Origin of the sequence: Actinomadura oligospora ATCC 43269, from assembly GCF_000518265.1 — a bacterium.
GTDB classification, from domain to species: Bacteria; Actinomycetota; Actinomycetes; order Streptosporangiales; family Streptosporangiaceae; genus Spirillospora; species Spirillospora oligospora.
The window spans coordinates 171,701-228,864 of the sequence record NZ_JADG01000004.1; the positions used below are offsets into that span (position 1 = coordinate 171,701).

The 57,164-nt window shown below is 72.4% G+C and carries 48 protein-coding genes and 1 pseudogene (2 of these 49 running past the window's edge); 18 read left to right on the plus strand and 31 right to left on the minus strand.

Translation table 11 applies throughout. The annotated features are described in order from the left end of the window. From P696_RS43445 to mraZ, 5 genes are all read right to left on the minus strand, one after another. A protein-coding gene (locus P696_RS43445) for a UDP-N-acetylmuramoyl-L-alanyl-D-glutamate--2,6-diaminopimelate ligase (RefSeq protein ID WP_084336844.1) crosses the window boundary here: on the minus strand, nt 1-1,530 show its 5' portion. It extends 78 nt beyond the left edge of the window; only the first 1,530 of its 1,608 coding nucleotides appear in the window; it begins with the start codon at nt 1,528-1,530; its stop codon lies beyond the left edge, outside the window. A gap of 93 nt (nt 1,531-1,623) precedes the next feature. After that, nucleotides 1,624-3,372 carry a peptidoglycan D,D-transpeptidase FtsI family protein gene (locus P696_RS43450; RefSeq protein WP_064743950.1) on the minus strand — a complete coding sequence of 583 codons (1,749 nt, stop codon included), beginning with the start codon at nt 3,370-3,372 and terminating at the stop codon, nt 1,624-1,626. A 619-nt stretch (nt 3,373-3,991) separates the two neighbouring features. Then, nucleotides 3,992-5,065 carry a cell division protein FtsL gene (gene ftsL / locus P696_RS52070; protein WP_051466888.1) on the minus strand — a complete coding sequence of 358 codons (1,074 nt, stop codon included), beginning with the start codon at nt 5,063-5,065 and terminating at the stop codon, nt 3,992-3,994. Continuing rightward, nucleotides 5,062-6,048, minus strand: coding sequence for a 16S rRNA (cytosine(1402)-N(4))-methyltransferase RsmH (gene rsmH, locus P696_RS0105335; RefSeq protein WP_026411509.1), 987 nt, complete (start codon nt 6,046-6,048; stop codon nt 5,062-5,064). Before rsmH ends, ftsL begins: the two co-directional genes overlap by 4 nt. A gap of 302 nt (nt 6,049-6,350) precedes the next feature. Next, nucleotides 6,351-6,782, minus strand: a complete 432-nt coding sequence (gene mraZ, locus P696_RS0105340; protein WP_026411510.1) for a division/cell wall cluster transcriptional repressor MraZ — start codon at nt 6,780-6,782, stop codon at nt 6,351-6,353. 551 nt (nt 6,783-7,333) lie between these two features. On the opposite strand from mraZ, the gene P696_RS0105345 reads away from it, so the two are divergent. Genes P696_RS0105345 through P696_RS43465 form a run of 3 tightly spaced genes read left to right on the plus strand, consistent with a single transcriptional unit; the run spans nt 7,334 to nt 12,379 of the window. Further along, complete coding sequence (locus P696_RS0105345) at nt 7,334-8,377, plus strand: AAA family ATPase (protein ID WP_084336846.1); 1,044 nt, start codon at nt 7,334-7,336, stop codon at nt 8,375-8,377. Nucleotides 8,378-8,381: 4 nt separating this feature from the next. Then, nucleotides 8,382-9,893: a DUF58 domain-containing protein gene (locus tag P696_RS43460; RefSeq protein ID WP_084336848.1), complete on the plus strand. Its 1,512-nt coding sequence runs from the start codon at nt 8,382-8,384 to the stop codon at nt 9,891-9,893. Next, a complete protein-coding gene (locus tag P696_RS43465; protein WP_084336850.1) occupies nt 9,890-12,379 on the plus strand; it encodes a transglutaminase TgpA family protein in 2,490 nt (829 codons plus the stop codon). Before P696_RS43460 ends, P696_RS43465 begins: the two co-directional genes overlap by 4 nt. Before the next feature lie 116 nt (nt 12,380-12,495). On the opposite strand, the gene P696_RS0105360 is transcribed toward P696_RS43465, so the two are convergent. The 6 genes from P696_RS0105360 to P696_RS0105385 form a co-directional block, all read right to left on the minus strand. Further along, nucleotides 12,496-12,912 carry a DUF3040 domain-containing protein gene (locus tag P696_RS0105360; protein ID WP_026411512.1) on the minus strand — a complete coding sequence of 139 codons (417 nt, stop codon included), beginning with the start codon at nt 12,910-12,912 and terminating at the stop codon, nt 12,496-12,498. A gap of 146 nt (nt 12,913-13,058) precedes the next feature. Next, complete coding sequence (locus P696_RS0105365; RefSeq protein WP_026411513.1) at nt 13,059-14,336, minus strand: DNA polymerase IV; 1,278 nt, start codon at nt 14,334-14,336, stop codon at nt 13,059-13,061. Between the two features lie 85 nt (nt 14,337-14,421). Then, nucleotides 14,422-15,195: a methyltransferase domain-containing protein gene (locus P696_RS0105370; RefSeq protein WP_026411514.1), complete on the minus strand. Its 774-nt coding sequence runs from the start codon at nt 15,193-15,195 to the stop codon at nt 14,422-14,424. 127 nt (nt 15,196-15,322) lie between these two features. Further along, on the minus strand, nt 15,323-15,739 hold the full coding sequence (nusB, locus tag P696_RS0105375; RefSeq protein WP_026411515.1) for a transcription antitermination factor NusB: 417 nt from the start codon (nt 15,737-15,739) through the stop codon (nt 15,323-15,325). Further along, a complete protein-coding gene (gene efp, locus P696_RS0105380) occupies nt 15,739-16,296 on the minus strand; it encodes an elongation factor P (protein WP_026411516.1) in 558 nt (185 codons plus the stop codon). Before efp ends, nusB begins: the two co-directional genes overlap by 1 nt. Before the next feature lie 45 nt (nt 16,297-16,341). Then, nucleotides 16,342-17,421, minus strand: coding sequence for a M24 family metallopeptidase (locus P696_RS0105385; RefSeq protein WP_026411517.1), 1,080 nt, complete (start codon nt 17,419-17,421; stop codon nt 16,342-16,344). A 94-nt stretch (nt 17,422-17,515) separates the two neighbouring features. On the opposite strand from P696_RS0105385, the gene P696_RS0105390 reads away from it, so the two are divergent. Beyond that, entirely contained in the window at nt 17,516-18,997 is a 1,482-nt protein-coding gene (locus P696_RS0105390) for a flavin monoamine oxidase family protein (RefSeq protein WP_034483628.1), read from the plus strand. 50 nt (nt 18,998-19,047) lie between these two features. On the opposite strand, the gene P696_RS0105395 is transcribed toward P696_RS0105390, so the two are convergent. The 3 genes from P696_RS0105395 to P696_RS0105405 all read right to left on the minus strand — a co-directional run bounded on the left by P696_RS0105395 (nt 19,048) and on the right by P696_RS0105405 (nt 21,351). Continuing rightward, nucleotides 19,048-20,094, minus strand: a complete 1,047-nt coding sequence (locus P696_RS0105395; RefSeq protein ID WP_026411519.1) for an LLM class F420-dependent oxidoreductase — start codon at nt 20,092-20,094, stop codon at nt 19,048-19,050. Nucleotides 20,095-20,160: 66 nt separating this feature from the next. Then, on the minus strand, nt 20,161-20,829 hold the full coding sequence (locus tag P696_RS0105400) for an enoyl-CoA hydratase-related protein (RefSeq protein ID WP_026411520.1): 669 nt from the start codon (nt 20,827-20,829) through the stop codon (nt 20,161-20,163). Nucleotides 20,830-20,865: 36 nt separating this feature from the next. Then, the gene (locus P696_RS0105405) at nt 20,866-21,351 is read right to left on the minus strand and encodes a PaaI family thioesterase (RefSeq protein ID WP_051466890.1); all 486 of its coding nucleotides are present in this window, start codon (nt 21,349-21,351) and stop codon (nt 20,866-20,868) included. Between the two features lie 70 nt (nt 21,352-21,421). Here P696_RS0105405 and P696_RS0105410 point away from each other — a divergent pair, with 70 nt between their 5' ends. Next, on the plus strand, nt 21,422-21,991 hold the full coding sequence (locus P696_RS0105410; protein WP_034483308.1) for a TetR/AcrR family transcriptional regulator: 570 nt from the start codon (nt 21,422-21,424) through the stop codon (nt 21,989-21,991). A gap of 57 nt (nt 21,992-22,048) precedes the next feature. On the opposite strand, the gene P696_RS0105415 is transcribed toward P696_RS0105410, so the two are convergent. The 7 genes from P696_RS0105415 to P696_RS43470 form a co-directional block, all read right to left on the minus strand. After that, nucleotides 22,049-23,227, minus strand: coding sequence for an MFS transporter (locus P696_RS0105415; protein WP_026411523.1), 1,179 nt, complete (start codon nt 23,225-23,227; stop codon nt 22,049-22,051). After that, nucleotides 23,224-23,562: an ArsR/SmtB family transcription factor gene (locus tag P696_RS0105420; RefSeq protein ID WP_034483631.1), complete on the minus strand. Its 339-nt coding sequence runs from the start codon at nt 23,560-23,562 to the stop codon at nt 23,224-23,226. The genes P696_RS0105415 and P696_RS0105420 overlap by 4 nt, the downstream gene beginning before the upstream one ends. Before the next feature lie 191 nt (nt 23,563-23,753). Then, a complete protein-coding gene (gene aroQ, locus P696_RS0105425) occupies nt 23,754-24,206 on the minus strand; it encodes a type II 3-dehydroquinate dehydratase (RefSeq protein ID WP_026411525.1) in 453 nt (150 codons plus the stop codon). Continuing rightward, complete coding sequence (gene aroB, locus P696_RS0105430) at nt 24,203-25,270, minus strand: 3-dehydroquinate synthase (RefSeq protein WP_026411526.1); 1,068 nt, start codon at nt 25,268-25,270, stop codon at nt 24,203-24,205. The genes aroQ and aroB overlap by 4 nt, the downstream gene beginning before the upstream one ends. A gap of 25 nt (nt 25,271-25,295) precedes the next feature. Continuing rightward, complete coding sequence (locus P696_RS0105435; protein WP_026411527.1) at nt 25,296-25,811, minus strand: shikimate kinase; 516 nt, start codon at nt 25,809-25,811, stop codon at nt 25,296-25,298. A gap of 8 nt (nt 25,812-25,819) precedes the next feature. Next, nucleotides 25,820-26,998 (minus strand): chorismate synthase, encoded by a 1,179-nt coding sequence (aroC, locus tag P696_RS0105440; protein ID WP_026411528.1) that lies wholly within the window; start codon nt 26,996-26,998, stop codon nt 25,820-25,822. Nucleotides 26,999-27,183: 185 nt separating this feature from the next. Beyond that, a complete protein-coding gene (locus tag P696_RS43470) occupies nt 27,184-28,764 on the minus strand; it encodes a M28 family peptidase (protein WP_245627514.1) in 1,581 nt (526 codons plus the stop codon). 105 nt (nt 28,765-28,869) lie between these two features. On the opposite strand from P696_RS43470, the gene P696_RS0105450 reads away from it, so the two are divergent. Beyond that, nucleotides 28,870-29,934 carry a DUF2332 domain-containing protein gene (locus P696_RS0105450; protein ID WP_051466894.1) on the plus strand — a complete coding sequence of 355 codons (1,065 nt, stop codon included), beginning with the start codon at nt 28,870-28,872 and terminating at the stop codon, nt 29,932-29,934. Between the two features lie 36 nt (nt 29,935-29,970). On the opposite strand, the gene P696_RS43475 is transcribed toward P696_RS0105450, so the two are convergent. After that, a complete protein-coding gene (locus P696_RS43475; RefSeq protein ID WP_211245638.1) occupies nt 29,971-31,248 on the minus strand; it encodes an MFS transporter in 1,278 nt (425 codons plus the stop codon). Beyond that, nucleotides 31,245-31,805, minus strand: coding sequence for an ArsR/SmtB family transcription factor (locus P696_RS0105460; protein WP_026411530.1), 561 nt, complete (start codon nt 31,803-31,805; stop codon nt 31,245-31,247). Before P696_RS0105460 ends, P696_RS43475 begins: the two co-directional genes overlap by 4 nt. Nucleotides 31,806-32,003: 198 nt before the next feature. Between P696_RS0105460 and P696_RS43480 the strand changes: the two genes are divergently transcribed. Both P696_RS43480 and P696_RS52075 read left to right on the plus strand, forming a co-directional pair. Further along, nucleotides 32,004-33,446 carry an APC family permease gene (locus P696_RS43480; RefSeq protein WP_051466896.1) on the plus strand — a complete coding sequence of 481 codons (1,443 nt, stop codon included), beginning with the start codon at nt 32,004-32,006 and terminating at the stop codon, nt 33,444-33,446. Between the two features lie 64 nt (nt 33,447-33,510). Continuing rightward, nucleotides 33,511-35,223, plus strand: coding sequence for a serine/threonine-protein kinase (locus tag P696_RS52075; RefSeq protein WP_084336852.1), 1,713 nt, complete (start codon nt 33,511-33,513; stop codon nt 35,221-35,223). A 140-nt stretch (nt 35,224-35,363) separates the two neighbouring features. On the opposite strand, the gene P696_RS43490 is transcribed toward P696_RS52075, so the two are convergent. Further along, a complete protein-coding gene (locus P696_RS43490) occupies nt 35,364-35,831 on the minus strand; it encodes a cupin domain-containing protein (RefSeq protein WP_064743954.1) in 468 nt (155 codons plus the stop codon). 201 nt (nt 35,832-36,032) lie between these two features. Between P696_RS43490 and P696_RS52080 the strand changes: the two genes are divergently transcribed. Together P696_RS52080 and P696_RS57310 are read left to right on the plus strand one after the other, a co-directional pair. Continuing rightward, the gene (locus tag P696_RS52080; protein WP_051466904.1) at nt 36,033-38,639 is read left to right on the plus strand and encodes a M4 family metallopeptidase; all 2,607 of its coding nucleotides are present in this window, start codon (nt 36,033-36,035) and stop codon (nt 38,637-38,639) included. Between the two features lie 34 nt (nt 38,640-38,673). After that, complete coding sequence (locus P696_RS57310; protein ID WP_026411531.1) at nt 38,674-41,040, plus strand: RICIN domain-containing protein; 2,367 nt, start codon at nt 38,674-38,676, stop codon at nt 41,038-41,040. A gap of 46 nt (nt 41,041-41,086) precedes the next feature. Here P696_RS57310 and P696_RS43500 read toward each other — a convergent pair whose 3' ends face one another. Beyond that, on the minus strand, nt 41,087-43,207 hold the full coding sequence (locus tag P696_RS43500) for an ABC transporter ATP-binding protein (RefSeq protein ID WP_245627515.1): 2,121 nt from the start codon (nt 43,205-43,207) through the stop codon (nt 41,087-41,089). A 201-nt stretch (nt 43,208-43,408) separates the two neighbouring features. Next, nucleotides 43,409-44,257 (minus strand): NAD(P)H-binding protein, encoded by an 849-nt coding sequence (locus P696_RS0105495; protein ID WP_026411532.1) that lies wholly within the window; start codon nt 44,255-44,257, stop codon nt 43,409-43,411. An 85-nt stretch (nt 44,258-44,342) separates the two neighbouring features. Between P696_RS0105495 and P696_RS0105500 the strand changes: the two genes are divergently transcribed. Then, entirely contained in the window at nt 44,343-45,155 is an 813-nt protein-coding gene (locus tag P696_RS0105500; protein ID WP_051466907.1) for a helix-turn-helix domain-containing protein, read from the plus strand. Nucleotide 45,156: 1 nt separating this feature from the next. Here the strand turns inward: P696_RS0105500 and P696_RS0105505 are convergent, their stop codons facing one another. After that, nucleotides 45,157-46,503 carry a DUF2252 domain-containing protein gene (locus P696_RS0105505; RefSeq protein WP_026411534.1) on the minus strand — a complete coding sequence of 449 codons (1,347 nt, stop codon included), beginning with the start codon at nt 46,501-46,503 and terminating at the stop codon, nt 45,157-45,159. 175 nt (nt 46,504-46,678) lie between these two features. Between P696_RS0105505 and P696_RS0105510 the strand changes: the two genes are divergently transcribed. Beyond that, entirely contained in the window at nt 46,679-47,350 is a 672-nt protein-coding gene (locus P696_RS0105510) for a class I SAM-dependent methyltransferase (RefSeq protein WP_084336854.1), read from the plus strand. A gap of 40 nt (nt 47,351-47,390) precedes the next feature. Here P696_RS0105510 and P696_RS56805 read toward each other — a convergent pair whose 3' ends face one another. Further along, entirely contained in the window at nt 47,391-47,630 is a 240-nt protein-coding gene (locus P696_RS56805; RefSeq protein WP_034483310.1) for an EF-hand domain-containing protein, read from the minus strand. An 836-nt stretch (nt 47,631-48,466) separates the two neighbouring features. Then, on the minus strand, nt 48,467-48,817 hold the full coding sequence (locus tag P696_RS0105520; RefSeq protein ID WP_157429528.1) for a hypothetical protein: 351 nt from the start codon (nt 48,815-48,817) through the stop codon (nt 48,467-48,469). A gap of 214 nt (nt 48,818-49,031) precedes the next feature. Between P696_RS0105520 and P696_RS0105525 the strand changes: the two genes are divergently transcribed. Beyond that, complete coding sequence (locus P696_RS0105525) at nt 49,032-49,343, plus strand: hypothetical protein (protein ID WP_157429529.1); 312 nt, start codon at nt 49,032-49,034, stop codon at nt 49,341-49,343. 105 nt (nt 49,344-49,448) lie between these two features. After that, on the plus strand, nt 49,449-50,318 hold the full coding sequence (locus tag P696_RS0105530) for a YwqG family protein (RefSeq protein WP_026411538.1): 870 nt from the start codon (nt 49,449-49,451) through the stop codon (nt 50,316-50,318). Between the two features lie 82 nt (nt 50,319-50,400). Here P696_RS0105530 and P696_RS43510 read toward each other — a convergent pair. After that, nucleotides 50,401-50,748, minus strand: a pseudogene (locus P696_RS43510) (IS5/IS1182 family transposase); the annotation flags it as partial. A 498-nt stretch (nt 50,749-51,246) separates the two neighbouring features. Here P696_RS43510 and P696_RS0105540 point away from each other — a divergent pair. Continuing rightward, nucleotides 51,247-52,287 (plus strand): hypothetical protein, encoded by a 1,041-nt coding sequence (locus tag P696_RS0105540; RefSeq protein ID WP_157429531.1) that lies wholly within the window; start codon nt 51,247-51,249, stop codon nt 52,285-52,287. Between the two features lie 240 nt (nt 52,288-52,527). On the opposite strand, the gene P696_RS43515 is transcribed toward P696_RS0105540, so the two are convergent. After that, nucleotides 52,528-53,961: an RCC1 domain-containing protein gene (locus P696_RS43515; protein ID WP_170026325.1), complete on the minus strand. Its 1,434-nt coding sequence runs from the start codon at nt 53,959-53,961 to the stop codon at nt 52,528-52,530. A gap of 477 nt (nt 53,962-54,438) precedes the next feature. On the opposite strand from P696_RS43515, the gene P696_RS0105555 reads away from it, so the two are divergent. The 3 genes in view from P696_RS0105555 to P696_RS0105565 are tightly spaced (at most 27 nt apart) and all read left to right on the plus strand, a layout consistent with a single transcriptional unit that may run on beyond the window. After that, nucleotides 54,439-54,681 (plus strand): hypothetical protein, encoded by a 243-nt coding sequence (locus tag P696_RS0105555; protein ID WP_051466914.1) that lies wholly within the window; start codon nt 54,439-54,441, stop codon nt 54,679-54,681. A 27-nt stretch (nt 54,682-54,708) separates the two neighbouring features. Then, nucleotides 54,709-55,404 (plus strand): DUF6879 family protein, encoded by a 696-nt coding sequence (locus P696_RS0105560; RefSeq protein ID WP_342668996.1) that lies wholly within the window; start codon nt 54,709-54,711, stop codon nt 55,402-55,404. A gap of 15 nt (nt 55,405-55,419) precedes the next feature. Then, nucleotides 55,420-57,164 carry the 5' portion of a tetratricopeptide repeat protein gene (locus P696_RS0105565; protein ID WP_084336860.1) on the plus strand. Its footprint extends 514 nt past the window's final position, so only the first 1,745 of its 2,259 coding nucleotides appear in the window; the start codon lies at nt 55,420-55,422; its stop codon lies beyond the right edge, outside the window.

Consider the following 57,164-nt stretch of genomic DNA (forward strand, 5'->3'; position numbering starts at 1 on the left):
GCGGTCGCGGTCCCGCGCGCGGTCCTGCTGGGCGCGGATCGCGGCGCGGACGACCTGGCGGTCGTCGAACGGGTGTACCTCACCGGCCACGTACTGGCCCTGCTCGTGTCCCTTGCCCGCGACGACCACGACGTCGCCGCGACGGGCCCGGCCGATCGCCAGCGCGATGGCGGCCGCGCGGTCGGGCTCGACCACGATGTGCGCGCGCTCTGACTGGGGGACCTTGAGCCCGCCCTCGACCATAGCGGCGAGGATGCCCAGGGGGTCCTCCGACCGCGGGTTGTCGTTGGTGAAATACGCCATGTCGGCCAGCCGCGCGGCGGCCTCGCCCATCAGCGGGCGCTTGCCGCGGTCCCGGTCGCCGCCGCAGCCGAGCACGATCGTCAGCCGCCCCTCGGTGACCTTCCGCAGGCTCGTCAGGACCGCCTCGACCGCGCCGGGCTTGTGCGAGTAGTCCACCAGCGCCACGTACTCCTGGCCCTCGTCCACGCGCTCCAGGCGGCCGGGGACGCCGGTCAGCGAACCGACCCCCCGCACGGCCACCGGCAGCGTGATCCCGGCCTCCACGAGCGCCACGATCGCCGCCAGGGCGTTCGCCACGTTGAACGGCCCGGGCAGCTGCACCGCCGCGTCCGCCTCGATCCCGCCCGGGCCGAGGACGCGGAAGACGCTGCCGTCCGCGCCGATCCGCACGTCCACCGCCCGCCAGTCGGCCTCCGGGTCGCCGGACGCCGAGAACGTCGTGGTCGGAATGGTCGCGATCGACAGCAGCTCGCGGCCGTACTCGTCGTCCAGGTTCACCACGCCGACCCGGCTGTACCCCGGCGTGAACAGCTTCGCCTTCGCCAGGAAGTAGTCCCGCATCGTCGGGTGGTAGTCCAGGTGGTCCTGGGACAGGTTGTTGAAGATCGCGACGTCGTACCGGGCGCCGCCGACCCGGGTCTGCTCCAGCGCGTGGCTGGACACCTCCATCGCCGCCGCGCCGACGCCGTGCTCGCGCATCATGGCGAACAGCGCGTGCAGGTCGGTCGACTCGGGCGTGGTCAGCTCGCCGGGGACGGTCTCGTCCCCGACCCGGATCTCGACGCCGCCGACCAGGCCGGTGGTGGTCCCCGCGGCGCGCAGGCCCGCGTCGAGCAGGAACGTCGTGGTGGTCTTGCCGCTGGTGCCGGTCACCCCGATCAGCGTCAGGTCCCCCACCGGGTCCCCGTACACCCACGAGGCCGCCGTGCCGAGCACGGCGCGCGGGTCGTCCACGACCAGGACGGGCAGCCCGGTCGCCCCGGCCCGCTCCAGGCCCCCCCGGTCCGTCAGGATCGCCGTGGCGCCCTTCTCGGCGGCCTGGGCGGCGAACTGCGCGCCGTGGGCGCGCGCGCCCGGCAGCGCCGCGTACACGTCTCCGGGCAGCACCGCGCGCGAGTCGTGCGTGATCCCCGACACGGTCACCCCGGACCACTCGTCCGCGGCCGGAAGGCCCAACGTCGACGCGAGGCCGGTCAGCGGACGGGCCGGGTTGGAGGTCGGGCGCATGGCGTGTCTTTCGGTGCGGGCCGGAGCCGGAGGTGTGCGGAGATGCGGGGTCAATGGTGCGGAGGTCACGGCGGGTCAGGGTACTCGCTGCGCTCAGTCGCCGGCGTAGATCTTGACGGACGGCGCGCGGCTTCCGCTCGGCGGGATCTTGCGGGTCTGCAACGCGAAGTTCATCACGTCCTTGAACACCGGCGCCGCGACATCGCCGCCGAAGTAGCTGCCGCGGGTCGGGTGCTGGAGCACGACCTGGACGACCAGCTGCGGCGCGTCGGCCGGAGCGAACCCGGCGAACGAGGCCGTGTAGCCGCCGTCCTCGTAGGTGCCGGTCCTCGGATTGATGATCTGCGCGGTGCCGGTCTTGCCCGCCACCCGGTAGCCCGGGATCTGCGCCTTCGGAGCGGTGCCCTCCTTGGTGGTGACGCCCTCCAGCATGTCGCGGATCTCCTGGGCCGTCCGCTGGCTGATCACCCGCTTCTGCGCGGGCGCGGGCGCGGGGGCGAACGCGCCGTCCTCGCCGGTGGTGCCCGCGACCAGGTTCGGCGCGACCCGGACGCCGCCGTTGGCGATCGTCGAGTAGACGCTCGCCATCTGCAGCGCGTTCACCGACAGCGACTGGCCGAACGCGATCGGGTACCGGTCGGTGCCCGACCACTGCTTCGGCGGGCTGAGCTGTCCCGCGGTCTCGGCGGGCAGCCCGATCCCGGTCTTCTGGCCGAACCCGAAGTCGCGCAGGAACTTGTAGAGCGTGTCCTGGTCGATGTGCTCGCTGGCCAGGATCGTCCCGACGTTGCTGGACCTGGCGAGCACCCCGGCGAAGGTCAGGTTCTCGGTGCCGTGCTGCTCGGAGTCGTGGAACGTCCGGTCGTACCTGCGGACGCTGTACGGCACCCGGAACGTCGACTGGGGGGTCACCCCGCCGCGCTCCAGCACCGCCGCCGCCGTGACGACCTTGCCCGTGCTGCCCGGCTCGTACGCCTCCTGGACGAGCGGGCTCCCCCACCGGCGCCAGTTGGACTTGCCGTAGTCGTTCGGGTCGTAGCCGGGCGCGGACGCCATCGCGAGCAGCTGGCCGTTGCGCGGATCCATCACGATCACGCTGCCGCTGCGCGCGCCGGTCGCCCTGACCTGCGCCTCGATCGCCTGCTGCGCCTTGTACTGGACGTCGCGCATCAGGGTCAGCCGGACGCCCTTGCCGGGCACCGGCGGGCGCTTCTGGTCCTCGCCCATCGGGATGTGCTGGCCGTCCGGGCTGATCTCGATGCGCTGCCATCCGGCGCGTCCGGCGAGCTGCTTGTTCAGCGAGTACTCCAGGCCCGCGCCGCCGCGTCCCTCGGCGTTCACGAACCCGATCACCCCGGCCGCGAGCGAGTCGTTCGGGTACTGGCGCCGGTACTCCGGATAGGTGCCGATGCCGAGGAACCTCATCCCCAGCACCAGGCGCGCCTGGTCCGGGCGGACGCCGTGCGCGAGCACCTCGTACCGGCTGTTCGGCCGCGACAGCCGCTTCATGAGGACGGCCTGGTCGAGGCCGAGCATCGGCGCCAGGGCGCCCGCGATCTGCTGCCGCTTCTCCGGCTTGATCACGCTCGGGTCGGCGTAGATCAGCCGCGCCTCGACCGTCATCGCGAGCGGGTTGCCCTGCGCGTCGGTGATGTCGCCGCGGACGGCGGGCAGGTCGATCTTGCGGAGCCGCTGTTCCAGCGCCCGCGCGGTGTAGTGGCCCGACTCGATCGTCTGGAGCTGGACGAGCCGTCCGGCGAACAGCGACAGCACGAACGCGACGACGAGCAGGCCGGCGTTCAGCCGCTTCATCGGGTCGCGGCGGCGGAACGGCACCCGCATCTTGCGGCGCGGCGGCCTGCGCGGCGGCCCGCCGCGCCCTCTGGGCCCGCCGGCGGGCCTCGGCCGGTGCGGTCCGGGCCTGGTGCGTCCGCCCTCGGACGGGCGCGACCGGTTGCTTCCGGACGCGCGCGTACGCCCGCCGTCGCTCGTGCGCCCATCGGACGTGCGCTTGCGACCGTCCGAGGTGCCCTTGCGTCCGCTCGCGCTGCTCTTACGGCCGCTGCCTGTACCGGAACGGCCGTCGGACGTGCGGGCACTCTCGCCGCGACGTCCGGGCGTTTCCTTGCCCTCGCGCGCGCGTGCGGACCCGTCCTTCGCCTTACCCGAGCGGGACGAGGGGTCGGTGTCGCCCCGGCCCTGCGACGGCTTGCCGTCCTTCTTGGGGCCGTCCTTGCGCTGCGGGGGGACCATGCCGTTACGGGCCGGTCGCCGGGCGGCTGAGCCGCCCGGCGACCGGGGTGGGGTGTTACCCGTGTTGCGTCCGGACGCGCGCGCCGCGCCCGGACCGTTCTTCTCGTCCCGCCCTGCCGAGCCGCGTGGTCCCCTCCCCTGGGGTCCCCGCCCGCGCCCGGACGGCGGACCGGCGGGACGCCGGCTCACCGCGCCTCCCGGGCCGCCCTCACGGCGTCACCCGCCCGCCGCCCGCGCTCGGCACGCCCTCGCCCGGGATGATCGCGCCGGGCACGCCGAGCACGCCCACCGCGCCCGCGGTCGAGGCGGCGCCGTTCGGCACCGGACGCACTCCGCGGTTGCCGGTGACCGTGCCGTCCGGCGAGATCCACGCGGGCTGCGTTGGCGGCCGCATGTTGAGCCTGCGGGCCTTCTCGTCCAGCGAGGACGGGGCCTCCTCCCGCGCGATGTCGCCCTGCATCTGCTGGCGCTGCTGGTCGAGCAGCTTGTTGTTCTGCTGGAGCCGCGACAGCGTGAACGCGTCCTCGGCGAGAACGGTGTTGAGCAGCAGCAGGCTCGCCAGCGCGCCGCCCAGCAGCCCCACGATCAGCAGGACGAACGGTGTCCGCGGCGGAGCCGACTGCCGGACCGCCCGCGCCGTCCGCCGGGCCGGGCCCGACTTCGCCGCCCGGGTCTTGGCGCCCGCCTTCGGGGCGGTCTTGGTCGCGGCCTCGGAGCGCGTCCGCGTCTTCGTCCTCGCGGACGCGGTCTTCACCGACGCGCCGCCACGCGCGGACGAGGCGTCCCGCCCCTCCTCCGCCGCCCGGCCACGCCCAGACCCCGCCGAACCGCGCCCCGCCGTCCCCTTCGCGCCACGCACATCCGCGTCACGAGCGGAACCCTTCGCGCCGCGCGCCTCCGCCTCACGGGCGGACGTCCTCGCGCTGCGCGCGTCTGCGTCACGGGTGGAACCCTTCGCGCCGCGTGTGTCCGCGTCACGAGTGGAAGTCTTTGAGCCGCGTGCGTCCGATGTGCGCGTGGAGGTCTTCGCGCCGCGTGCGTCCGCGCTGCGAGTGGACGTCTTGGTGCGGCGTGTGTCCTCGCGGGTGTTGGCGTCCGTGTCGCGGGCGGGCTTCGCGCCGGGCGCGGTGCGCGTGCGGGCGTCCTCGGGCGCGTCGGCGGGGCGGGCGCGCTTGGCGTCCGGGCGGGGCGGCGTCGGGCGCTCGGGCCTCGGGCGGCGCTCACGGCGCTGCTTGGGCACGGGCGGGGTCGCGGTCCCCGGCTTGCGTGTCCGTGTGCTCATCTGGCCTCCCGGACCCGCTCGGCGGCGCGCAGCCGCACCGACCCGGCCCGTGGGTTGGTCTCGGTCTCGGTCTCGGACGCCACCTCGGCCCCGCGGGTCAGCAGCCGGAAACGCGGCTGGTGCTCGGGCAGCGGGACGGGCAGGTCCGGCGGGGTCTTGTCGGCGGTGGCCTCGACGAGGACCTGCTTGGTGATGCGGTCCTCGAGCGAGTGGTAACTGAGCACCGCGACCCGGCCGCCGACCGGGAGGGCGTCGAGCGCGGCGGGCAGGGCCCGCCGCCAGATCTCCAGCTCGCCGTTGACCTCGATCCGGAGCGCCTGGAAGGTGCGCTTGGCCGGGTTCCCGCCGGTGCGGCGGGTCGCGGCCGGGATCGCGTTGCGGACGAGCTCGGTGAGCCGCAGGGTCGAGTCGAGCGGCTTCTTGGCGCGCTCGCGCACGATGGCGGACGCGATGCGCTGGGCGAACCGCTCCTCGCCGTACTCGCGCAGGATGCGGGCGAGATCGCCGGGCGGGTAGGTGTTGACGACCTCGGCGGCGGTGAGGGACTGCGTACGGTCCATCCGCATGTCGAGGGGAGCGTCGTAGGAGTAGGCGAAACCGCGGTCGGCCTCGTCCAGCTGCGGCGAGGAGACGCCGAGGTCGAACAGGAGGGCGTCCACGTTCGGCACGTCCAGCCGGTCGAGCACGGCGGGGATCTCGTCGTAGATCGCGTGTTCGAGCGAGACCCGGTCGCCGAAGCGCTCCAGCCGCTTGGCGGAGCGCTCCAGCGCGTAGGTGTCCCGGTCCAGGCCGATCAGGTGGAGCGTCGGATGGGCGGCGAGCATGGCCTCGGCGTGGCCGCCCATGCCGAGCGTCCCGTCCAGGTAGACGGGCGTCCGGCCGGCGTCCACGGCCGACTGGACGGCGGGCGCCAGGATCTCAAGAACGCGGTCGAGCAGTACCGGAATGTGACCGGCCTGCGCCGCGTGGTCGCCCACGTCCATGCTCCACCCCCATGTTGGTGCCACCTTGCTCGCGGTATACGTGGCATCGGCGGCCGGCGGCGTGCGCCGTCCGGCCGTCTCCCGTCGGTGCCGGCGCCCTCGTGGAACCCCCTGGTCCAGGCGCCGCCGGCGGCCTCGTCCGGCCAGGTCCCCATCCGCTGCCCTTGAGGAAGATCACCGCGTCACCGCGGGGGGTCGCCTTCTGGCGCCGGGGAAGCTGCGCCAGAGGGCCTGGAGAGCGGCTGGAGACCTGGCCGAACGCTGGCCGGTGCCGGTCTTCGGAACCGACGTTCGGCAGATCGTCAGAGGATCCCGGGCAACACCTCCTCGGAGATGTCGGCGAACGCCTGTTCCTCCTGCTCGAGGTAGGACTCCCAGGCGCCGCTGTCCCAGATCTCCAGGCGCGTGTTCGCGCCGATGACGGTGCAGTCGCGGGTGAGCCCGGCGTACTTCCGCAGCGGCGGCGGGATCGTGATCCGGCCCTGCTTGTCGGGCAGCTCGTCGGACGCGCTGGCGAAGAAGACCCGGCCGTAGGCACGCACGGTGCGCTCGGTGACGGGCGCGGCACGAAGCGCCTCGGTGATGCGCTGGAACTCCGCCATGGGGAAGACGTACAGGCAGCGTTCCTGGCCCTTCGTGATCACCAATCCCCCCGACAGCTCCTCGCGGTACTTCGCCGGCAGGAACAGTCGTCCCTTGTCGTCGAGGCGCGGCGTATGGGTGCCGAGGAACACCGGCCCCACCTCCCGCGCCGCATGAGGCGCTACCGCTCCCCACGGCGCCCCACTCTACTCCACTCTTCCCCACCGTCAACTACGAAAACACCTGCCGCGCGCGGATTTCGCGAACGATTCCGCAGGTCAGGCGGGGTGGTCCGCCGGGGGGTGGGCGGTGGGGCGCCCTGGCGCGGCGATCCGGCGGGAGGACTTGACAACGCGTCCTGACGCAGCCCGGAGCGTTCCGGACCGTCCGCCCGCGGGCGCCCGATGGGGGAAAGTGGGGCGCCTCGCGGGCTGTGGCGGACGCCCGGGTGGAGCACAATGGGCAGCCGATCCCCATGACCATCGCGGCCGTCGGACGGGAGACGTACTGTCGGTGGCACCGGCTGCCGGTGACACCGGCGCCGCGGAGGGACCACCGGTGGCGGAGGCCGCGGGTGGAGCGGACCGGCGGCGCGGCTCGTCCGGAAACGGTGGAGTCGCGCGGACGTCCGTGCAAGGGTTGCGCACCGCGGCGCCGTCGGGGCGGCCGGACGGCTGAGGAGGGTTGGTTGGTGGCAGTAGGGATGCACGGGGACCCGTCGACCGGGACCGGACGTTCGGCGCCGGCGCCCCGCTCCGGGGACGGCCCCGCGGACGGTTCCCGCAACGGTCTCCCCGTCGGCCTGGACGACCTCGCCCGGGTGAGCGGGCGCATCCGGGACGCCATCGAGACGGTGGTCGAGGGCAAGCCCCGGGCGGTCCGGCTCGCGCTGACCGTCCTGCTCGCCGAGGGCCACCTGCTGATCGAGGACGTCCCGGGCGTCGGCAAGACGATGCTCGCCAAGGCCCTGGCCCGCTCGGTGGACTGCTCGGTGCGGCGCGTCCAGTTCACGCCCGACCTGCTGCCGAGCGACATCACCGGGGTCAGCGCCTACAACCAGGAGCGGCGCGAGTTCGAGTTCAAGCCGGGCCCGGTGTTCGCCAACATCGTGGTCGGCGACGAGATCAACCGCGCCTCCCCCAAGACCCAGTCGGCGCTGCTGGAGTGCATGGAGGAGCGGCAGGTCACGGTGGACGGGACGACGTACCCGCTGGAGCGTCCGTTCATGGTGATCGCCACCCAGAACCCGGTGGAGATGGAGGGCACCTATCCCCTCCCCGAGGCGCAGCGGGACCGGTTCACCGCGCGGATCTCGATGGGCTACCCCGACCCGGCCGCCGAGCTGGAGATGCTGGACGCGCACGGCGAGGCGAACCCGCTGGACGACCTGGAGCCGGTGGCGCACGCGTCCGACGTGCGCGCGCTCATCGAGGTGGTGCGGCGTCAGCACGTCGCGGCGTCCGTCCGGCAGTACGCGATCGACCTGGTCACCGCGACGCGCAACCATCCGGAGCTGCGGCTCGGCGCGTCCCCTCGGGCGACCCTGCACCTGGTGCGGGCGGCGCGCGCGTACGCGGCGCTCGACGACCGCGACTACGTCCTGCCGGACGACGTCCAGGAGCTGGCCGTCCCGGTGCTGGCGCACCGGCTGCTGCCGACGGCCGAGGCGCAGGTCGAGCGGCGGAGGCCGGAGCACGTGCTGACCGAGCTGGTGCACCGGCTGCCCGTCCCGTCCCCCCGGGGGTGACACGATGCGACGGGCCTTGGCGGGTCTGACGACGCGGGGCCGGTCGTTCGTGGCGGCCGGGGCCACCGCGATCCTGTGCGCGTTCGTGCTCGGCGAGCGCGACCTGCTGCGCGCGGGCGTGCTCGTGCTGGCGCTGCCGCTGATCTGCACGTGGGTCGTGTCGCGGACCCGGTACCGGCTGGCGTGCGCGCGGCGGCTCGACCCGCCGCGGCTGCCCGTCGGGCACGAGTCGCGCGCGGAGCTGCGGCTGGAGAACGTGTCCCGGCTGCCGAGCGGGCTGCTGATGGTCGAGGACCGGGTGCCGTTCGCGCTCGGCGGGCGCCCCCGGTTCGTGATCGACCGGATCGAGCCGCGCGGGTCCCGCGAGCTGGCCTACCGGATCCGGTCGGACGTGCGCGGACGGTTCCGGGTCGGGCCGCTGACCGTCCGGCTCGCCGACCCGTTCGGCATGGTCGAGCTGGTCCGCTCGTTCAGCCTCACCGACACCCTGACGGTGACCCCGGCGATCGTGCCGCTGCCGTCCGGGCGGCTCGCGGGTGCGTGGGCGGGCGGCGGCGAGAGCCTGGCCCGGACGGTGTCCACCGCGGGCGAGGACGACGTCGCGCCGCGCGAGTACCGGCACGGCGACGACCTGCGACGCGTCCACTGGCGGTCGACGGCGCGGCGCGGCGAGCTGATGGTGCGGCGCGAGGAGCAGCACTGGCAGAGCCGCGGCACGCTGTTCATGGACACGCGGGGCCTGGCGCACCGCGGCGAGGGCCCGGGAGCGACGTTCGAGCAGGCGGTGTCGGCGACCGCGTCGGTCGGGGTGCACCTCGGCCGGATGGGCATGGCGCTGCGCCTGGTCACCGACGGCGGGGAGCGGCTCGCGCCGACCGCCGACTACGCGGGCGAGTTCGAGGGCCTGCTGCTGGACACCCTGGCCGTCGCGCGTCCCGGCGACGGCACGTCGCTGGACGCGGGGCTCGCGGCCCTGATCGGCGGCTCCGGACGGGACGGCGACGGGCTGGTGGTCGCGGTGTTCGGACGGCTCACGGCGGACGAGGCGCGCGCGGTCGCGTCCGTCCGGCGGGGTACGGCGGCGTGCGTTGCGGTCCTGGTCGACCCGGAGGCGGCAGCCGCGTCCGCCGACCCGCGCGTCCCGTCCCCGCGCCGCTCCGCTGAGGTTTCTTACGGCGCGTCCGCTGGGCGTTCCGGTGAGGTTTCCTCCGGCGCGTCCGCTGGGAGCTCCGGGGACGGTTCTTCCGGTGCGGCTTCGGGCCGCTCCGGTGGGGGCTTTTCTGGGGCGTCCGTTCCGGGTTCGGGCGACGGGTCTTCTGATGGTTCCTCGCGGCGTTCGCCTGTGCCGGGGGAGGTGGCGGGGGTCGGGGCGGCCCGGGTGTTGCGGGCGGCCGGGTGGCGGGTCGTGACGGTGCGGACGGCGACGGAACTCGCGGCGGCCTGGGGGGTCGTCGCGGAGCCGGACGGTTCGGACATCGGTCACCTGCGCGGGGACGGGGGCGGAGGCGCGGCATGAGGATCCGGATGACGGTCATGGCCGGGCTGGCGACGCTGGCCGGGTCGATCGGGCTGTATCCGCTGTTCATGGGCGGGCAGTGGTTCTGGCACGCGCTCGGGGCGGTCGTCGCGGTGGCCGCCGGGGCCGTCGTGGCGCGGCGGCTGCGGATCCCGGCGGCGCTCGAACCGCTGGGCCCGGCGGTCGCGCTGCTGCTCTACTGCACCCTCGTCTTCACGGCCGGGCGGGCGCTGGTCGGGATCGTCCCGACGCCGTCGTCGCTGGCCGGGCTGCGCGACCTGATCTCGGACGGCGCGTCCACGGCGAACCGGTACGCCGCGCCCGTCCCGGACGAGCGGGGCATCCACCTGCTGGTCACGATCGGGGTCGGGGCCGTCGCGACCGTGGTCGACCTGCTCGCGGTGCGCCTGCGCCGGGCCGCGCCCGCCGGCCTGCCGCTGCTGGCGATGTACAGCGTGCCCGCCGCGATCCGCGAGCACGGCGTGAACTGGCTCGCGTTCGGGCTCGGCGCGGCCGGGTTCCTCGCCCTGCTGATGGCGGACGCGCGGGAGAGCGTCGGCGGCTGGGGCCGCATGGTGTTCTCACAGCGCTGGCACGAGGAGTCCCCGGGCGACCGGGACGCCCCGGACATCTCGTCGCTCGCGACCACCGGACGCCGGATCGGCGTGACCGCCGTCGCCGTCGCCGTCCTGCTGCCGATGGCGGTGCCCGGCATCCACCCGCGCGGCGTGTTCGGCGGCAAGGGGACGGGCCCGGGCGGCGACGGCGCCCGGACGGTCACCACCCCCGACCCGATGGTCAGCCTGTCCCGGCAGCTCACCAACCCCGACGACGGGGTCGTGCTGACCTACGAGACCGACGACGCCGAACCCCCCGACTACCTGCGGCTCTACGCGCTCGACCGGTTCGACGGGGACCGCTGGACCTACAGCGTCGCGTCCCGGGCCCAGGACAAGCTGACCGACGCCTCCCTTCCCGCGCCGCCCGGTCTCACCGTCGCGCCGTCCCGGACGGTCACCACCCGGGTCAAGGTGAGCAAGGACCTGCGCGACCTGCAGTTCCTGCCGATGCCGTACGCGCCCACGCGGGTGCGGATCAAGGGCGAGTGGCGGGTGCACTCGCCGTCCCTGATGGTCTACTCGCTGCGCGACGGCGCCGGCGGGAAGTCCTTCACCGTGACCAGCCGCCGCGCGCTGCCCTCCCCCGGCGACCTCCAGGCCGGCGGGACCTACACCAGCGACATGCTGTCGGAGTTCACCTACCTGCCGAAGTCGGTGCCGGACAAGGTGCGGCGGCTGGCCGTCCAGGTGACCAAGGGCTCGCGCACCCCGTACGAGTCGGCGGTGAAGCTCCAGTCGTGGTTCACCCAGACCGGCGGCTTCCGCTACGACCTGACCGTCGGCACCCCCGAGCACGGCTCGGACCTGGTCGACTTCCTGACCGTCGACAAGCGCGGCTACTGCGAGCAGTTCGCCGCGGCGATGGCGGTCATGGCGCGCGAGCTGGGCGTCCCGGCGCGCGTGTCGGTCGGGTACACGGCGGGCAAGGCGGTCTCCCCGGGCCGGTGGGAGGTCCGCGGACGCGACGCGCACGCGTGGCCCGAGCTGTACTTCGACGGCGCGGGCTGGGTGCGGTTCGAGCCGACCCCGAGCGGCACGGAGGGGCAGGGCACCGCGACCGAGCCGTCCTACTCGCTCGCGGGCGGAGGCTCGGGGAGCGGCGGGAGCGACACGTCCAACCCGCAGCCGCTGCCGTCCTCGTCGGCGGGCCCCGGCGGGCGTCCGACCGGCGGAGCGCACTTCCGCAACGACCTGCCCGGCGCGGGCGGGACGGCGGCCCCGGCCCCCAAGAAGCACAAGAGCGGTCCGGGCTACGCGCCGTGGGTCGCGGGCGGGACGCTGCTGGTCCTGCTGCTGGCCGCGGCTCCGGCCGTCCGGGCGCTGACCCGGCGCCGTCGCTGGTCGGCGGCCCTGGAGCCGCCGCCGGGGCCGGAGACGGCGCGTCCGGGGCCGGACGATCCGCGGGGGCCGCGTCCGCGCGGGGCCGCGGACGCTGCGCACGCCGCCTGGCGCGAACTGCGGGCCGACGCCATCGACCACGGCGTCCCCTGGCCGTCCAGCGAGACCCCGCGCGCGACGGTCCGCCGCCTGGACGACCTGCTCGGCCTGGACGACCCGGCCGCGTCCGCGCTGCGCCGCATCGCCCGCGCCGAGGAGCTCGCCCGTTACGCTCCGGTGGACCGCACCCCGCCGCCCGCGGATCTGCTCCGCGCCGACGTCCGCACGATGCGGTCGGCGTTCGCCTCGTCCGCGACGGCGACCGCGCGCTGGCGGGCCCGGCTGCTCCCGGCGTCCACCGTCGCCGAGGCCCGTGACGCCGCCCGCGTCGCGAGCGAGCGCACCGCCCGCGTCACCGGCCGGGCCGAACACACCCTGGCCCGGCTCGTCACCCGCGTCCGCGCCCTCCTCCCGACCCGTTCCGACTGACCCCGTCCGGCCGGGTCCGGACAACGGAAAACGCGCCTCGGGCAGTGAGGCGCGTCGTGGGGGGTGGGCAAGGTGCGACCCGCCGCGCGCCGGGGCGCGGGCGGGGCTGGGTCAGGTCAGCGTTCCTCTTCCCTGCGGCGCCAGCGCTCCTCCATGCGCTCCATGAAGCCCCCGCGGGCCGCGCCACCGGACGAGCCGCGGCGCTCGCGGCGTCCGCGACGGCCTCGGGACGTGGCCGGCTCGGCGATGCCGGTCATGCGCTTCCAGCTGGTGAGCGCCCAGACGCAGCAGGCGACCATGAGCAGGAAACCGGCCACGCTGACGGCGATGGTGATGGCGCCCGCGTTCGCCACCAGGCCCGCCATCAGGGCGGCGACGCCGACGGCGAAGCCCACCGCGGCCTTGATCATCTGGCGCTTGTAGTGCACCTGAGGACTCGTCGTGCGCACGGCGTGCGCGAACTTCGGATCCTCGGCGTACAACGCCTGCTCGATCTGGTCGAGCATGCGCTGCTCGTGATCAGAGAGCGGCACGGCGCCTCCCAACGACAGCCCCGCGACGGGGATTCCGATGCAGGACGGGAACCTCAACGGTGATATGACCAGAATACGAGCCAGGACAGGCCAACGAAAGCGAACGGCCGACCACGGACCCTCTCCCGTTCATCTCCGCATCCGCCTCATCCCCTCCCGTCACCGTTCTCCCGTCCGTCCCGGCCTGGAGAACGGCCGGCGCCGCGCTTCACGAGCGCGGCAGGACGGACCGCGCCGCGACCGAAACGGCTCGCGACCTGGTCGATCACGCGCTCCGCCTCCCGCCAGCCGGTCTCCGGTTCGTCGAAGGCCAGCTGCCGTGGAGCGTCGCCCGCGGACGTGAGGTTCTCCACACGCACGCCCACCAGCCGGAGTCGTACCCGATCCCAGCCGGACGCCTCATACAGCTCGCAGGCTGTGACATAGATCACTCTCGCGAGATCGGTGGGCTCACGGAGCGTGCGCGCGCGAGTGATCGTCTTGAAGTCCCCGTTGCGGAGCTTGACGCTGACGGTGCGTCCGGCGTGTCCGCCCGCGCGCAGCCGCGCGCCGACCTTCTCGGCCAGCCGGAGCAGCTCGCGGCGGATCTCGTCCGGGTCGTCGATGTCGGTGTCGAAGGTCTCCTCGGCGCCGATGCTCTTGTCGACGCTCTCCGGGACGACCGCGCGCGGGTCGCGCCCCCAGGAGAGTTCGTGGAGGTGGCTTCCGAGCGCGTTGCCCAGCTCGCGCTGGAGGGTCGCCAGGGGGACCTGGGCGAGCTGCCCGACGGTGCGCAGGCCCAGGCGCGTCAGCTGCTGCTCCGTGCGCTCCCCGACGCCCCAGAGCGCCGCGACGGGCAGGGCGTGCAGGAACTCCTCCACCCCGTCCGCCGGGACGACCAGGAGGCCGTCCGGCTTGCAGCGGGTGGACGCCAGCTTCGCCACGAACTTGGTGGGCGCGACGCCGACCGAGCAGGTCACGCCCTGCTGCTCCGACACCTTCGCGCGGATGAGCCGGGCGATCTCGGCGGGGCGTCCGTACAGCTTGCGCGCGCCCGCGACGTCGAGGAACGCCTCGTCCACCGAGAGCGGTTCGACCAGCGGGGTCATCGACCGGAAGATCTCGAACACGGCGCGGGACACCGCCGTGTACCGCTCGTGCCGGGGCGGCAGCACCACCGCGTGCGGGCACAGTCGCCGCGCGCGCGACATCGGCATCGCCGAGTGGACGCCGTACTCGCGGGCCTCGTAGGAGGCGGCCGAGACCACGCCCCGGCCGCCGACGCCGCCGACGACCACGGGGCGTCCGCGCAGGTCCGGCCGGTCGAGCAGTTCGACGCTCACGAAGAACGCGTCCATGTCGACGTGCAGGATCGAGCAGCCCGTGTCGTCCCCCGGCGGGCCGGGCGGCGGGCCCGGCCGGTGCAGCTGCTGCTTGCGGCTCATGCCCCCAACCTAGACGTCCTGTCGGACATTTCACCCGCTCAGGGCGGGTGCGCGGGCCCGGTCGCGGGTGCGGCCGGGACTTCGGTCAGGGGCGTTCGGCGACCAGGTGCAGCTGGGTCGCCAGCTCGCGCAGGACGGGGTGGACGGACGCGGCGCGCTCCAGGGCGACCAGGCCCTCGGCGGCGCCCGCCTCGTCCAGCAGTGCGCTCGGGACGAGGTCGGCGAAGATCCGGACGCCGTGCGTCTCGCGGGCGGTGAGGCCCGCCCCGGCGGCCAGCTCGGCGAGCGACTCGCGGGTGAAGCGGCGCGGCATCCGGTCGTGCTCGCCCCAGCGTCCGTCCGGGTCGGTCAGGACCTGCCGGGCGTCGTCGAAGCGCCCGGCGGCGGCCCGGTGCAGCGCGGCGGCGATCTGCCCCGCGACCAGCACGCTGACCGCCCCGCCTGGCCGGACGACCCGGGTCAGCGCGTGCATCGCGGCGGCAGGGTCGTCCACGAACTCCAGGACGCTGTGGCACAGCACCAGGTCGGCGGAGGACTCGCCGAGGACCTCCGGAAGGTCGCCCGCGTCGCCCTGGATGGCGTGGACGGACACGCCCGCCTCGGCGGCGCGCCGTTCGAGCGCGGCGAGCGCGTCGGGGCTGGCGTCCACCACGGTCACGCGGTGGCCGAGCTCGGCGAGCGGCACGGCGAACCCGCCGGTGCCGCCGCCGACGTCCACCACGTCGCACGGGCCCTGCCCGGCCACGCGGGCGAGCACCTCGCGCAGGACGTCCCACAGGACGGCGCCGCGCACCCGGCCGCCACCGCGGCTCCGCCAGGTCTGCTGGGCGGGCACGGCCGCCCCCCTCTCACCGGTCATGTCCCCCCACCCTAGGCCCCGGCCTCCGCTTCACCACGCCCACATCACCCTTTGCGGCCCGTCCGCATCCAACGGCGTACGGGCCCGGCGGGCGAGGTGGGGCGTGAACGGTGTCAGGCCGGGACGGTCAGACGGACAGGGACGGCTTCAGCTGCTGGATGCGGGCGAGCAGGCCGTTGACGAACCGCGGGGACTCGTCGGTGGACAGCTCGGTCGCGAGCGACACCGCCTCGCTCACCGCGACGCCGTCCGGGACGTCGTCCACCCAGAGCAGCTCGAACATGCCCATGCGCAGGATGTTGCGGTCCACGACCGGCATGCGGTCGAGGGTCCAGCCGGTCGCGTAGGTCGAGATGAGCTCGTCGATCCGCTCGGCGTGCGCCTGGACACCCTCGACGATCCGCACGGCGTGCGGGTACTCGGCGAGTTCGCCCTGGTTCGGACGGCCGCGCTGCTCGAGGACCTCGGTGGGCCTCTCCTCGCGCAGCTCGGCCGCGAACAGCACGTCCAGGGCGAGCTTGCGCGCCTTGGTCCTGGCCGCCATCAGGCCCGGCCGAGGTACTCGCCGGAGCGGGTGTCGACCTTGATCTTCTCACCCGTGGTGATGAACAGCGGGACCTGGACCTCGGCGCCGGTCTCCAGGGTGGCGGGCTTGGAGCCGCCGGTGGAGCGGTCGCCCTGCAGGCCGGGCTCGGTCTCGGCGATCTGCAGGACCACGGCGGCGGGAAGCTCGACGTAGAGCGGGTTGCCCTCGTTGAAGGCGATCATCGCCTTCTGCTCGGGCAGCATGTACTTGGCGGCGTCGCCCACCACGGCGGCCTCGATGTGCGGCTGCTCGTAGGTCTCGGTGTCCATGAAGATGAAGGCGTCGCCCTCGCGGTACAGGTACTGCATGTCCCGCTTGTCGACGGAGGCGACCTCCACCTTGCTGCCCGCGTTGAAGGTCTTGTCGATGATCTTGCCCGTGAGCACGTTCTTGATCTTCGTGCGGACGAACGCGGGGCCCTTGCCGGGCTTGACGTGCTGGAACTCCTGAACGGTCCAGAGGCCGTTGTCCATCTTCAGCGTCATGCCGTTCTTCAGGTCGTTCGTCGTCGCCACAGGTGTTCTCCCGCTCGGCGGACCCCGCCTCGTCCGCCGGGTCGGCTAGAGGACGATCAGGTCCTTGGTCGTCTTGGTGAGGAGCTCCGGCCCGCCCGTCCGCGCCACGAGCGTGTCCTCGATGCGGACACCGCCCCGGCCGGCGAGGTAGACCCCCGGCTCGGCGGTGATCGGAACTCGATCCACCAGCTTACCGGTCGCGCGGGAGCTCATGAGCGGAGCCTCGTGGATCTCCAGCCCGACGCCGTGCCCGAGGCCGTGGGTGAAGTCGTCGCCGAACCCGGCCTCGCCGATCATGTCCCGGGCGGCGGCGTCGACGGCGCTGTACACGGCGCCGGGGACGGCCGCCTCGACGGCGGCCCGCTGGGCGCGGCGGACCAGCTCGTACAGGTCGCGCTGCCAGTCGGAGGGCGTGCCGACCGCGACGGTGCGCGTCATGTCGGCGTGGTAGCCCCCGACCAGCGCGCCGAAGTCGAAGGTGACCAGGTCGCCGTTGGCCAGCTCGCGGGCGCCCGGCGAGTGGTGCGGGATCGCGCCGTTCGGCCCGGAGGCGACGATGGTGTCGAACGCCAGGCCGTCCGCGCCGAAGTCGATCATGTGGCGGTCGAGCTCGACGGCCAGGGCGCGCTCGGTGATCCCCGGGCGGATCGACGGCAGCAGCGCCTCGAACGCCTCGTCGGTGATCTCGCAGGCCCGGCGCAGCAGGTCGATCTCGGACTCGTCCTTGATGACGCGCAGCTCCTCGACCAGGTGGCCGAGGGGTTTGAACGCGATGCCGTGGTCGAGCGCGGCCAGCTCGGCGTGGTGCTCGACGGTGAGGTCGTGCGCCTCGAAGCCGAGCGTGTCCGCCCCGGCGTCGGCGGCGAGCCCGACGAGCGCGGCGGCCGGGTTCCGGTCGAGCACGATCTCCATGTCGGACGCGACCTTTTCGGCCGTCCCGGCGTAGCGTCCGTCCGTGCAGAGCAGGTCCGGACCGTCCACGCGGATGAGCGCGGCGGCGTTCGAGCTGTGCAGTCCGGTCAGGTAGCGGACGTTGACCGGGCGCGTGACCAGCAGCGCGTCCGCCCCGGCCGCCTCGACGGCCGCGGCCAGCGCCGAACGGCGCTCGCGTTGTCTCTCCCTCATGATCGGACTGTAGACCACCGCGGAACGTGAAGGACTCTCGACTTCCCGGCAGGGGTGTCCTACGGTGTCCCGCACCCTCCCCCTGGAGCCGCAGATGTCCGCACTCAGTCGTCGCAGGTTGCTCGGCACCGGCGCGCTCGCCGCCGGGGCGACCGTCGCCACCGCCTCCCCCGCGCGCGCGTCCGTCCCTGGACGCGAGGCGTCCGTCTCGGTGGACGTGGTGGTCGTCGGCGGGGGCCTGTCCGGCCTTACCGCCGCCCGTGATCTGGTCGCCGCCGGACGGTCCGTCCTCGTCCTCGAGGCGAGGGAACGGCCCGGCGGACGCGTCTACGGGATGCCGCTCGGGGACGGCACCACCAGCGAGGGCGGCGCGGAGTTCATCGGGCCGACGCAGGACCGCATCGCCGCGCTCGCCCAGGACCTGGGCGTCGCGACCTTCCCCACGTACAACGCGGGGAAGAACGTCTACCTGCGTGACGGCAAGCGCTCCCTGTACGCGACCGACGGCGTGCTCGGGGCCGTCCCGCCGGACTGGGGCGTCATCGACCTGGAGGCCGCGCTGCTGATGCTCGGCGGGATGGCCAAGAAGGTCCCGGTCGGCGAGCCCTGGAAGGCGGCGGACGCCGAGGACTGGGACAGCCAGACGTTCCACACCTGGTCGCGGGCGCACTCGCTGAGCGCGGGCGCGCGGTTCCTGATGGACGAGTTCGTGTCGTCCACGCTGTCGGCGCGGTCGAAGGACGTGTCGCTGCTCTACGTCCTGAACTACATCGCGTCGGCGGGCAACGAGTCCAACGCCGGGACGGTGGACCGGCTCATCAACACCAAGGGCGGCGGCCAGGAGTCGCGGTTCGTGGGCGGCTCGCAGGAGGTGCCCGTCCGGCTCGCGGCCCGGCTCGGCGACAGGATCCGGTACAACGCGCCGGTCCGGTCGATCGGCGTGGACGGCGGGACGGTCACCGTGACGGCGGACGGCCTGACGGTCGCGTGCAGGCGCGTGGTGGTCGCGATGTCCCCGGCGATCGCTAACAGGATCGACTACTCGCCGGGCCTGCCCGCGGCCCGTGCCCAGCTCATGCAGCGCTTCCCGATGGGCTCGATCGCCAAGTTCGTGGCCGTCTACGACACGCCGTTCTGGCGCGCGGACGGCCTGACCGGGCAGGCCGTGGCCGACGGCGGCGCGATCGACGCGACCTTCGACAACAGCCCGCCGGACGGCTCGCGCGGCGTCCTGATGGGCTTCATGAACCAGTCGAACATCCGCGCGCTGGACGGGTCGTCCGCAGACGACGTCCGGGCGGCGGGGCTGGCGTCCTTCGCCGCGCTGTTCGGCGACAAGGCGAAGTCGCCGGTGCGGACCGCGTTCCAGCGGTGGGACAACGAGGTCTGGAGCGGCGGCGGGCCGGTCGGCATCGCGCCGCCCGGCGTCCTCACCGGGTTCGGCCCGGCGCTCCGCGCGCCGTGCGGGCCCGTCCACTGGGCGGGCACGGAGACGTCCACCTTCTGGACGGGCTACATGGACGGCGCCGTCCGCTCCGGCGAGCGGGTGGCGCGGGAGGTCGACGCCGTCCTCTAGAGCGACTTCGAGCGCCCGCCCGGCCGGGCGGGCGCTCGGTCAGGCGCGGGTCAGACCTCTTCGGCCATCTTCTTGATCTTCTCGATCAGGGCGAGGCGGCCCTTGTGGTCGCCCGCGATGGGGGCGACGTTCAGGGTGGTGACGCCGGACTCCTTCATCGCGGCGAGGCGCTCGCGGACGTGGCCCTCGCTGCCGATGAGGGACATCTTCTCGAGGAGCTCGTAGGGGACCTTCGCGGCGGCCTCGTCCTTCTTGCCGGCGAGGTAGAGGTCCTGGATCTCCTCGGCCTCCTTCTCCCAGCCGTAGCGGCGGCAGAGGTTGTTGTAGAAGTTCTTGCCCTTGGCGCCCATGCCGCCGATGTACAGGGCGGCCATCGGACGGCCGAACTCCAGGAAGTCCTGGACGTCGTCGCCGATGGCGAGGTGCGCCTGGCCGACGACGTCCAGCTCGCCGAGGGCCGGGTCGCGCTTGGCCTTCCCGGCCGCCAGGGCCTCGCCCCAGACGTCCTTGGCCTTCTCCGGGAGGTAGAAGATCGGCTCCCAGCCGTTGGCGATCTCGGCGGTCATCTCGACGTTCTTCGGGCCGATCGCGGCGATGAGGACCGGGATGTCCGGACGCACCGGGTGGTTGATGATCTTCAGCGGCTTGCCGAGACCGGTGCCCTGCCCCTCGGGGAGCGGGATGTTGTAGTGCGTGCCCTCGTGCTGGAGGCGCTCGCGCCGCCAGACCTTGCGGCAGATGTCGACGATCTCGCGCGTCCGGCCGAGGGGTGCGGTGTAGGGGACGCCGTGGAAGCCCTCGATGACCTGCGGGCCGGACGCGCCGATGCCGAGGGTGAACCGGCCCTCGGACACGTAGTCGAGCCCGGCGGCGGTCATCGCCATCAGGGTCGGCGTGCGGGAGTAGATCTGGAGGATGCCGGACGCGATCTCCAGCCGCTCGGTCTTCGCCGCGATGTAGCCGAGCTGGCTCACCGCGTCGAAGCTGTACGCCTCGGCGACGTAGACGATGTCGAGGCCGGCCTTCTCGTAGTCGGCCAGCTCGGCGACCGTCTCCTTGAAGCCGCCCGAGTAGTTCAGGGCCATCCCGATGCGCATGCCCGGCATCCTTCCCACAGACGAACCGAATCAGGTTCTGTTGGACGTAACGTAGCGGTTGGGGGCTTACTCCGGCAGGGCCGGGCCCCGCAGCGCGGCGATCACCGGCTTGTAGAGCTCCACGCGGATCGCCTTCACGGTCTTCCCGTTCTTGCCCGCGAGGGACGCGGCGAGTTCGATCGCGGCGGGCAGGACGCCCGCCTCCTCGGCCGTCCGCTGGACGATCCCGGCCTCGCGGGCCTGCTCGGCGGCGTACCGGCGTCCGGTGAGCATCGCCTCGTGCGCGACCGGCGGGGTCAGGCGGCCCCGGATCAGGGCGTTCATGCCGGGCGTGAAGCTCATCCCGAGGTCGACCTCGGGCAGGCAGAAGTAGCCGCGGTCGCCGCGCATGACCGCGAAGTCCTGGGCGAGCGCGAGCATCGCGCCGCCCGCGAAGGCGTGCCCGTTGACCGCGGCCACGGTCGGGGCGGGGAGCTCCAGGAACCGCGCGTACAGCGCGTTCACCGACTCCAGGTAGGGGACGAACTCCTCCTGGTGCGCGCCGAGCCACTCCAGGTCCAGGCCGTTGGAGTAGAACTTCCCGGCGCCGGTGGTGACGAGCGCCTTCGGGCCCCCGGCGGCCTCGACCTCGGCGAGCGCGTCGTTGGCGGCGGCGAGGAAGTCGGGGTGGAAGCGGTTCTCGCCCGCGTCCATCCGCAGGACGAAGACATCGCCCTCGCGCTTGAGTTCAATCACGGAGTTCTCCCGTCCGGAAGGGTGGTCGACCGAACCCTACTGCTCGGTAACGGACGGGAAGACCATGCAGGTGGTCGTCCCGTGCGCGACCAGCTTCCCGTTCTCGTCCACGATGCGGCCCTCGGCGGTCGCGACCCGCCGTCCGACGTGGATCGTCGTCCCCTCGCAGGTCAGCCGTCCACCCTCGATCGGCACCGCGCGGACGAAGTTGACCTTGAGCTCCAGCGTCGTGTAGCCCGCGCCCTCGGGCAGCGTGGTGTGGACGGCGCAGCTCATCGCCGAGTCCAGCAGCGTGGACAGGACGCCGCCGTGGACCGTCCCGAGGGGGTTGCTGAATTTGGGATCGGGCGTCAGCCCGAACACCACGCGGCCGGGCTCGAGCGTCTCGGCGGTCATGCCCAGCAGCGCGCCGACGCCGATCCCCGTCTCGGCGCCCATGTTGATCGCCTGCTTGAGCTGCTCCAGTCCCGCGGTCACCCGTCCACCCTCCAGCGTGCGTCCGACGGCTATGACGACCGTCATGCTCCAGGGTCACTATGACGATCGTCATGGTCAACCCGGGAAGCTTATGATGAATGTCATAATCGCTGGTATGGGTACCGACAGCCGTGAACGCATGGTGCGCAGCGCCGCCTATCTCTTCCGCGAGCGCGGCTACTCCGGGACGGGTTTCCGGGACGTCATCGCGCACAGCGGCGCGCCGCGCGGCTCGATCTACCACCACTTCCCCGGCGGCAAGGTGCAGCTCGCCGAGGAGGCCGTCCACTACGCGGGCGAGTTCCTCAACTCGGGCATCCAGGTCGCCGTGGAGAGCGGCGACGCCGCCTCGGCCGTGGACGCCTTCGTCGGCTGGTGGCGCGGCGTCCTGGTGAAGAGCGAGTTCCGCGCGGGGTGCCCGGTCGTCGCGGTGACCGTCGAGTCCCACGAGGACGCCCCGCAGCTGATCAAGGCCGCCGCCGAGGCGTTCACCCGCTGGCAGGACACCCTCGCCACCGGCCTGGAGAACGCGGGCGCCTCCCCCGCCCGCGCCGCCCGCCTCGCCACCCTGATCGTCTCCGCCGTCGAGGGCGCCACGATCCTCTGCCGCGCCGAACGCGACCTGCGCCCCCTCGACGCCGTCGTCGCCGAGCTCAAGGAACTCGCCCGCACCGCCGTCGACTGACGCGGGGCGTTCACCCGCAGGGTGCGGAGGACGGCGTCGAGGGGGGCGTTGAGCAGGTCAGACGCACTCAGGTTGTTCGGCGGGATGGACGGCACCGGGCCGGGGGGTTGCGGCGGTGGTGGCGATCCATCCGGTGAGGAGCAGGCCGAGGGCGGCGGGGGCCAGGGCCCACGCGGAGAGGTCGCCCGGATCCACACCCTCGGCGAGCAGGCTGCTGCCCGCAGCCGCGCCCGCGGCGGAGCCGAGGTACATCGCGGCCATCTGGAACGCGACGACCGGCATCGCCTGGTCGGGCCGGTCCTTGGTCAGGGCCTGCTGGAGGGTCGGGACGCTCGCCCAGCCCGCCGCGCCCCACACCGCCGCCGCGACGAGCCAGACCGCCGGGGCGTCGGAGAGCCAGAAGGCGGCGAAGCCCGCCAGGAGCGCCGTCGGCAGCGCGACGAGCAGCGTTCGGGGCCCGGACGCGTCCAGGACCCGGCCGACCAGGGCGGATCCGGCGACCCCGCCGATGCCCCACGCCCACACGAGCGCGAAGTTCCAGCCCTGGAGCCCTCGGGCCTCGGCCATGGGCAGCAGGTAGGTGTAGAGCCCGAGACTCGCCACGCCGAGGAGGAACGCTCCGCCGACCCCGACGAGGGTCCTCGGCGTCCGCAGCACCGCGAACGCCGGGCCGCGCGAGGCGGGCAGCGACGGGATCGTCCGCGCCTGGACGGCCAGGGCGACCATGCTGAGCAGGCCGATCGCCACGACCAGGCCCATCGTCCAGCGCCAGTTCAGCCGGTCGCCGATGAGCATCCCGATCGGCACTCCGGCGACCGTGCCGGTGGACAGGCCGAAGGTCACCATGGCCATGGCCCGGCCGCGTTCGTGGTCGGCGACCATGGCGGCGGCCGTCGCCGTCGCCACCGCCGTGAGGACCCCGGCTCCGGCTCCGGCGATCACCCGTGAGGCGAGGAACACCGCGATGCCCGGCGAGACCACGGTGACGAGGTTGCCGAGATTGAACACGCCGAGGGCGATCAGCAGCGCCCTGGCGGTGCTCCCCCGGACGAGCGCGCGGGACAGCAGCGGCCCGGCCAGCGCATACGAGGCGGTGAAGGCCGTCACGCACAGGCCGACCGCCGCGACGGTCGTGTCGAGCGAGGCGGGGATCGAGGGCAGCACCCCGGCGAGGACGTAGGCGTCGATGCCCAGCGCGACCGCGGCCAGGACGAGGGGCCAGACGCGGCGGATCACTCGTCCTCCCCGGCCGGGGCGGCTTCCTGGTACCCGTCGAGGACCGCGCCGATCAGGCCCGGGAACCGTGCCTCCAGGTCGTCATGGCGCAGCCGGATCAGGCACTTGCGTCCCTCGGCGCGGACGAACACCACCCCGGACTCGCGCAGGAGGCTGGTGTGGTGGGTCAGCGTCGACCGCGGGAGGTCCGGCCCCAGCTCGACGCTGTCCACCTCGCCCTCCTCCGCGAGCTTGCGCACCATCGACAGCCGCAGCGGCTCGCTCAGCGCGAACAGCACCCGCGGGATCGCGATCTCCTCGGTCGCGGGGTGCTCGTACACCCGTGCCGGCGTCATCAGGGACCACCTCATATCGTTCGACAATTATCGAACGATAATAGTGCGGGAATTCTCGAACGATCAAGCCGGGTCCCGGGTTCTTCGGATTCCCGGGTTCTCGGGGAGCCGGAGGGCGAAAAGCGACGCGGCCGTGATCACGTGTGTGATCACGGCCGCGTGAGGTGCGGGGGCGGGCGGCACCGGGAGCGTCAGGTGGAGCGGGCCTGCTCGGCGAGAAGTTCGGCGATGGCCTGGAGGGCCAGGACGTAGGACATCAGGCCGAAGCCCGCGACGGTGCCGGTCGCGACGCCCGCGACGACCGAGTTGTGGCGGAACTCCTCGCGCGCGGCGGGATTGGAGATGTGGACCTCGACCAGGGGCGCGGTGCGCTGGGCGAGGGCGTCGCGGAGCGCGTAGGAGTAGTGCGTGAACGCGGCCGGATTGAGGACGACCGGGATCCTCTCGTCGGCGGCCTGGTGCACCCAGCCGATCATCTCGGCCTCGTCGTCGGTCTGCCGGACCTCGACGTGCAGGTCCAGGCGGCGGCCGGTCTCGCGGCAGAGGGCGACCAGGTCGTCGAAGGTGTCGGCGCCGTAGACGTCCGGTTCGCGGGTGCCGAGGCGGCGCAGGTTCGGGCCGTTCAGGACCAGGACGGAGTTCACAGGGCGACCCTCCGGTAGGCGGCGGCGAGCAGCTCCTCGTCCGGGCCCTCCAGGCGGCCCGGCTTCGCGAGACCGTCGAGCACGACGAAGCGGAGCGTCGCGCCGCGCGACTTCTTGTCGATGGTCATCGCGGCGCGCAGCTCGTCCCAGGCGTCGGCGTTGTAGGCGGTCGGCAGGTGCACGGAGGCGAGGACGCGCTCGGTGCGGTCGACCAGGTCGGAGCGTCCGGCGAGGCGGGCGAGCTCGGCGGCGTAGACCATGCCGACCGCGACGGCGTGGCCGTGCGGGAAGCGGTAGGCCTCGGCCTTCTCGATGGCGTGCGCGAGGGTGTGCCCGTAGTTCAGGAACTCGCGCACGCCGCCCTCCTTGAGGTCGGCCGAGACGACGTCGGCCTTCACCTGGACGGCGCGTTCGATCAGCTCGACGGTGTGCGGGCCGTCGGGGCGGCGGGCGGCGGCCGGGTCGGCCTCGACGAGGTCGAGGATGACCGGGTCGGCGATGAAGCCCGCCTTGATCGTCTCGGCGAGGCCGCTGACGTAGTCGCGCTCGGCCATGGACGCGAGCGTCGACACCTCGCAGAGGACCCCGGCGGGCGGGTGGAACGCGCCGACCAGGTTCTTGCCCTCGGGGATGTCGATGCCGGTCTTGCCACCGACCGCCGCGTCCACCATGGCGAGCAGGGTGGTCGGGACGTGGACGACCTTGACCCCGCGCAGCCAGGACGCGGCGGCGAACCCTGCGAGGTCGGTGGTCGCGCCGCCGCCGACGCCGACGACCGCGTCCGTCCGCGTCATGCCGAGCTGGGCGAACCGGGACCAGAGCCCGGCGAGGACGCCGACCTCCTTGGCCGCCTCACCGGACGGGACCGGCAGCTCGTGGACGGCGTACCCGGCGGCGGTCAGCGCGGCGCTCACCGGGCGGACGAGCTCGGGCAGCGCCTGGTCGTGGACGACGGCGACCGTCCGGACGTTGTCGCCGAGCAGCCCCGGCAGCTCGCCGTGGACGTCCTCGCCGATGACGACGTCGTAGGGGTCGGCGCCGCCGACCCGGACGCGGCGGGTCATCGCGTCGTCCTCGGAGCGGCGCCGGTCACTCGGCGGCCTCCAGGGCGGCGACGATCTCGTCGACGATCTCCTCGGGGGTGCGCTCGTCGGTCTTGACCCGGACGGTGCCGAGCCGCTCGTAGATCGGGAGGCGCTCGGCCAGCATCTGGCGGAGCTGGCTGCGCGGGTTCAGGACGAGCAGCGGGCGGGCCTGGTTCAGGCCGATCCGCTTGACCGCCTCGGCGAGGCCGACCTCGAGGTAGACGACCGTCTGCCCGGCCTCGAGGAGCTCCTGCGTCTCGGCGGCGAGGATCGCGCCGCCGCCGAGCGCCACGACGCCCTCGTGCTCGGCGACCGCCGCGGCGACGGCGGCCCGCTCGAGCTCGCGGAAGCGCTCCTCGCCGTCGTCCACGAAGATCTCGCCGACCGGCTTGCCCGCCGCGCGCTCCACGTCGGCGTCGGTGTCGCGCAGCGGGACGCCGAGGCGTTCGGCGAGGGCGGCGCCGACGGTGGTCTTGCCGGAGCCGGGCGGGCCGATGATCACGGCCTTGGGACGGGCCATCGTTTCCTCTACTTGACGGTGAGGGAGGACAGGTATCCGGACAGGTTGCGGGCGGTCTCGGCGACCGAGTCGCCGCCGAACTTCTCCAGCGCCGCGTCCGCGAGGACGAGCGCGACCATGGCCTCGGCGACCACCCCGGCGGCCGGGACCGCGGTCACGTCGGAACGCTGGTTGATCGCCTTGGCGGGCTCGCCGGTGGCGACGTCGATGGTGTCGAGGCGGCGCGGGACGGTCGAGATCGGCTTCATCGCGGCGCGCACGCGCAGCGGCTCGCCGGTGGTCATGCCGCCCTCGATCCCGCCCGCGCGGTTGGTGCGGCGGCGGACGCCGTCCTCGGTGCTGTCGATCTCGTCGTGGGCGCGGGAGCCGGGCCGCCGGGCGGTCTCGAAGCCGTCCCCGACCGCGACGCCCTTGATCGCCTGGATGCCCATGAGGATCCCGGCGAGGCGCGAGTCGAGCCGCCGGTCCCAGTGGACGTGGCTGCCGAGGCCGGGCGGGAGGCCGTAGGCGAGCACCTCGACGACGCCGCCGAGGGTGTCGCCCTGCCGCTTCAGCTCGTCGATGTGCGCGACCATCTTGGCGGACGCGTCCGCGTCGAGGCAGCGCACGGGCGAGGCGTCCACGGCGGCGAGGTCGCCGGGGCCGGGCGCGACGTCCTCGGGGGCGTCGATCTCGCCCAGCGAGACGACGTGGCTCACGATGTCGACGCCGAGGGCCTGCCTGAGGAACGCCTTGGCGACCGTGCCGAGCGCGACGCGGGCCGCGGTCTCGCGGGCGCTCGCGCGCTCCAGGACGGGCCGGGCGTCGTCGAACCCGTACTTCTGGATGCCCGCGAGGTCGGCGTGGCCGGGCCGCGGCTGGGTGAGCGGGGCGTTGCGCGCCTGCGCGGCGAGGACGTCGGGGTCCACCGGGTCGGCGGACATCACCGTCTCCCACTTGGGCCACTCGGTGTTGCCCACCTGGACGGCGACGGGGCCGCCCTGCGTATAGCCGTGCCGGACGCCGCCGAGGATCGACACCTGGTCCTGCTCGAACTTCATCCGGGCGCCCCGCCCATGCCCGAGCCGCCGGCGGCGCAGTTCCTCGGCGATGTCCTCCGAGGTCACGCGCACGCCGGCCGGAAGGCCCTCCACGATCGCGGTGAGGGCCGGGCCATGGGACTCGCCCGCGGTCAACCAGCGCAGCATGCCCACGATCCTATTGACTCGCCGGGGCGGCTCGTGCCGCGCGTCCAACTGATGAGACCCGTCGCGGGGCCTTCGGGCCGGTGGGAGGGGGTGCCCGCCCGTCCAGCCGATGAGGGTCCCGGCATGCCCGGCCGGTGGGAGGGGGTGGCCCCGCACGGCCGTCGCCGGGCGTGCGGGGCCGGGGGTCACTCCTCGTCGGCGGACGTCGTGGCGAGGCGGAGCGGAGCGGCGGAACGCTGCTTCGCCCGCTGGGCCGCGGTGTCCGGGACGATGTCGGAGATGTCGAGGGCGAACCGTCCGGTGGCCCAGGCCATGCCCGCGCCGTTCTGCCCGTAGATCGTCCTGTTGACGTTCTTCAGGGTGTCGCAGGCCGAGTGGTAGCACCAGTCGAGCGACTGCCCTGCCTGACCGCCGAACAGCCGGGCCCAGTTCTCGGTCTTGATGAGGTTGGAGCCGCTGGTCTCGCCGCCCGCGGGGATCCCGGCGGCGATGAACGGGCCGTAGTCGGAGCGTCCGTCGAAGTCGCGGCCGACGGTCGGCAGGCCGCGCGAGCCGTGGAAGTCGGTGAGGACCTTCTCGATCTGCGCCGAGCCCTCGGGGCCCGCGCCGGCGCCCTCGTGGTCGCTGTCGTCGCCGTCGTAGACCATCCGCGCGTAGTTCGGCGAGCCGATCATGTCGAAGTTGAGGTACAGGGCCAGGTCGGCCTTGTCCTGCGGCGACAGCTGCGCCACGTAGGCGCCGGAGCCGAGGTCGCCGTGCTCCTCGGCGCCCCACCAGGCGAAGCGGACCTTGTTCTTGATCTGCTTGAAGTGCTTGGCGAGCTGGATCGCGGTCTCCAGCTCCATCGAGCTGGACGAGCCGTTGTCGTTGATTCCCGGGCCCTCGGTGACGCCGTCCAGGTGCGCGCCGAGCATGACGACGTTGTCGGCCCGTCCGGTCGGGGTCTCGGCGATCACGTTGAACGTGGTCACCTTCGTGGCCCGTCCGCGCAGGTCGACGCGGAGGGTGACCGGGCCGCGCGCCGCGTCGGCCGCGAGCGCCTGGGACTCGCCGCGGCTGACGGACGCGACCGGGATCCTGACGTCCGCCGCCGTGAGGCGGGTGCGCAGGATCATGTCCGGGTTGGGGTTGTTGGTGTTGATCAGCGCGACGGCGGCGCCCGCCTCGGACGCCGTCTTCTGCTTGATCGTGTTGCCGCAGCCGCCCGACGCGATCAGCGCGATCTTGCCGTGGTAGTCGGCCCCGGCGTAGTCGGACGCCTCGCAGCCGGGGGTCGTGTCCGTCCCGGACGGGACGACCGCGAGGGGCGCGGTGACGCCGCCTGCGGGCGTGTTCGCCGAGAACCGGGCGACCAGCGGGTGCAGCGCGCGCGTGGACGGCGCCGTCACCTCGGCCTCGGAGGCGAGGAACTCGAAGTCGTCGTGGGTGAACGGCTGCCGGGTCGTCGTGTACCCGGCGGCGTGGAGCCTGCCCTCGACGTACTCGGCGGACGCCACGTGGCCGCGCGTCCCGGACGCCCGGATCCCCTTGTTCTGGTCGGCGATCCGCTGCAGGGCCTCGAGGTGGCGCCAGGCGTTGTCGGCGTTCACCTCGCGGACGAGCTGCCGGGCGAGGCGCTCGTTCCCCTTCGATCCCGGCGCGGCGTTCGCGGCCGGGGCGATCCCGGCGACGAGTGCCGCCGCCGCGAGCATCGCGGCGGCGCGCCCGCCGCGCCATCTCGCGCGCGGGCGCGCGAGTCCTTGTCCGTGTCGGTCCGTGCGCGTCATCGCGCCTCCTTTGATCGCTCCTCGCGGAGCCCCCCGATCGCGGATGTGAGTGTTCGCGATCGTCCCAATCAAGATCGTTACGGTCAACGGGGGAGAATCGGGCCTATGGACACGATTCTCCCCTCCCGGCTCCGCGCCGATCTCCTCGCCCAGGCGGCGACCTGCGCCAAGGGCGGGTCGCCCCTGTACGCCGAGCTGTTGCGGCGCGCCGCCGAGGACGTGGACGGGCCGGTTTCGGCCGTTGTTTCGGGCCGTCCGGAAGCCGGGTGGTGCCTGCGGCTGCTCGGCGCGGTCCACCGGATGGTGCTGGAGGGCCGGGCGCCCGAGCTGGCCGCGCACTACCCGACGGCGGGCGGGACGGCCGATCCGCCGGCCGCCTGGCCCGCGTTCCGGGCACTGCTGGCGGACCGTCCGGACGAGGTGCGCGCGGGGATGGCCGGAGCCCCGCAGACCAACGAGGTCGGACGCGCCGCGCCGCTCGTCGGGGGCCTGCTGGCGATCATGGCGGCGGCCGGGGAGCGGCCCGTCCGGCTGCTGGAGGTCGGGGCCAGCGCGGGCCTGAACCTGCGCGCCGACCTGTACCGGTACGAATCGGGCAGCGATTCGGGCGAGCCGGGTGGTGAGCCGGCGTTCGGTCCGGCGGACTCGCCGGTGGTGCTGCGCGACTGCTGGCGCGGGTCGCCGCCGCCGCTGTCGGCGAACCTGGCGATCGTCGAGCGGACGGGCTGCGACCCCGCGCCGGTGGACCCGGTCGCGGACGGCGTCCGGCTGCTCTCGTTCGTCTGGCCCGACCAGCACGAACGGGTCGCGCGGCTGCGGGGCGCGCTGGAGGTCGCCGCGCGGGTCCCGGCGGCGGTCGTCCGCGCGGACGCCACGGCGTTCCTCGCCGACCTCGCGCCGCGGGAGGGCGTCGTCACCGTCGTGTGGCACTCGCTGATGTGGCAGTACCTCTCCCCCGCCGAGCAGGCGCGGGTGACGGCCGCCGTGGAGCGCGCGGGCACGGCGGCGACGCCGGACGCGCCGGTCGCCCACCTGCACCTGGAGCAGGCGGACGACGCGGACTTCCACAGCCTGCCGGTGCTGACGCTGCGCCTCTGGCCCCACGGCGGAGGCGAGCGGCGCGTCCTGGCCGACACCCCGCACCACGGCGTCCCGACCCACTGGCGCTGAGCCCCCGGCGCCAGGAACGTCCCGGGGCGGAGGCGGTCAGGCGGCGGGCGTGGTGGGGAGGTCGCGGTGGCGTTTGAGGGGGCCTATGAGGAGGAGCAGGGGTGAGGCGGCCATGGTGACGGCCATGACCCACAGGGTCGGCCGGACGCCGGCCGTCTCGCCCAGCGCTCCGCCGAGCAGGCCGCCCAGCGGGATGGTGCCGAAGTTCAGGAACATCATGCTGACGCTGACCCTGCCGAGCAGCTCGCGCGGCGTGTAGAGCTGCCGGAAGCTACCGCGGACGACGTTGCTGATCACCGTCCCGACACCGATCATCAGGCCGCCGACGACCAGCGGGGCGAGCCGTGGGCCGGGCCCGGTCAGGGGGATGGCCAGCGCGAACGGGACGGTCCCGAACAGCGCGACCAGCAGCCCGCGGGCGGTGCCGAACCGGTTCGCGACGCGGGTGGCGGACACGGCCCCGATCACGCCGCCGACGCTGATCCCCATCATCAGCAGGCCGACCACGCCGTTCGCCACGTCCAGCTCGCGGACCAGGAACACCACCAGCACCGCCTGGTAGGCGATGAAGGCGAGGTTGAACACGGCGCCGAACAGCGCGAAGACCCGCAGGTAGGGGTCGCCGGTGACGAACCGCAGCCCGGCCAGGATGTCCCGGCCCAGGGACGCGCGTTCCCGGGGCGTGACGGGCTCCTCCTCGGCCCGGACGCCGAGCAGGCACAGCGTCGAGACGGCGAAGGAGGCCGCGTCGGCGACCAGCCCGCCGAGGACGCCGAGCGCCTGGGTGATCGCGCCCGCGAGCCCCGGGCCCGCGACCTGCGCGAACGACTCCGAGCCCTGCATCTTGGCGTTGCCCGCGGCCAGGTCCCGCTGGTCGAGCAGCGAGGGCAGGTAGACCTGGTAGGCGGTCTGGAAGAACACTCCCGCGACGCCCAGGAGCAGCGCGGTCGCCGCCAGCTGCCAGAAGGTGAGGACGCCCAGCCAGGCGGAGACCGGCGCGCTGAGCAGCAGCGTCATCGACGCCAGGTTGCAGACGATCATCAGGGGACGGCGCGGCATCCGGTCCACCCACGCCCCGGCGGGCAGGCCGACCAGCAGCCAGGGCAGCCAGGTGGCGGCCGTGAGCAGGCCGACCTGGAAGGTGCTCGCGTGCAGCACGCCGACCGCGGCGAGCGGGATCGCGACGCCGCTGACGCCGCTGCCGATCTTGCTGGTGGTCTCGCCGATCCAGAACAGCCGGAAGTCGCGCGCCGGCCGGGACGGGGACGCCGCGTCGGTCCCGGCGCCGGTCGCGGTGGTGAGGACGCCGGTCACGGGGTGGCCGGCATTCCGTAGGCGAAGGCCAGGACGGCCGGGCGCTCGCGACCGTCGTCGGGGATCTCGCGGGTCCCCCACCTCAGCAGGACGGCGATCAGCTCCTGTCCCATCTCCTCCAGCTCCTCGGGGGTGAGCCGGAGCCAGCGGTCGGCGACGAACGCCGCGTCCACCCACTCCGGGGGCTGCTCGGTGAGCAGCCACTCGCGGGCGGCGGCGGTGTGCCGGTCCAGCAGCATCGACTGGACGGTCTGGGCGACCAGCGCGCCCGCCGGGTCGGAGGCGTGGTCGCTCTGCTGCCAGGACAGGTTCGGCGAGGCCCGCCGCCACCAGCGCTCCCGCCGGTCGCGGGCGAGCTCGGGCGCCTCCTCGATGATCCCGGCCGCGCCGAGCACGCGCAGGTGGTGGCTGACGTTGCCGACCCCCTGTCCGGTGCGCTCGGCGAGCGTGCTCGCGGTCGCGGGGCCGTAGGCGCGCAGGATGTCGGCCAGCCGCCTGCGCAGCGGGTGGGCGAGCGCCGACAGCCGCTCGGAGTCCTTGATCCGGTCTTCGGTCATGCCGGAGATCATGACATGCACAAGAGGCTTTGTACAAGATCTCTTGTGCAATGCCCGGGGATTCGAGGTCGCGCAGGTCAACGCGCCGGGGCGCGGGGTCCACCGGAACGTTCGCCGGACAGGCGAGACTGGGCGCGACGCAGGTCGAGACGGCCCCGCCGGGTCGTCTCGGCCGCCGTCCACGCCCTGGAGGGACCCTTGTCCGAGCGAACACCCGGGCTGCGCCGGGGCGCTCTCGGCGCGGTCGGCGCGGCGGTCATCCCGATGGCCTTCATGGCCCCCGCGACCGCCGTCTTCTTCAACACGCCCCTCGCCGCGGAGGCGGCGGGGTACGCGCTGCCGCTGGCGGTCCTGCTGGCGATGGTCGTGTGCCTGCTGGTCGCGTCGGTCATCGCCTCGTTCGCCCGCAGGCTGCCGACGGCGGGATTCGCCTACACCTTCAACGCGCACGGCTTCGGCAGGCGCGGCGGGTTCGCGTCCGGGTGGCTGCTGCTGCTCGCGTACGGGATGGTCGCGCCGATGGTGCTGCCCGCGATCGGCTCCAGCACGCACGACTTCCTGCGCGCCGAACTGGGCTGGAACGTTCCGTGGTGGGCGCTCACGCTGGTCTACGGCGCGGTGGTGTGGCGCATCAGCGCGCTCGGGGTGTCCCAGTCGGCGAAGACCGCCCTGATCTTCCTGGTGCTGGAGCTGGGCGTCCTGCTCGCGCTGTTCGGCATGATCTTCGGCGGGGGCGGCGCGGACGGGGTGAGCCTCGCGCCGTTCAGCCCGTCCTCCTCGCCGGACGGTCTCAGCGGGCTCGGCAAGGGGATGCTGTGGGGCATCCTGATGTTCATCGGGTTCGAGTCGGCGGGCACGCTCGGCGAGGAGGCCCGGTCGGCGAGGCGGGCGATCCCGGTCGCGCTGTTCACCGCCGTCCTCGCGATCGGCGCGTTCTACGTGCTGGCCGGGTTCGCCGCCGCGACCGGGTTCGGCGAGCACGGCGCGCTGCGCACCGACGCCGAGCCCTGGACGACCCTGATGCGCCGCTACTGGGGCCTCGGCTGGCTGCTCGCGCTGACCGTGCTGAACAGCCAGTTCGCCAACCTGATCTCCAGCGTCACCGCGCAGGTCCGGGTCATCTTCGCCATGGGCCGCGAGGGCCTGCTGCCCCGCGCGCTCGGCACCGTCGGCCACGGCCGGGTCCCGCAGGCGGCGCTCACCTGCTCCATGCTCGTGTCGCTCGCGGTGTCGCTGGCCGGCGGCCTGTGGATCGGCCCGCTCGGCATGTACGGGTTCGCCGGGCAGATCGTCGGCGTCGCGATGGTGCTGGTCTACATCTCGATCAGCGTCGCGCTCGTCCGGTACTCCCGGCGCGAGCACCGCGCCGAGTTCTCCGCGCTACGGCACGGCGTGGTGCCGGTGCTGGCCGCGCTGCTGCTCCTGCTGCCGGTGTACGGGCAGCTCGTCCCGCTCCCGGACGGCCCGAACCGCGTCGCGCTCGTCCTGATCGTGGCGTGGATGGCCACCGGCCTGGGCTACCTCGCCTGGATCGTCCGGAAACGTCCGTCCCTGCTGGAGGCCATGGGCCGCGTCTGGACCGAGGACGGCGCCCCCGCCGACACCCCGGACCCGGACACCCGCGCCACGGCGCGCTCCTGAGCGACACCGCCGAGATCCTGCGCTTTGTGGATCTTGGAGGCGGTTTCTGGTGGGATGTCCGTCCATGAAACAGGGGACGATTCTGGGGGCCCGCTACCGGCTGGACGCACCGCTGGGGCGCGGCGGAATGGGCGAGGTGTGGCGCGCGACCGACGAGCGGTTGCGGCGGTCAGTGGCCGTGAAACTGATCCGCGCCGAGATAGGGGACGACGAACGGACGAGCGCGCGCTTACTGCGTGAGGCGGAGACGGCGGGAACGCTCCAGCACCCCGGCATCACCGTCGTGCACGACGTCGGCGAGCACCGGGAGGCGGGCGTCCGCGTCCTGTACCTGGTCATGGAGCTGCTGGAGGGACGTGACCTGCGGGCCGTCCTGGACGGCGCGCCCGGCGGGATGCCCGTGCCGCGCGCCGCGTCGCTGACCGCCCAGGTCGCGGACGCGCTGGCCGCGGCGCACGCGCGCGGGGTCGTCCACCGGGACGTCAAGCCCGCGAACCTGTTCCTGCTCCCCGGCGACCGGGTGAAGATCTGCGACTTCGGCATCGCGCACCTGGCGGACGCGGCGACGCGGCTGACCATGGAGGGCGGGTCGGTCGGCACGCCCCGGTACATGGCTCCCGAGCAGTTCACGGGCGGCGAGAGCGGACCGCGCTCCGACCTGTACTCGCTGGGCTGCGTCCTGCACGAGCTGCTGACCGGGGCCCCGCCGTTCGCCGGGACGGGCGCGCACCTCATGTACCAGCACATGCACGAGCCTCCGCCGCCGCTTCCACCGCACGTGCCGGAGGGCCTCGGACGTCTGGTCCAGGACCTGCTGGCCAAGGACCCGGCGGCGCGTCCGGGATCGGCGGCGAACGTCGCGGACCGGCTCGGCCCGTACGCGGCGGAGCAGCACCGGGGCGTCGTGAGCTTCCCGGGCGTCGCGCCGTCGGCTCAACCGACCGTCACCGACGGAGCGATGACGGTCCCGGCGTTCACGGGCGCCCCGAAGCGCTCGCGCAGGCGGCCGGTGATCGTGGCCGTCGCCGCGGCGACCGCCGTGGCTGCGGCGGCGGTCGCCGGGACGGTGGCGCTGGCATCGGACAAGGGGAGCCACCGGACGGCCGCGGAACCGACCAAGCGGACGTCCGCCACCGGGGCCCCCGCCGCATCTGGCCCACCGAAGCCGGTGGCCGATCCGTACTGGCAGGTTGTGGTCTCGCCGGACTACGGGGTGGCGTACGACGTGCCGTACGGGTGGCAGCTCGAGGCCCCCGGCACCTTGATCGGCTACGGCTCGGCCAACGGCGACGCGAAGATCGGCGCGTTCTCGGTCGCCCACGTCAAGCAGGAGAACGGCAGTGGGGACGGCTGCTACCTGTCGCTCGCGGGCGTCCGCGGTGGGAAGGGGCTGGCGCCGACCGACCCGGCGAGATCGGCGGCGCTGGCGAAGGAGGCCGACACACAGGCCCGGACGTGGGCGCACTGGGTGTTCGGCACCGACGCCAGGGCCCCGGTCCTGGACGCCGGGAAGAAGCGGACGCTCACCCTGCACGGCGGCATCCAGGCCCAGGCCGTCACCTACACCGTCCTGTCGGTGCCGTCGGTGCACGACGCGTGCAACGCGGTCCGTCCGGGCGCGCGGCTCCACGTCCTCACCGCGACACCGAAGACGCCCGGTTCGACCGGCCTCCCCCTCTCGTTCGCCGTCTTCGGGGGCCCGAAGATCCGGGATGCCCCGCCCGAGACCCTCACCAAGATCTTCCAAAGCCTCCGGCCCTACCCGGCCACCGGCTAGAGCGGTCTCGGCGGTTCACTGTCAGGAGGCGTGCGGGCCCTGGCCCGCACGCCGGGTCGGCCCAAGGCCGCCGGACATCGTCACGACGGTGTCCGGCGGCCCCTGGCCACGCCCCCACCACATCAGGGAGCGACCGCGCGTCAGGACGAGCGGGTGTGGTGGCGGGCGCGGAACTCGGCGAGCAGTTCGTCGGTGACGGTCGCGCCCGCCGCGACCGCCGCGTGGACCTCGCGGAAGTAGCCCTCGTATCCGGCGGGCGTGTAGAGGCAGAGGGCGCGGACCGGGACGGTCCCGGCGTTCCGGAAGCCGTGCGCGGTTCCGCGGAGCGCCGCGAGCAGGTGTCCGGGCCCGACGCTCGTCTCGCCGTCGCCGTTGTGCAGGGTGAGCTCGCCGTCCAGGACGTAGAAGTACTCGTCGTGCCGCTCGTGGACGTGGGGGCGCGCCCCGACGATCCCCGGCGCGAGCCGGAACTCCTCGAAGGCGAACCGTCCGCCCGTCTGCTCGCCGGTCAGCCGGAACAGGTGCGCGACCCCGGCCACGTCGATCAGTTCGCCCTCGCCGGGCGCGCTCAGCAGCGCGCGCCCGCTCGTGTCGGTCAGTTCGGTCATGGACCGGATCATGCTCGGGCGCGGCGCTCCCCGTCCACCCGTTCACTCGTTCGCCCGCCGTGATGATCGCGCGATGAGGGGATGTTGATCCGCTTCGTTTTGACTCGCTCCGCTCTCTGACGGCGCGCGTCCGGCGCGCCGCGAGGTCGGTGGTCCCGCCGGCCGGTCTCCGGCACTGGCGGGACGAGAGGAACGGGTCGGATGAGAAGGACTTCGGTACGGCTCCTGTCGCGGGGGGCCGGGGCGGGCGTCACCGCCTACGCCGTGGGGCTGGCGCTCGCGTGGGTCGGCGGGGCGGTCGTGCGGCTGTTGCCCGGGACGCTGAGCGCGCCGGTGCGGGAGCTGCCGTCGGGCCTGGCCGGGCCGGTGGCGATGGTGGCGGGGGCCATGGGGGTCCCGCTGCACTGGCGGACGGAGGCGATCGGGTTCAGCGGGACGGTGCGTCCGCTCTCGCTGGTGTCGTCCCACGGGTTCGCGCCGCTGGTCGTGGCCCTGCTGCCGGTGATGGCCGCGGCGGTCGCCGCGGGCGTGTCCGCGCGCCGGGCGGGCGGACGGTGGCGGGCGCTGGTCGCGCTGGTGTTCGCGGCGCTGAGCTACGGCGCGCTGTGCGCCGGAGCCGCGGCGGTCGTCGAGCCATCGGGAATGTTCGCGGTTCGGCCGGAGGTCGGACCGTCCTTCCTGCTCGGATTCGGGTGGACGGTCGTCGCGGGCATCTTGGCGCTCGCGGTCGGACGGGCCCTGCGCTCCCCCGCCACGTGGGTGGCGCGCGGGCTGCGGCGGCGGTTCGACAAGCGGCGCGGGCTCGCGTTGGGCGCGGCCGGGGTCGTCGGCGTCCTGGTGGCCTCGGCGGGTGTGGCGGACGCCGCGCCGACGCCGCCTCCGGGCTCGGGGAAACCCGGCAAGGGGACGTTCGAGCGCGCCGGAGTGCCGGGCGCGCTCGACCGGCTGCGGACGGAGAGCGGGAAGTCGTTCAAAGTCGTCCGGGACGAGCAGCGCGGCACGCCGTCCATGCTGGCCGTGAACAGCCCGGTCGGCGGGGGCGTGCCGAAGTGGATGCGGGCGAACGCGGCCGTCTTCGGCGTGGCCGACCCGATGGCGCAGCTGAAGCCGATCCGCACCGACGACACCGACAACGGCAGGTTCCAGCACTACCAGCAGGTCATCGGCGGTGTCCCGGTCCGCGGGGCGCGGGTCAACGTCGCGTTGAGCAAGGACAAGACCAAGGTCACCACGGTCGCCAACGGGATGCGTCCTGACATCGCCGCTCCGCCGACGAGCCCGACCGTCCCGGCGGGGAAGGCGAAGGCGACGGCGGCCAGGCAGGTGCGCGGCGCGAAGGCCATGGGACGTCCGGAACTCCAGATCTACGCTCCGGACCCGGTGGCGGGGCGTGCCTCGACCTCAGGGACGCTGGTCTGGTCGGTGAGGATCGCCGCGGGGTCCAGGATCTGGGACTACCTGGTCGACGCCCGCCGTCCCGGGACGGTCGTGACGCGGATCCAGCGCAGCGCGGAGGCGCTGGACCGGGAGGTCTACGAGGAAGTCCTGGACTCCGCTGACCACGACATCGACCTCGTCCTCCGGCGCAAGGAGGGGGACGGTCCGTCAGGGGACGACGAGGTGGACCACCTGTACGACAGGAACGGCGCGACCTACGACTTCTTCAAGGACAGGTTCGGCCGGGACAGCTTCGACGGCCACGGCGCGAAGATGGTCTCCGCCGTGGCGACCCACAGCATGGACGGCGAGGACAACGCCTACTGGAGTCCGGACGACCAGCGGACCAACTTCTCGCCCGGCATGTCGACCCAGGACATCGTCGTGCACGAGTGGACCCATGCCGTCACCTCGTACACCTCCGACCTGGAGTACCGGTTCCAGTCGGGAGCGCTCAACGAGTCCTTCTCCGACATCATGGCGATCTCCCAGCGGCGTCTGTCGGGCGGGGACAGGTTGAACTGGTCGATCGGCTATGGGGCGAAGTCCGGGATCCTGCGCAACATGCAGTTCCCCGAGAACTACGGTCAGCCGGCGCGCGCCTCGGACTACGGTCCGTTGTGCGAGAACGAGGACCACGGAGGCGTCCACCACAACAGCGGCATCCCCAACCGCGCCTTCTACAACACGGTGCAGTACATCGGCGACGACCCTGCCAGCAGGGTGTTCTACACGGCGTTCACCCAACTCCTCACGCCCGGCTCGGGCTTCAAGGACGCCATGCTCGCCACAGTCCAGGCGGCGACCGACATCAGCCCCAACCTCACCGCGAGCACTCAGCTCGCGTGGAAGCAGGTGGGCATCACGGCGGACTGGGTGGCGCCCCCGACGGACCCGGACTGCGTCACGGGCGGCTGCTTCGTCCATGCCGCGATGGCCATGGACCCCAAGTACGCCGACGACATCCCGGACCTGAAGATCGAGATGACCTGGCTGCGGGACAACCTGCTCCAGCCGTCCGCGCCGGGCACGCGCATCGAGAACGCCTTCTACGCCTTGTCACCCGCGATGTCGTACCTCACCCAGGCCGATCCCACGCTGGCGGCGAAGACCGCCGAACTCGGCAACCTGGTGCGGACGCTGACGCTGTTCCACCGGACGGGCTGGGGCGCGGTGAAGGTCCCGACCGACTTCTCCGACCGGCTCAACGGGATCGTCCGGGACTACCAGGCGGCGGCGACCGCCGCCGGGCAGACCGGCGTCTCGGACCGGCTGGGCAAGGAGGTCGGCGCGGTGGACCTGACCCCGATGAACGGCAGGACGATCGACGACGCCATGGCCTACCTGAAGACGGCGCTGCCGCCACGATGATCCGCTGTTGATCCGCGGGCCGGAGCATCGGCCCGTGACATCAACCAGACATCTGGCGGTCGCGGCCGTCCTGACGGCGGGGCTCATCGTGAGCCCCGCCGTCGCGGCGGACGCCTCGCCCTCCCCCAGGAACGTGCCGACGCCGACCGCGAGCACGGCCTCGCCGAGCCGGTACGACGCGTTGCCCAAGGCCCATCCGAAGGCCAAGCGCTTCACCGCGCCGAAGACCGGCGGCGTCAAGGTCGGCAAGATCAGCAGACTTTCCACGGTCGTGCGGACGACGGCGGTCGGCGATCCCCTGCCGGGCCCGGTCGCCGACGGCACCAACGACGGCGTCCAGACCAAGCTGAGTCTGACCGCGGGCGGGTTCCTCGGCGGCGCCGGGAGCCTCCCCCTGATCGTCCGCCCGGACGACAGACTCGCGCAGAACTGGATCGAGCGTTCGGACGGACGCGGGCACGTGTCGTTCGAGGCGGACCGCACGCCCGGCACCTACCTCGGCCATGACGGCAGGCACGCGGGCGGGATCTCCGGTCAGGGGCCGATCTGGTTCGTCCAGAACGCGTGGGGCGGCCTGGAGTTCGCCGCCGAGCCGGGCACCTGTCTCGGCGCCGTCTACGACGCCATGATGGACGAGCGCGTCCTGCGCGCGCTTCCCTGCGCGCAGGGCCCCGACCAGGCGTTCAACCCGATTCCGGCGGCACCCGACCCCGGGCCGCTTCCCGTCGTCACGCAGACCCCGGCGGGCGCGGTGCAGCTCTTCACCCAGGGCATCTACCCGTCCTACACCGGCAAGAAGATCGCGATCGCCGATGTCGGCGCCACGTCCGCGTACGGGCTCGGAGGCGGCGGGAACGGACAGGACGGCAGTGACGCCACCGGCTGGTACCTGCCGCTCGACAGCGACAACGGAACCGCGTTCAAGCCGGTGAACCGGTTCGCCACGCAGTGGCTCGTGCACCGCGAGGGCGGGCTGTCGGTGTCGCTGGAGTCGGTCGTCCGGCCCGGCCACTACCTCGGCAAGGGCGCGGACGGCCCGACGGTCACCACGACCAAGGCGCTGTGGAACTTCGACGGGCCCGACAACGGCGACCACCTCCTGATCGGCGACGTCTGCCTGACCCAGAAGACCGGCGCGGAGTTCGGGCGGCTCGTCCTCCAGGGCGGCTGCGACTACCACGAGAAGGGCGTCAACACCGGGTCGCGCGCCTACAAGGTGCTCGACGCCACGACCGGGAACCCCGCCGACGTCCCGCTTCCGACGCCCGTCCCGCGCGTCGAGATGACCGTGACCCGGGGCGGCAACGCCGGGCAGAAGGTCGCCGCCACGCCCGTCCCGGGCAAGGACCACGCCAACGGCGGGGACAAGGTCAGCGCCCTGACCACGTTCGGCACCGCGACCCGCTGGCTGGTGCGGACGGCGACCGCCCCTAACGGACGGCACGGCTACAGCTTCGAGGCCGAGGCCAACCCCGGCCGCTTCCTCGAGCAGGACCTCGGCCTCATCACCTCCGAGACCAGCCCGAACCACGACGTGGCGATCATGACCGGACACGACGAGAACGTGTGGGTGCCGCGCGACAACGCCACCACCGACGCCCAGCTCGTCGACCTCACCGCGCTGACGACGATGTCGTACATGCGGATCGACCCGCCGACCGACGAGCGTCCGCCGAAGTACTTCGACCGCACCCACCCGGGCTGCATGACGTACAAGAACGGCGCGTTCTGGACGACGAACCAGTTCGGCGGGCAGACGCTGTGCGACGAGGGCGGCGACGCGTCCTTCAACGTGACCTACGCCGCCGGTGGCGCGCCGATCCCGGCGACCGACCGGGCCCAGCCCGCCGCGTCCGCGACTTGGCTCGTCCGGGGGGACACCACGGGCGGCAGCACCCCGCTCTGCCTGGACGTGGACCATGGCGGAACCGCGAACGGCACGGCCGTCCAGCAGTGGGCGTGCAACGGGAGTCCGCCGCAGACCTGGACCCTCCCGGCGAAGGACTACGGCTCCTACGCCGCCCTGTTCAACGACCTGATGGTCCAGAAGAAGATGCCGCTGGACGACTCCGACCGCGCCGCCCAGTTCGCCAAGTGGGAGATCTTCGCCCCGGCCGCGCCCGTCCGCGCCCTGGGCAAGTGCCTGGCCGTCGGTGACGGCGGCACCGCCGACGGCACCAAGCTCCAGCTGTGGGACTGCGACGGATCGCCCGCCCAGCGCTGGCACGTCGAGCGTCCGGTCAGCTCGCTCCTCATGCAGGCTCCCGGAGTGAAGCTGGTGAACCCCAACTCGCACAAGTGCGTCCAGATCCAGAGCTACGACCTCACCTGGGGACTGCGCGCCCAGATCCAGAGCTGCAACGCCCTCACGGACCAGAACTGGTCCGGCACCGACCGCTGAACCCCGGCAGGGGCCGCGCCTCCCAGGCGCGGCCCCGGCTGGGCTGCTAGGTCGTGGCGGGGCGGGCCTCCGGGGACGGGTGGTCGGCGGTGAGGTTGTACGCGGACGCCTGGAGGCTGTAGAGGTCGGCGTAGAGGCCGCCCAGGGCCATCAGGTCCGCGTGGGTGCCGTGCTCGGTGACGCGGCCGTTCTCCAGCACGTAGATGCGGTCGGCGTGGCGGACGCTGGCCAGCCGGTGGGTGATGAGCAGGACGGTGCGGCCGTGCCGGGCGGCGTGGGCGCGGATCTGCTCGAACAGGCGGTGCTCGGCGCGCGCGTCGAGCGCGGCGGTCGGCTCGTCGCAGATGAGGAAGGGCGCGTCCCGGTAGAAGCCGCGGGCGGCGGCGAGGCGCTGCCACTGTCCCCCGGACAGCTCCTGGCCCTGGTCGAAGCGCTTGTCGAGCAGGGTGTCGTAGCCGAACGGCAGCGAGTCGATCACCTCGTCCGCGCCCGAGTCGGACGCGGCGACGCGCACGGCACGGCGCGCGGCCGGGACGCGGATGTCGTCGCCCATCGCGATGTTGTCGGCGGCGGTCATCGGCCAGTGCGTGTGGTCCTGCGCGACGACCGCGATGTCGCGCCGCAGGATCTCGGGGTCGAGGCGGGTGACGTTGACGTCGTCCCAGCTGACCTGGCCGTTCTCCGGTGTGTACAACCCGGCGAGGATCTTCGCCAGGGTCGTCTTGCCCGAGCCGTTCTCCCCCACCAGCGCGATGACCTCACCCCGCCGGAGCCGCACCGAGACGTCCCGGAGCGCCGGATCCTCCGCGCCGGGATAGGTGAAGGTGATGTGGTCGACGGAGATCTCGCGGAACTCGCGCAGCGGCACACCGGCGACGGAGTGCTCCAGCGCCTGGTGCTCCCGCTTGACGGACTCCTCGGCCAGCTGGATGTAGGAGAGGTAGTCCGCGAAGTACAGGCCGTCCTCGTAGGTCCTGTTCAGGGCGTGGACGAGGTTGAGCAGCGACTGCTGGCCCGTGCGGATCGCCAGGACGGCCGTCCCGGCGACGGCCAGCGGCATCATGCCCTTCCAGAGCAGCACGCCGAGCACCGTGTAGAGGACGGCGGTCGCGACGCCGCGCAGCACGTCCCCGTACATCTGGGTGACCGTCCGCCGCCGCGCCACCGCGACGAGCACCCGCCTGACGTGGTCGGCGAGCGTCCCGTACTGGCGCAGCAGGTGCGGACGGACGGTGAACGACCGGACCTCGGCGGCGTGGTCGCGTCCGGTCATCAGGTCCGTCATGATCCAGCTGCGGCGCCGGACCTCGACCAGCGACAGCTGCGCCAGGTACCCGAGGCGCGCCGACCGGACGGCCGCCCACGCCTCCGGCAGCGCGGTCAGCACCAGCAGGGGCAGCAGCACCGGATGCAGGACGCCGAGCGCCCCGGCCGCCGCCGCGACCCCGACCACGGCCGTCCCGAGGTCCACGGCGTTGTCCACCATGGACGACGCCGAGTCCAGCCCGCGCAGGCGCGCGCGGTGCAGCGCGTCCTGGTGCTCGGCGTCGTCGAACCAGGCCAGGTCGATCGCCGTCGTCGCGTCGTAGAGCCGCAGCTCCACGATCCGCTCGACCTGCGGACGCAGCCGCTGCTGCGACCACTGCGCCAGCAGCGTGCAGGACGCCCGGACGGTGATCGCCGCCCCGACCAGCGCGAGCGCGGGCGCCGCCGCGCGGACGCGGTCGGGGGTCGGCCCGGCCGCGAACAACGCGGTCAGCACGCGCGTCGTCGCGAGCAGCCCGAACGCGGTGAACACCCCGGCGACCGCGTTGAACACGACCGTGATCAGCAGGTCGCGCCGGTTCGCCTGCCAGCCGAGCCGTCCGACCTGCCCGATCAGGCGCGGGAGCCGCCGGGTCATGGTGAGCATGTCCGTCCGCGCCATCTCCTCCGCGCGCCCGTACCAGCCCTTGGGCTCGGACAACTTCGACCCGAGCATCGACCCTTCCTGCCCGGCCTGCTCCTCCTCGTCGGGTCGTTCGTCCTTGTCCGTTCGGTCGTCCTGGTCAGTTCGGTCGTGTTGCTCGTGCTGTTCCTCCTCACCGGCCTCCGGCGCTTCGCCCGGCCCGTCGCCGTCCGGGTCGTCGTCAGCCGGTCGTCGTGACCCCCGCCTGAACATCCTCATCCGGCAGTCCCACCGCCCTTTCACCCTCGCGTGGCCGCTCCTGCGCGGCATTTCCGGCAGCCAGTAGGTACCCCGGAGGCCGCGCGCGGCTACGCCGTACTCGCCGGGAGGTCCGCGAACCCGCCCCCGCGACCCCGCACCAAGGGGCAAGGGACCGCGAGATGCCTGGTCAGAGGGATGCGGCGTGGCCGGTTGAGGACGTCAGAGGGTGAAGGCGGCGCGGTGGGCGGCGGCCCAGTCGGCGAAGGTGCGGGCGGGACGTCCGAGGACGCGTACGACGTCATCGGTGACGACGGCGTTGCCGCCGGACGCGACGAGACGCGCGCCGTTGACGGCCGTCGTGACGAAGTCGGGGTCGAGCCCGGCGGCGGTGAGGCGTTCGCGGTAGGCGTCCGAGGTGAGAGAGGCGAGCTCGATCTTCCGGCCGATGACGCCGCCCAGCGTCTCCGCCATCTGCGGGGTGCTGAGCAGCTCAGGGCCGGTGAGCGTGAGCGTCGCGGCGTCGAGGTCGGACGTGGTGAGAGCGACGGCGGAAACTTCGGCGATGTCCGCCGGGTCGACGACGCCCTGGGCGCCGTCGCCCATCGGGTTCGGGACGGGATGGCCCGCGCGGATCGCGTTCGCCCAGCCCAAAGTGTTGGACGCGAAGCTGGACGGCCTCAGGACCGTCCAGGCGAGGCCGCTGGACCTCAGCGCCCGCTCCCCCGGCAGATGCCAGTCCTTGCCTTCCTTCTTGTCGCCTGTGCTGATCGCGGACAGCTTCACCGCCCTCGGCACGCCCGCCGACCGGGCGGCGGCGAGGATCGCCTCGTCGTGCTCCGGGATCCAGGGGCCCGGCGCGCTGAGCATGAAGACGGCGCCGGATCCCTTCGCGGCGTCCAGCAGGGACCCGGGGTCGGTGAAGTCGGCGCGGACGACCTCCACGCCGTCCGGGAGGTTCTCCGCCTTCGCGGGGTCGCGGGTGATCGCGCGGACCCGTTCGCCGCGCGCCGCGAGGACACTGACCAGTTCTCGACCGACGGTTCCGGTCGCACCCGTTACGAGAATCATGCGGCCAGCATCGCGAGAGGGCGGCGGCGTCCTCTTGGAGAATTCGGCACGTCGCGGCGGGCGGACGCGCCGGTACCTTGAGGACATGACGGCGGACGGGCTGGTCAGGGCGGGCGGCACGGTGGCGGGCGGGCCCGTCGAGGCGAGCGGCACGGTCGCGGGCGGGTTGATCGAGGCGGTCGAGGACATGAGCGGGGCCGCCGCGGCGGGGATCGCGCACCTGCCGGACACCGCCACGTCCCTGGTCTTCCGGAGCGCGGCGGACGGGCGCGAGGACCTCCTGGTCGTCGGGCCGCGCACGCGGGCCGCCTACTTCACCGGCAAGGAGCTGCCGCTCTGCGTCCACGCGCGGCTCCGTCCCGGCGTGGCGCGGTCGGCGCTGGGCGCGCCGATCTCCGAGCTGCTCGACCGGGTCGTCCCGCTCACCGAGTTCTGGGGCGCGGACGCGTCGCGCCTCGAGCGGCGTCTCGGCGACCTCGGCGGCGATCCGCGCCTGATCGCCCGGCGGCTCGAGACGGCCCTCCGCTCGAAGGCCGGGGCCCGCGAGCACGGCGGGGCCCGCCGCGGGGACGACGACGGACGGCTCGTCCACGCGGCGGCCCGCGAACTGGCGTCCGCGCGCCCGGCGCGGCTGCCCGACCTCGCGCACCGGCTGTCGGTGAGCGAGCGCCGCCTCCGCGACCTGTTCACCGACGGAGCCGGGCTGCCGCCCAAGGCGTTCGCCCGTATCGCCCGCCTCAACACCGCGGTGACCGCCGGGGCCGGTGGGCTGGCGGAGCTGGCGGCGGCCAGCGGGTACTACGACCAGGCGCACATGTCCGCGGAGTTCCGCAGCCTGCTGGGCGTGCCGCCCGGGGCGTTCTTCGCGGGGCGGTTGCCCGCCCCGCGAACGTGCTGAGTCAGGACTCCCAGAGCACGGCGAGGGGCCCCTGGCGGGACCGGAAGGCGTCCACGAACAGGCGGTGGTCGTCGCGGACGATCGCGGCGTAGCCGGTGCCGAACGCGACCATGGCCTCGACGAAGGCGTTCTCGTCGTCGCCGATCGCGGCGGTCACGGCGTCCTCGACCTGGAAGCCGACCAGCGTGTGGTCGGAGTCGCTGTCGGAGACACAGTGGATCTTCGCGGTGGCGCGGCCGAGGTGCTCCAGGACGGGCAGCATCTCGTCCGGCTCGGTGAGGGAGGCCCAGTCGAGGTCGGCCTCGTAGGGGGAAAGTTCCTGGACGACGAAACCGGTGCCGTCGATCTCGGCGTGGCCGAGCCAGGGGTCGGTGGCGGCCTGGAGGGCGCGGCGCGACACGGCCGTCCGGTGGCCGTGGTGCTGGAAGTAGTCGCGGATGTTCGGGTCGTCCACGACGCGGGACGGCGCGGCGACGTTGCCCTGCTTCATCGACAGGATGACGTCGTTCTCGAGCGCCTGCGTGTGCCCCTCGACGAGGATGTTGTACGCGGACAGCCCGGCCGAGCCGATCCCGAAGCCGGACGATCCGACGACGTCCTTCACGGTGTAGGTGAGGCTGCCGAAGCGGCGGTCCTTGGGGATGGTCTCCAGGTAGCCCGCGTACGCCTTCTCGACCTTCGCCCGCTCGTCGGCGTCCAGCCGCCGGACGCCCGGGCCGTCCGCGAACCGGCGCTCGTGCCGTTCGAGCAGCGTCATCGAGCTCAGCAGCGCGACGCGCGTGGAGCTGAGCGCGTCGACCAGGACGTCCTTCACGTACCCGGTGGCGTTGTCGAGGGTGATCGCGAACTTCTCGTCGCCCTCGTGGGCGGCGAAGTGCCGCACCTGGTCCACGTACGCGCGGACGTAGGTCTCGATCAGCCGCCGGATGGACGCGTCCGAGATCGCCTTCCCCCAGGCCAGCAGCGCCAGGCTCGCCACGAACCGCTTGACGTCCCAGGTGAACGGCCCGAGGTAGGCCTCGTCGAAGTCGTTCACGTCGAACACGAACACGCCGTCGGCGCTCATGTAGGTGCCGAAGTTCTGCGCGTGAAGGTCGCCCTGGATCCAGACGCGGGAGGTCCGCTCGTCCGCCCACGGGTCGTCGTCGGACGCGACGTCGGCGTAGAACAGCGGGGCGCTGCCGCGGTAGAAGGCGAACGGGTCGGCGGCCATGCGGCGGAACCGCCGGCGGAACTCGTCCGGGCTCCGCCGCATCAGGTCGCGGTACGCCTCCACCAGCACGTCCACGATCCGCTCCTGGCGCTCCGCGGGCGTCAGGTCGCGCAGAACCTGGGTGATGCTCGCCATCCGGCACTCCTCCATGAGGGCCTCGGGTCCCGCCGCCACCGACGGGACAACGCGCCCATTCTGCCGGTCTCGGACACCCCGGAAGCCCTGACGGCACGGACCGTTCCGTCTCCCGTGCCCCCGGAACCGGGAGGCCGGTGGACGGTCCGCTCGTCGCCGCAGGTAGGAAGGTCACATGAGCGACCGTCCCGAGTCCCGGCCGTCCGCGATCGCCGACACGGACCCGACCGGCCCCGCCGCGACGCACTGGCAGGACGTGTACAAGACGCGTCCCGCCGACGAGGTCAGCTGGTTCCAGGACGAGCCGCAGCCGTCCCTGGACCTGATCCGCGCGGCGTCGGCACGGGGCTCGGCCATCGACGTCGGTGGCGGCGCCTCGCCCCTGGCCGCCCGCCTGGTCCGGGAGGGGTTCGACCACGTCACGGTGCTGGACATCTCCGCCGAGGCCCTCGAAACCGCTCGCGAGGCCGCCCAGGAGGCCGCCCGGGACGTCGCGGGCGCGATCCGCTGGCTCCACGCCGACCTGCTGACCTGGCGTCCGGACCGGACGTTCGACCTCTGGCACGACCGCGCGGTCTTCCACTTCCTGACCGACCCGTCCGACCGCACCGCCTACCTGGCCACCTTGCGCGCCGCGCTCGCCCCCGGCGGCACGGTCGTCCTCGGCACCTTCGGCCCCGAGGGCCCCACCCACTGCTCCGGCCTGCCCGTGGCCCGCTACAGCACCGACGAGCTGGCCGCCGAACTCGGCGGCGACTTCACGCCGCTGGACGCCCGCACGCAGGTCCACCACACCCCGGCGGGCGCGTCCCAGTCCTTCTCCTGGCTCACCGCCCGCCGCCACTGACCGTCCAAGGACGGCCGCCCCTCAGGTGGCCGTCCCGAGGTCAGTCGTCGCTGCCGAGCTCCGGAAGGTTCTGCGCCAGCGGCACGAACTCGGCCGCCGACAGGAACCCGTTCCCGTCGGTGTCGAACTCGGCGAACAGCGCCCTGACGAGCCCCGACAGGTCGCCCATCTCGGCGGCCGGGAACATCCCCGCGATCGCCGCGGTCACCTCGTCCACGGTGAGCTGCCCGTCCCCGTCGGTGTCGTACTGCGCGAACACCGCCTCAAACCTCTCGGTCACGAGATTTCCCCCTTTTCCCCAACGCGACAATGGCCCCCGATCGTAACGGCTCCCCTTTCCTCTCGCCCGAACCCCCGACACCGAGGCCATCCCTTCACTTTCCGTGCTCGCGTGCTTACAATTCGTCCGGGTCACGTGGTGGGTGAGAGTGAGGGGATCTATGAGGTTCATCCTGTTCTCAGCTGCGATCGCAGCGATCGCCCTGCCAAGTCACCCCGCGTCGGCCGCGCCGACGGCAACGCTTTCGCCTCACACGCGATCACCACGGTCAGCGACCATCGCGCCCATCCCCGGACGACCGGGGGGCTTCGGAGCAAGGCCCGGGCATGTTCGTGACGGTGGCATACCGTCGCGACCGGCTCCGCGGTCGTGAAGTCCGGCGGTGGTAGCGGAAGTCGCGCCACCGCCCGCAGGACGTGTACGAACACCAGCCAGACCGTGCGCTGGCGAAGTCTGATCGACGTGGACCTCATCGATGTCCCCGACTCACCCGAGAAGGTCGAGACCGCAACGGTCGCATTGCATTGCGGTTCAGGGCTCTAGACAGGAGCGAAAGGTTGGGCGGGACCACGGATCCGACGTTGGTGGCCGGTCTGCATGGCGTGCTGCGCCTGGATCCGCGGGCGCGGCGGGCACGGGACGCCGGAACGCTGGAGGAGGACGCCTTCAGCCTGGCCGTCAAGCGCACCGTCGCCTACGGATGGAGCGATTTCTCTGGTGGTGGCGCGTCGCGCCTCTGGGCGCACAACGACGCCGGGGGCGACTGGACCCAGGACGCAGGGGTTCGCCAGGCGGCCTGGATGCAGGTGAGTGTCACCAGTGGCTCTGGGCTGCCGCTACTCCCGGTCGCCACCGTCCTGCGGGACGTCCTCCACCGGGTCGGGGAGCTGAATCTGACCGGCTTCCACGCGCTGGTGCCGGTGGGCCTGGCGGCGGACGAACGGGTCGCGTCCGCATACGCCGCAGGCTGGTTCGCGTTGAGCGGCCCTGACACCGTCGCCGCCCGCGCCACGATCCGGACCGTCCACCCTTTCTCGCCGCGGGAAGCCGAACAGATCGCCGCGCGGGTCGCGGACGTCGCGCAAGGCCGCGTCCAAGTCGAGCGCGACATCGACGAAAGTGGGGACGAACCGGATGGATTGGCGGGACCTCTGGCAGGACAGGTCCAGGCCGAGCCTCTCCGCCACCGCCACGACTTCCGCTGCCGCCTCCCCGAATGGTCACTGGACGGCGTGGTGTGGCTGACGTCGCTGCTCGTCGAGGCCCTGCGGGAGTCCGGCCACGGCGACACGGCAATGGTGACCGTCTCGCATCGCCGACCGGTACGCCGGGGTCGACCAGGGGCCGGGACTCCCGGTGAAGTAACTTTGAGTAGGTGGTTACACGCAAGGAGTGATGTTCATGGCACGTCGACCCGCTGCTCCATTCGGGGCCCTCGCAGCCGCCGCGCTGGCCCAAGTACTCTCCGGCGCCGGTACGGCACAGGCCGACGAGGCTCAGAAGGGGGAGGTCATCGTCTGCGACCGGCTGGAGATACGGCTTCCCACCGTCCACGGACGGGAATGCGACACCGGCCGCCGGGGGTCGCTCCACGACTTCGTCATCACCCACCGCGAGAACCGTCACCACACGTTCTTCTGCCGGACGGGCTGGGCCGAGGGCCACCTGTGGGTCAGGGGCCACCTCTGCCGCCCGATCCATCACCGCGGCTGATCCTCCCGGGCCCCGGAGGACCGACCGCCGTCGCGTCGGCGCACGTCAGCGCGACGACGGTCGGAGCCCACGCGAAATGTCGTCGCCGGTTGGCAGCATGACCGGATGATCAGCCTCCCGACGCTCAGCGCCCTCGCACACGAACACCTTCCGTCCGACCTCGCACAGCGGTTCTGCTCGCTGCTGGACGTCCGAGGGCAGATCCTCTCGGCCGCCCGGCCCGGGGAGGACGTGGTCGGCGCCCTCGGTGGTGAACCATCGCTGCCCGAGGACGTCGAGTGGCCCGTCTGGGACGGACACGGCCCGCTGTCGTTCGTCGCCTCGCTTGACTGCGCCTCACTGTCCGCCCTGGAGACCGGGCTGGACCTGCCCTCGTCCGGCACGCTGCTGTGCTTCTACTTCGACGGGCAGGCCGACGAGTACGCGTCGTGGGTCCACCCGTCCGAGCCGGGCAGCCGTCCGGGCAGCCGCCTGCTGCACGTCCCCGCCGGAACGCCGGTCGCGCCGCGTCCGACGCCGAGGCCGCTGAAGGCGTTCGGCCGCGTCCCGCTGTGCGCGGTTCCCTCCGTCAACCTGCCCCGACTCGACCACCGTTTCTACGAGCCGCTCGGCATCGACCCGGACACGCTCAGAACCGATCCCGTCCTCGTCGAGTTCCAGGACGCCCTCTGGAACCTGCGGGGCCATTACCAGCACCAGGTGGGTGGCCTGCCCGAAGAGGTCCAGGGCGATGTGGAGTACGAGGTCGCCGACTTCCCGGACGACTGGGACCTGGATCGGTCCGACCCCGACAACCCGCACTACGACGACATCCTGAACGAGGCGTCCCGCTGGAAGCTGCTCGTCCAGATCGCCAGCGACGACGCCGCGGACATGCTGTGGGGCGACGCGGGCGTCCTCTACTGGCTCATCACCGCCGAGGACCTCGCCGCCCGCCGCTTCGACCAAGCCCGCTTCACCTGGCAGTGCCACTAAGGGTTGTCCCGTAATGATCAAGGGGTGCTGGTCGGGCAAGCTGCGGCGGGACTATTGGCCGGTTGCCGTGCCGGCTGTCGGTTCAGCCGGTCATGGCCAGGTTGCGCATGAGGGCGATGCCATGGGTGGCGCGGTGGACGCCGTCGCGTTCGCGGCGGCGGTTGCGCAGGGTGTTCCACCACTTCATGTGGGCGAAGGCGTGCTCGACGCGGGCCCGGAGCCGTCGGCCATCACGTGCGCGTTCGACGGCCTCCTCGGCTCCCGAGTCACGGTAGGCGGTGCAGTCGTTGTGGTTGCCTGGCACCGGACGACCCACCGCCGTGACCAGGCGGGTGTTGGCGTCGATCACGACCTGCATGTTCACCGAGAACCGGTAGTTCTTCGACAATGCGGTGATGGTCCGATCGTGGGTCGGCACCCACACCCGGTCATCCGCACAGAACACCTGCTCCACCCCAAGATCATCGTTGCCAGCTCCCCGCCGTTACAGGACAACCCTTAGGCCAAACCCATCCCTCAATGGCCCTGACCCGCCTCAAACACCTGGCGACCAACGGCAACAGGCAAGTCCGCGCCGAAACAGCGGACGCCCTGCTCAACCTGGCGAAAGACCACCCCGACGAGATCCTGAACGCCATCCTGACCTGGTCAAAGGGGGGCAGGCATGGAGCACCTCACCCTCGCCAAGAAGCCCGCCGCAAACAAACCGCCGCCACAGCCTTCCTCCACTGGCACCTGCCCCCGAAGAAATCGACCCCACACCACTGCCTGGTGGCGCCGTCAAACCCTGAAAATCCGCCTCGCCATCCAAGTCCTATTCAACGCCTAGATGCGCAATGAGGCGCGGTGAGCCGCGAGCCCCCAGCGGATCACGTTTTGCGCAGCACCCCCGGACAGGATGAGCTGAAAAACCCTTGAAGGAAGCATCGTGAAAATTGCGATCCGATCCAGAGTGTTGACGGGAGTCGTGCTCGCGCCCCTGCTGGCCGTGGCGGTCTCGATATTCGCCGCCCCCCGACCCGCAACCGCGCAGGCCGCAACTGGAATAACCGGCGGAGGACATGGCTATCTGAGGCACCCCGACGGCCACTTCACCGCCGTCGACGTTCCAGGCGCGACGGGCACGATGCCCATGGGCATCACCAACCAAGGCCAGATCGCCGGAACGTATGACGACGTATCCGGTCGCAGCCACGCTTTCGTGCTGCTGCACGGCCGTTACTCAACCCTCGACCACCCGCAGGCCACGGGCGAAGCCACCTCCTACGGCCTGTCCGGCACTGTCGCCTCGGGTATCAACGAGCGCGGCGAGATCGTGGGCAGTTACGTCGGCGCCAACGGCGCCGTCCACGGATTCCTGTACGCCCGCGGCGAGTTCACTCCCATCGACGTCCCGGGCGCACAGGAGAATTGGCCCTTCGGGATCAACAACCGTGGCCAAGTGACCGTCCAGACCGTCCGCGCCGATGGCTCTCAGCCCCAGTACCTGCTGACCAACACCACCCTGACCCCGATCACCTACCCAGCGGCGAAATACTCTATAGTCCACCGCGTCAACGACCACGGCGTGGTCGTGGGCGTGTACGTCAACGCCCACGACACAACGCCGCAACATGGCTTTGTCTTGGCTCAGGGCAAATACGCGCGCTTCGATATCCCCGGCGCCGCGTACACAGGCGTCAACGCCGCTTCCAACAACGGTGACCTAACCGGCTACTACGTTCCCGAGGGCTCGCCGAACGGCCACGCCTTCATCTCGAGCAGCGGAAGGATCACCTCCTTCGACGCCCCGGACGCCGCCGGAACCACCGCCTACGACATCAACGACCAAGGCCAGATCGTCGGCACCGGCTTCCCGGCCATCACCACCGCCAGAGCCTCACTCCCGCACCAGGCCACTTTTCCCCGCATTAATTTCCACGGAGTTGACTCGGAAGTCATTCCAGGAATGTCCCGGAGGGGCCAATAAATAGCGACACCTAGAAATACAAAAAGCTCCGGCACCGGGCTTTCGCCTGGTCACCGTGGTTTAACTAAGTGCCCCTGCTCGACTCCGCCTTGCCCTTTCCGAACCTCAGCTCCAGCAGGTACCGGTCCGCGACCGGTACCACCACCAGCTCCTCATCCAGCACCGTCCAGTACCCGGGGCGCCCGATGGCAACTCCACACGAAACGCTCGCACGGAATCTTGTCCAGCTCGGCCAGGTGATCACCGAGCGATCGTGAGCTTCTGGGAGGTGGAGGACGAGCAGAGCGCGTTGCCCTCGTAGCGGGCGATCAGGTGGTGCGCGCCCTTGGCCAGGCCGGACGGGGTGAGGGTCGCGGTCGCGGCGGCGTCCAGGTCGGTGGCGCCGACGACCGTGTTTCCCTCCAGGAAGGTGACAGGGCCGGTCGGGGTGGTGTTTCCGCAGGTCACCTTGGCCTTCAGCCGGGTTCGTCCGCCCTTCTCGGTGGTCGCGGTCAGGGTCGTGGTGCTGGTGCTCCGCGCGTGGGCCAGGACCAGGGACGTGTCGCTGTTCGCGGCGACCGCGGTGGCCGGGCCCGCCGCCTTGGGCAGCGGCATGAAGGTGAGCGACGAACGCATGGAGACCGCGCCGCCCCCGATCTGCCCGGTGTGGTTCGCCCCCCAGGCCAGGACGCGTCCGTCCGACGTCAGGGCGAGGCTGTGGGACGCTCCGGCCGCGACCTGCGTGATGGTGACGCCGTTGGGCATGTCGTTCTCGATCGGCGTCTTCTGGATGTCGGACGGCCCCGGCCCCAGCTGCCCGGACTTGTTCGCCCCCCACACCAGGATGTGCCCTTCCGAGGTCAGCGCGAGGCTGTGATCGCCTCCGGCGGCGACCTGCGTGACCGACTCGTCCGACGGCACGTCCGCCCACACCGGGGTCGTCCGCCTCTTGCGGGTGCCGTCTCCCAGCTGGCCGACGTCGTTGCGTCCCCAGGCGAGGAGGCGGCCGTTCGGGGTCACGGCGAAGCTCTGCGAGTTGCGTCCCGCGTCGATGGCCGTCGCCTTCGTCCCCTTGGGCATGCGGACGAACACCGGCGTCTCACGGTTGGCCCTGCCGCCGACCCCCAGCTCCCCGAACACGTTGTCGCCCCACGCCAGGACGCGTCCGTCCGAGGCCAGCGCGAGGCTGTGGTAGCTCCCGCCCGAGACACGCGTGACGGTCACACCCGTGGGAAGGCGGACGAACACGGGGGTCGCCCGCGCGGTGGCCGTCCCGTCGCCGAGCTGGCCGCTGGTGTTCCGTCCCCAGGTCAGAAGGCGTCCGTCCGAGGTCAGCGCGAGACTGTGGTCGCCTCCGGCGGCGACCTGGGTGACCATCACGCCCGCGGGCAGCCGCACGAACACGGGCGTCGTCCGCAGGGTGGACGTGCCGTCGCCTAGCTGGCCGACGTCGTTGCGCCCCCACGCCAGCACCCGGCCGTCCGAGGTCAGGCCGAGCGTGTGACCGTCGCCGCCGGACTCCTGGGTGAGGGAGACGCCGCGCGGAAGGCGCGTCCTGACCGGGGCGTCGCGTTCGGTGGTGCTGCCGTCCCCGATCGTCCCCGAGTCGTTGCCCCCCGTGCCGAGCGCGAGCTCACTGGGAGCCGCCGCGCCCGCCGGACGAGCAACACCCATACCCGCGACGACCACTGCCACGGCGGCAACGCCACAGAGCCCCCTCCAAGCCGCCTTGCGCCCGAGGCCCCCGCCCAGCCCGACCGTCCGCATGCCCATCAGCGATCCCCTCGTGAGTGACGTCCAGCGGCCATCCTGACGCACCACGATTCCCCAACACCGCATTTACCTTCAGAGACACAAAGACCAACCCCACCAGCGATCCCAGGATGACCTCACGAAGAGGCATCTCGGACCATTCGCCGGATACCGAGAAAAGGCAACTCCTACACAGATCAGCCACTTCATCCTCACATGAGTCCACAATGCCGTGGAAGCGGCCACCATCACGGGAACCGTGATCCATGAACGCCCGCCCCAATTTCGGACATACCACATTATGGATATACAGTTATCGGAACGAATGATCCTGTCGACCTTGAAACAGGCATCTCGTCGATGTAACATTAGCGCCCGTGCATATGCACGGGCGCTAATTCCCTGATGATGGGAGGGCTCGTGTTCAAGCGGAGAATCGGACCGCATCCGCACGACGGGAAAGGGAACGGAAGCGCGGGCGCGAACAACTGCCCGGACATCTGGGAACTCGAATCAGGCGACTTCGCCGTCATCGGCGACGAGCGGACCGCCGAACTGGGGCCGCTGCTTTCGGAGGACGCCTTCCTCGACCCGGGAGAGGCCATCGTCGTCCTGCCGCGCCACGTCCTCGTGAAGGCCCGCGACGCCATACCGTCCGAATAGCCCTCCCGCCTCCGCCCTGTTGGTGCGATGGCGGGACGAGCCGTTGCACCAACAGATCATCCGCGCGACGCCGCCCCGGCGCGTCGAAGACACGCCATCCGGAGCCGGAGGGGAATCTTGATCTATCCGCCTTCCGAATACAGTCCGCTCAGCATCGAGTCCGGCGGGGTCGACGAATTCGCGACCTTCTTCGGCGCCCTGAGGTCCAGGTGGGTGAAGATGGAATTCCTGCAGGAGTACGACGAATCGGGGTTCGAAGGCTACGAAGCCTTCCGGGCCGGAAGGTTCGACGACGCCGCGCGACTCGTGCAGGAAATGGTCAAGGGGCAGACCGAGGTCTACGCGCACGCGCGGAAGCACGACGTGGACATGATTCGCATCCGGGTCTGCGAACTGCCGCTCAGCCCCTACCTTCTGCACTACGAGATCCCGGCCTACCTGGCCGACATCGAGTGCGGCGAGCAGATCCGCTTCATCGATGTCGATGACGTACGGGACATCCTTGACGAAACAGGAGTGTCCGACTACGTCGTCTTCGACGACTCGAGAGTGACGGCCCTCATCTACGATCCGCGCAACGCCCGGCTGAAGGAGGCCCGCCTGGTCGACTCCCCTCCTCTTCTCCGGGCGTACATCGAGGTCACGGAGGAACTCATCCGCCGGTCCACGCCGATGCTCGAAAGCCCGATATTCCTCGAAGTCAAGCATCGCTATCCACTCTGAAATCGTTGGTGAAGGATGCCGGAACGGAGACCAGGGCGGGGCGGCGGGCGTCCCGCAGAGGCTCCTGCGCGACTCGACGCCCGAGCGTTCGACGCGTCCCAGCAGGCCGCCCAGTACTCGGGCGTGCAGTACAACCTCTTCATCGGCGCGGCACAGGCACGGTCGATCGCCGCGTCGGCGCCGTCGATAACGACACCACAGCCCAAGGTGGCCACCGGACGGCTTCGCGGACGATCGAGCTTCTCGGAGTTCCCGGACCGGCTGCACGACGAGAACTCCAGCAGGGTCATGGTGTTCTACGGCCTGGGCGGCGCCGGCAAGTCGACGGTCGTGCTCGACATCGCACACCGGGCGATGAGCGCCGGGATCGAGGTGTTCTGGATACCCGCCGACGAGCCGAACGGCATGCGGGCCGCGTTCTACGCGCTCGCCTATACCGCGGGCGCGAAGGATGACGACTTCGACCACGCGCATCCCGCGGATGTTCTGTGGCGGTATCTCAACGCGCTGGCGTCCCCCTGGCTTCTCGTCATCGACAACGCCGACGATCCGGCGGCGTTCGGCAGTTCACGCCGACGTCTCCGGGAGGGCACCGAGTGGATTCGTCCGCCCGCCGGCCCGAACGGGTCGATCATCGTGTCGAGCCGGAACGGGAGACCCGAGAGGTGGGCCTCCTGGATCGACATGCGGTACGTCCGGCCTCTTTCGTCCGAGGCCGGTGCCCAGCTCCTCATGGACCTGGCGCCGGACGCGGGCGGTCGCGAGGAGGCCGAGGCGCTGTCCTCGGCGCTGGGCGGCATCCCCCTGGCGCTGGAGTCGGCCGGAAGCTACCTCGCGGCCGTCTCCTCGGATCCCTTCCCCGTCGACACCCCGGCCGATTCCTATTCCACGTACCGAGAAAGGCTCGACGACCGGATAGGGCGGCTCACGATGACGGAACACGACGGAGACGACTCGACGGAGATCAGGCGCGCCCTTTCCACGACCTGGGAGATCTCCCTGGACCTCCTGGCCGACCAGGGCCACGATCTGGCACGCCCGATACTGCGGCTCATCTCCTGCTTCGCGTCCTCCCCGCTTCCCTACCGGGCGGTCTTCGACCTCGGCGTACTCGGACGGAGCCCGCTCTTCCCCCACCCCACGGCGGAGCGCGTCGGGGGCGCGCTCCGCGCACTGTCGGGCCTGAGTCTCCTGTCGCTCGAGAGAGCGGAGCGGAACGACGGCCCGTGGGCGGCGAAGGCGGGCATGCATCAGCTGGTCCGCACCATCACGCGCGTCAACGCCAGGTCATCGGGGGAGCTCGAGGAGCACCTGTCCGTCGCCGGTGGGCTTCTGGACAGGGCCACCAGCGGCCTGGACGCGGGCGCGCCCTCGGACTGGGGCAAGTGGTCCATGGTGGCCCCGCACTGCCTCGCGCCGCTCGAGGTCGCGACGCGGATGGCCGTCGGCGACTCCGCACTGACCCGCAAGCTGGTCGCCCCCGTCCGGCGAGCCGCGTGGTACCGCTACATGACCGGGCAGTACACACAGTCGGTGAGCGACCACCAGTTCGCCCTGGACGTGGCACGCCGCCGGCTGGGCCCGGCCAGCGTCGAAGCGATCAGCCTGGGAAACGCCCTTGGACGCGCCGTCCGCGAGGGAGGCGACGTCCATGGCTCCGAGGTCCTGCTCCGGTCAGTGCTCGAAACCGCCTCGGAGGCTCTCGGACCGCGGGATCCCCTGGTCCTGAACATCCGCCTCAACCTCTGCCGCACCATCCG

Bases quoted from the DNA above. Each gene is read 5' to 3' on its own strand.
- P696_RS43450 (WP_064743950.1), bottom strand. From the start codon at position 3,372: ATGCGGGTGCCGTTCCGCCGCCGCGACCCGATGAAGCGGCTGAACGCC.
- ftsL (WP_051466888.1), bottom strand. From the start codon at position 5,065: ATGAGCACACGGACACGCAAGCCGGGGACCGCGACCCCGCCCGTGCCC.
- rsmH (WP_026411509.1), bottom strand. From the start codon at position 6,048: ATGGACGTGGGCGACCACGCGGCGCAGGCCGGTCACATTCCGGTACTG.
- P696_RS0105345 (WP_084336846.1), top strand. From the start codon at position 7,334: ATGCACGGGGACCCGTCGACCGGGACCGGACGTTCGGCGCCGGCGCCC.
- P696_RS43460 (WP_084336848.1), top strand. From the start codon at position 8,382: ATGCGACGGGCCTTGGCGGGTCTGACGACGCGGGGCCGGTCGTTCGTG.
- P696_RS43465 (WP_084336850.1), top strand. From the start codon at position 9,890: ATGAGGATCCGGATGACGGTCATGGCCGGGCTGGCGACGCTGGCCGGG.
- P696_RS0105365 (WP_026411513.1), bottom strand. From the start codon at position 14,336: ATGAGCCGCAAGCAGCAGCTGCACCGGCCGGGCCCGCCGCCCGGCCCG.
- P696_RS0105370 (WP_026411514.1), bottom strand. From the start codon at position 15,195: ATGACCGGTGAGAGGGGGGCGGCCGTGCCCGCCCAGCAGACCTGGCGG.
- nusB (WP_026411515.1), bottom strand. From the start codon at position 15,739: ATGGCGGCCAGGACCAAGGCGCGCAAGCTCGCCCTGGACGTGCTGTTC.
- P696_RS0105385 (WP_026411517.1), bottom strand. From the start codon at position 17,421: ATGAGGGAGAGACAACGCGAGCGCCGTTCGGCGCTGGCCGCGGCCGTC.
- P696_RS0105390 (WP_034483628.1), top strand. From the start codon at position 17,516: ATGTCCGCACTCAGTCGTCGCAGGTTGCTCGGCACCGGCGCGCTCGCC.
- P696_RS0105395 (WP_026411519.1), bottom strand. From the start codon at position 20,094: ATGCGCATCGGGATGGCCCTGAACTACTCGGGCGGCTTCAAGGAGACG.
- P696_RS0105405 (WP_051466890.1), bottom strand. From the start codon at position 21,351: ATGACGGTCGTCATAGCCGTCGGACGCACGCTGGAGGGTGGACGGGTG.
- P696_RS0105410 (WP_034483308.1), top strand. From the start codon at position 21,422: ATGGGTACCGACAGCCGTGAACGCATGGTGCGCAGCGCCGCCTATCTC.
- P696_RS0105420 (WP_034483631.1), bottom strand. From the start codon at position 23,562: ATGACGCCGGCACGGGTGTACGAGCACCCCGCGACCGAGGAGATCGCG.
- aroB (WP_026411526.1), bottom strand. From the start codon at position 25,270: ATGACCCGCCGCGTCCGGGTCGGCGGCGCCGACCCCTACGACGTCGTC.
- P696_RS0105435 (WP_026411527.1), bottom strand. From the start codon at position 25,811: ATGGCCCGTCCCAAGGCCGTGATCATCGGCCCGCCCGGCTCCGGCAAG.
- aroC (WP_026411528.1), bottom strand. From the start codon at position 26,998: ATGCTGCGCTGGTTGACCGCGGGCGAGTCCCATGGCCCGGCCCTCACC.
- P696_RS43470 (WP_245627514.1), bottom strand. From the start codon at position 28,764: ATGACGCGCACGGACCGACACGGACAAGGACTCGCGCGCCCGCGCGCG.
- P696_RS0105450 (WP_051466894.1), top strand. From the start codon at position 28,870: ATGGACACGATTCTCCCCTCCCGGCTCCGCGCCGATCTCCTCGCCCAG.
- P696_RS0105460 (WP_026411530.1), bottom strand. From the start codon at position 31,805: ATGACCGAAGACCGGATCAAGGACTCCGAGCGGCTGTCGGCGCTCGCC.
- P696_RS52075 (WP_084336852.1), top strand. From the start codon at position 33,511: ATGAAACAGGGGACGATTCTGGGGGCCCGCTACCGGCTGGACGCACCG.
- P696_RS43490 (WP_064743954.1), bottom strand. From the start codon at position 35,831: ATGACCGAACTGACCGACACGAGCGGGCGCGCGCTGCTGAGCGCGCCC.
- P696_RS52080 (WP_051466904.1), top strand. From the start codon at position 36,033: ATGAGAAGGACTTCGGTACGGCTCCTGTCGCGGGGGGCCGGGGCGGGC.
- P696_RS43500 (WP_245627515.1), bottom strand. From the start codon at position 43,207: ATGAGGATGTTCAGGCGGGGGTCACGACGACCGGCTGACGACGACCCG.
- P696_RS0105495 (WP_026411532.1), bottom strand. From the start codon at position 44,257: ATGATTCTCGTAACGGGTGCGACCGGAACCGTCGGTCGAGAACTGGTC.
- P696_RS0105500 (WP_051466907.1), top strand. From the start codon at position 44,343: ATGACGGCGGACGGGCTGGTCAGGGCGGGCGGCACGGTGGCGGGCGGG.
- P696_RS0105505 (WP_026411534.1), bottom strand. From the start codon at position 46,503: ATGGCGAGCATCACCCAGGTTCTGCGCGACCTGACGCCCGCGGAGCGC.
- P696_RS0105510 (WP_084336854.1), top strand. From the start codon at position 46,679: ATGAGCGACCGTCCCGAGTCCCGGCCGTCCGCGATCGCCGACACGGAC.
- P696_RS0105525 (WP_157429529.1), top strand. From the start codon at position 49,032: ATGGCACGTCGACCCGCTGCTCCATTCGGGGCCCTCGCAGCCGCCGCG.
- P696_RS0105530 (WP_026411538.1), top strand. From the start codon at position 49,449: ATGATCAGCCTCCCGACGCTCAGCGCCCTCGCACACGAACACCTTCCG.
- P696_RS0105560 (WP_342668996.1), top strand. From the start codon at position 54,709: ATGGCGGGACGAGCCGTTGCACCAACAGATCATCCGCGCGACGCCGCC.